Origin of the sequence: Actinoplanes rectilineatus (assembly GCF_000962825.1) — a bacterium.
In the GTDB taxonomy this organism is placed as follows: domain Bacteria; phylum Actinomycetota; class Actinomycetes; order Mycobacteriales; family Micromonosporaceae; genus Actinoplanes; species Actinoplanes rectilineatus.
In genome coordinates this window covers 1-50233 of sequence record NZ_JZKF01000066.1, presented here as the reverse complement: position 1 = coordinate 50233, position 50233 = coordinate 1, and the positions used below count along the sequence as shown (strand labels likewise).

The following is a 50233-nucleotide window of genomic DNA, read 5'->3' as shown; positions in this document are numbered from 1 at the left end:
CGGGAGTGCGGGAGTGCGGGAGTGCGGGAGTGCGGGAGTGCGGGAGTGCGGGAGTGCGGGAGTGCGGGAGTGCGGGAGTGCGGCACTCGGGTGTGCAGCGTTCGGAGGGGCCGCCCACCATGAACGGATGGAGTGCGCCGACGCCAGCCTCCGACCGCGGCGATCCGCGAGTCGCCGTCGACCGGGCGCAACCATGTGGGTCCGTCCGCCGGGCATCGCGGCGAGCAACTCGCTGACCACGGTATACGTCCCCCAGTGCCGCAGGATAGCCTGAGCGTGAGGCTCCACGACCGGGGGAGGAGCACGAGATGGGCGCGGTGTCGTGGGTGACGGCGGTGGCGCAGCTGTTCTTGGCGGTGGGGCTCGTCATGCTCGCCGTGAGTGGTCGGCAGCGGGCCAGGCAACGGCTCGACCGGCGTCTGATGGTCGTCGACCGCAAACTTGACACGATCATGCGGCATCTGGGGATCGTCGAGCCGGAAGCGGAGTATCCCGAGGTGGTGGGGCTGCTCGTCACGGGCGACAGGATTCAGGCGATCAAGGTCTATCGGGAGCGGACCGGGGTGTCGCTGGCGGATGCGAAACGGGACGTGGAGCGGCTCGAGCGGGAGTACTTTACGCGTACCCCAGAGAGGCCTTGACCCTCTGCAGGAAGGCCGTGTTGCCGGGGGTGGTCCGCAGTTGCGTCAGCAGGCGGGCGAGGCAGGCGGCCGGGTCCTGGCCGGTGAGCGCGTGCCGCATCTGACCGATGACGGTCATCTCGCCGGGGTTCAGCAGGAGTTCGTCGTGCCGGGTGCCGGTGCTGCTCACGTCGATGGCCGGGAAGATTCGTGACTCGGCGAGGCGACGGTCCAGTTTGAGTTCGGCGTTGCCGGTGCTCTTGAGTTCTTCGAAGATGAGCGTGTCCATGCCGGAGCCGTTCTCGACGAGCGCGGTCGCGACGATGGTCAGCGAACCGCCGCCTTCGAGGGCGCGGGCGGCGCCGAGCAGACGTTTCGGCGGATAGAGCGCGGACGCGTCGAGCCCGCCGGAGAGGGTGCGGCCGCGACCGGGGGCGATCAGGTTGTGGGCGCGGGCCAGGCGGGTCAGCGAGTCGAGCAGCAGGACCACGTCTTCGCCCTGTTCGGCGAGGCGTTTGGCTCGTTCGACGGCGAGGTCGGCGACGGCGGCGTGTTCCTGGGGTGGGCGGTCGAAGGTGGCCGCGACCACCTCGCCCTTGACCGAGCGCCGCATGTCGGTGACCTCCTCCGGGCGTTCGTCGACGAGTACCACCATCAGGTGGCATTCCGGATGGTTCTGGGCGATCGCGTCGGCGACCTGCTGCAGCACGGTGGTCTTGCCGGCTTTCGGCGGGGCGACGATCAGGGCGCGTTGTCCTTTGCCGATCGGCATCAGCAGGTCGATCATGCGGGTGGTGAGCAGGTGCGGTTCGGTCTCCAGGCGCAGGCGGTCTCGCGGGTGGATGGAGGTCTGCTGGTAGAAGTCGGTGCGCGGGCCGGGCGGGCGCCCGTTGACGGTGTCCACCCGCAGGCGGCCGTTCGCCTGGGCGACGCCGGTGATCAGGTCGCCGGGGCGCAGACGGTGGCGCCGGATCTCGGCGGCGCTGACCGGGATGTCGCCGGGGGACGGCAGGTAGCCGTCGACGCGCAGGACGTTGTGGTCCAGCAGGGCTTCGAGGGGTCGATCTTCTTTTTGGGTACGGGGTACCGAGGTGTTCACTGGTCCTCCAGCAAGAGTGGGGTTGCTCCGGGGTGCGCGAAGAGTGCGCTGCCCAGGGAGCGAAGGTGATGAGGTGGTGCGCGGCCCGGGGGTGGCAGGAACTGCCGGCATCCGGGGGCCGGAATGCCGTAACCGTAGCACCGTTGGCTTCCGCTGGCCATCAGGCGCGATGATGGCGGGGTCGGCACGGACTTTCGCTGGGAGGCGGCATGGCGCTGTTGCGCAGGGTGATCGGGGCGGTTCTGCGGCGGGTACGCCAGCGTCAGGGCCGGACCCTGCGGCAGGTCGCGGGTGCGGCCGGTGTGTCGCTGCCCTACCTGTCCGAGGTGGAACGCGGCACCAAGGAGGCATCGTCGGAGGTGCTGGCGGCGATCTGCCGGGCCCTCGGGATGCCGATGCCGGACCTGCTCGACGAGGTCCGTAAGGAGATGCTGCGGGACGTTCCGGCCCCGCGGGCGCATCTGCGGCTGGGTTTGGCCACGCAGCGCAGCGCGCAGGGCGGGTCGTCGCCGCGCAGCGCGCAGGGTGGGTCGTCGCCGCGGTGTGCGGTGGGCGGCGGTGCCCCGCGCAGCATGGCCCGGCTGCGGTGCACCATGATCAGCCGAGGGGTGGTACGCGCCTAGGCGACCACGGTGACCGGGGTGCCGGGCGTGATCTGCTTCAGCAGGGTGCGCTGGGCCTTCGCCGGCATCCGGACACATCCGTTGGAGATGCCGCGGCCGAACGCGCCGCGCCGCGACCAGGCGTGAATGCCGGTGTGTGCCTTGCGCAGCACGGACGACAGGTTCTCCGGGCGTTCCGGCACCGAGGCCAGCACCAGCGCGTCGAGACCGGCGTAGACGGTGCCCTCGGTGCCGGTGCGGCCCAGCACGAACGTCCGCCCGCTCGGTGTCGGCGTGGCGGACGAGCCGACCGACACCTGCCAGGACTGCCGCTGCACGCCGTCACGGGTCCAGGTGAGCCGCCGCGACGACAGGTCGACGATCAGGTGGTCGCGTAGGGGTTCGGGCCGCCATCCGCGGTCCGGGAGCCAGCCGATCCGCCGGTTCGCGGTCGGCGCCAGCACGGCGACCCAGCCGTCCTGGCGGGCCACGATCGGTGCGACGACCGGCAGGCCACTGATCCGCGGCGGCAGGTAGGCGCGGGCACGGCCGCCGGGGGCGTCGTACAGCACCATCCGGCGGGTGAGCCGGACCGCCTCGGCGGGGGTGGTCAGCGTGTGCGGGTCCGGGTCGGCGGGCAGGCCCCGTGGACCCTTCAGATAGGTGATCGTCGGCAGGCCGTCCGGCGGGTCGGCGACGGCCCGACGCGCGCCTGGCGCCGCGGCCACGGCCGGCGCGGTCGCCGACGGGGTTACCGCAGCCGGCGGTACGGCCCTGGCGGCCCGGCCGGAGTGGTCCGTCGCGTCGCCGCGGGTGAGGCCGGCGAGGGCCCCGAGAGCGACGACGGCGGCGGTGAGACCGGCGGCGGGCAGGACCGCGCGGCCGCGGGCGGATGACGGTGCGGCGTGGTACGCGCTCGGCATCCGCCCAGGTTACGGCGATTCCCCGTCAGCGGGGCGGCATGTTCGGCATCGTCGGCGGTGGTGGAGGGTGCTTCACGTCGCGACCCGAGGCCGACTGGTCGCGGACGTTGTTCTCTACGGCCGCCGCGGCGGACAGGGCCGGCGCGAACGGCACACCGGAGAAGGGCCTTCTCCGGCAGGGGCACCGGTGGCGTATCAATGGCTGGTCAGGGCCGGGGTCAGGGCCGGTGCCGGGGCCGGATCGGTCTCGGGTGGCACGGCGGGGCACCGGTGGTGTATCAACGGCTGGTCAGGGCCGGTGCGGGATCGGTCTCGGGTGGCACGGCGGCACCGGTGCTCTTCGCGCGCTGGGTGGCCGCCACGCACGCCAGCACGGCGACGGCGACCGCGGCGGCGTGCCAGGTGACGTGCTCGCCGAGCAGCAGCGCCGACCAGAGCAGGGTCAGCAGCGGCTGGGCCAGCTGGACCTGGCCGACCCGGGCGATGCCGCCGCGGGCCAGTCCGGCGTACCAGGCGACGAACCCCAGGAACATCGAGACGACGGTCAGGTACCCGAAACCGAGCCAGGCCTGCGGGGTGGCGTCCACCGGCGGCCGGTGGAGCATCGCGGCGACCGTGGCGGCCGTCGTCAGCGGCAGGGCGAGGATCAGGGCCCAGCAGATCGTGACGGCGCCGCCCATGGTCCGGGCGAGGACGCCGCCTTCCGCGTACCCCAGACCGCAGAGAAGGACCGCCGCGAAGAGCGACAGGTCCGCCCACGATGATCCGGTGCCGGCCGGGGTGGTGCGGAGGGCGGTGAAGCCGAGCACGGTGAGCACGCCGACGCCCGCGGCGGCCCAGAAGAGGACCGGTGGACGTTCCCTGCCGCGAAGCACGGCGAACACCGCGGTGATGCCGGGCAGTAACGCGACGACGATTGCGCCGTGGGCGGCGGGCTGCACGGTGAGGGCCAGCGAGGTGAACAGCGGGAACCCCGCGACGACGCCCAGGGCGACCACCGTCAGGCGCCGCCACTGTTCTTTCGTGGGGCGCGATGCTCGGCGAATCCCCAGGTAGACGAGGGCCAGAAGGCCGGCTCCGACGGCCCGGCCGAAGGCGGTGAACCAGGGGTCGAGGTCGGCGACGGCGGCCCGGGTGGCCGGCAGGGACAGGCTGAACGCCAGCACGCCGAGCGCTCCCAGGGCGGTGCCCGTTACCGCATTTCCGGCGATGACGTTACTCTGTGCTCTCATGAATGACGATAACGCAAGCGCTCGCGTTATCCACGATCTGCGGCGCGCGGCGGCGGCCGGGCCGGGATCCCGGCTGCCCTCGGTCCGTGAGTTGATCAGCCGGCATCGGGTGTCGCCGGCGACCGTGGCCCGGGCGACCCGGCAGCTCACCGCCGAGGGTGTGATCGAGGCGGTCCCCGGTCGTGGACTGTTCGCGGCGACCGCGCCGCGCGGCTCCGGCGTGCCGGATCTCGACTGGCAGACGGTGGCGCTCGGCGCCCGGCCGGACGGCGAGGAAGCCCTGCAGGCGCTGCTCGCGGTGCCGCCGCCCGGGGCGATCCCGCTGTCCGGCGGCTACCTCGATGCGGTTCTGCAACCGGCCGCGGCGCTCGCCGGCGCCCTCGCCCGGGCCGCCCGGCATCCGGCGAGCTGGGACCGCGGCGACGTCGCCGGACATCCCGACCTGCGCTCCTGGTTCGCCCGGGAGAGCGGTGGCCTGCTGCGCGCCGAGGACATGGTGATCTGCCCCGGCGGTCAGGCCGCGCTCACCACCGCGATCCGGGCGCTGACCGCGCCCGGCGAGCCCGTCCTGGTCGAATCGCCGACCTACCTGGGGGTGCTGGCCGCGGCCCGGGCGGCAGGCCGCCGGGTGGTGCCGGTTCCGGCCGACCATGATGGGGTACGCCCCGAGCTGCTCGCCGCGGCCTTCGCACGCACCGGCGCCCGGCTGTTCTACTGCCAGCCGCTGTACGCGAACCCGTCCGGTGCCGTTCTCGCCGCGGGTCGCCGCGCCGCCGTGCTGGACGCCGCCCGCGTCGCCGGGGCGTTCGTGATCGAGGACGACTACGCGCGGGATCTCACCATCGACGGGGAACCCGCGCCGCCGCTGGTGACCGCCGACGTCGACGGCCACGTGGTGTACCTGCGCTCGCTGACCAAGGCGGTGGCGCCCGGACTGCGGGTGGCCGCGCTCGGCGCTCGCGGGGCGGCCGGGCAGCGACTGCGGTCGGCCCGGGTGCTCGACGACTTCTTCGTGGCCGGGCCGTTGCAGCGGGCGGCCCTGGAGTTCGTGACGTCCCCGGTGTGGCCGCGCCACCGGCGGGCGCTGCGGTCGGCGCTGCGCGAGCGGCGGGACGCGCTGCTCACGGCGCTGGGCCGGCACCTGCCGACGCTGGTGCCCGCGGTGGTGCCGCGGGGCGGGTTCCACCTCTGGGTGCGGCTGCCGTCCGGTGTCGACGAAGCCGCCCTGGTCACCGCGGCTGCCGCGGCCGGCGTGGTGGTGTTCCCGGGGCGGCCGTGGTTCGCGGCGGAACCACCGGGGGAGTTCCTGCGGCTCACTTACGCCGCGGCGCCGCCCGAACTGCTCGACGACGGGGTTCGGCGGCTGGTCCGGGCGTGGTCTTGGTAACTCCTATGCCATCGGCAGGGATTGCCGGGACTAGGGTGTGAGACATGCTGCGCAAGCTGGGATTCCTCACCATCGGGCTGTTCGACGAGGCGGATCCCCGCCGTGGCCACGAGTCCACCCTGGAGATCATCTCGCTGGGGGAGCGGCTCGGCTTCGACAGCGCCTGGCTGCGGCACCGGCACCTGCAGTTCGGCATCTCGTCACCGGTGGCGGTGATGGCCGCGGCGTCCCAGCGGACCAGCCGGATCGAACTGGGCACGGCGGTGACCCCGCTCGGCTGGGAGAACCCGCTGCGCCTCGCCGAGGACCTGGCGACCGTGGACATCCTGTCCGGCGGGCGCATCAACCCGGGGGTGAGCGTGGGCCCGCCGATGAACTACGCGACGGTCCGCGACGCGCTCTACCCGGACACCGCCGACGCCGAGGACTTCAGCTACCAGCGGGTGACCCGGCTGCTGGCCGCCGTCCGTGGCGAGCAGGTCTCCGACTTCTCCGGCACCCTCGGATTCGAGCAGTTCTCCGGCCGTGTCCAGCCGCACTCGCCCGGCCTCGCGTCGCGCATGTGGTACGGCGGCGGCAGCCTGCGATCGGCCCGGTGGGCCGGTGAGAACGGCATGAACTTCCTGACCAGCAGCGTGGTGAAGGCCGAGGAGTCGACGGATTTCGCCGAGATCCAGCTGTCGCACATCCGGGCGTACCGTGAGGCCAACCCGGCCGGCCGGATCTCCCAGGGCCTGGTGGTGATCCCCACCGACAGCGCCACACCGGAGCAGCGGGCCCGCTATGCGGCGTACGCGGAGAAACGCCTGCCCCGCACCCGGGAGCCGCAGGGGCCGGCGCGGATGATGTTCGCCCCGGACGTCGTCGGCACCTCCGCCGAGATCGCCGAGCAGCTGGCCGCACACGTGGCGTTCCGGGAGGTGGAGGAGGTGGCGTTCGCGCTGCCGTTCACCTTCGAGCACGACGACTACGTCCAGATCCTCACCGACATGGCCACGAAGCTGGGCCCGGCGCTCGGCTGGAAACCCGCCTGACGGGTTGCCGCGCCGGGCGGCGCCGCATCACAGTGGACCGGTGACGCTCCCCGCCCCGGTCTTCGTCTCGCACGCCTCCGCCGATGACACGTTCGTCGCGGAACTGCGTATCCTGCTGGAGGACTGCCGGATCCCGGTCTGGGTGGACTCGCGGGAACTGCGCGGCGGCAGTCGCCTGGCACCGGAGATCGAGGCCGCCATCCGGGACGCCGCCCACGTCGTGGCGGTCCTGAGCCCCGCCACGATCAACTCGCCATGGGTACGCCGTGAGATCACCTCCGCCCTGGCCGTGGGCCGGCCGGTCATCCCGTTGCTGCTCCCCGGTATCACCCCCGCGGCCCTGACGATGTGGTTCCCGGAGGAGCCCGTCGCGATCGAGGTGGACCGTGGGCCGGGCGGGCTGAGCGCCGCCGCACCGCGGATCCTCGCCGCACTGGGCAGGCGGCTCCCCGACGACGCACCACCGTTCCGCGAAGCCGGGACGAAACCGGTCGAGGAACTGGTCCTGAAACTGACCGACCCCACGTTCGAGGAGGCCGGCGGACGGCGGCGGGTCCGGGCGACGGCCACGCTGATCTACGAACCGGCCGCCCGCGGGGCACGCCACGTGGAGAGCCGCCGGTTCGTCCTCACCGCGCCCTGGGACTCGATCGCCGCGGACGACCTGGCGTGGTACCTGCAGAGCTACTACCGCTGGCCGGCCGGGGTGTTCCGGCGGCGGGCCGAGGAGATCCAGGAGCGGCTGCCGGTCTGGGGCCGCGCCCTGCACACCGCCGCACTGGGTGATCCGGCGGCCCGGGCGGCGCTGACCGCCTGGCAGACCGCGGCGGACGGCGCCGACCGCCGGTTCTCGGTGATGGTCGACGGCGACCTGCCCACGGGATCCGCGTCGACGCAGGCGCAGGCGTCCGCCCGGGAGGCCGCCACCGTGCTGCTCACCCTGCCTTGGGAGCTGCTGCACGACGAGCGTGGCTGGCTGTTCCAGGGCCGGGACGCGGTCCGGGTCCGCCGCCGGTTGCCCAACCGTGAGGTCGCCCCGGCCCGCCCGGCCGCACTGCCGGTCCGGATCCTGCTGGTCAGCCCCCGCCCGGAACACGACGGCCGCGGCGGCCGGGTCAGCTACCTCGATCACCGCTCCAGTGCCAGGCCGCTCGTCGAAGCGGTGGAGGAACTCGGTGATCTGGCACGGTTGACGGTGCTGCCGCAACCCAGCTACGCCGCTCTGGAACAGGCCCTGGGCGACGGCGATCAGGGTCGGCCGTTCGACGTGGTCCACTTCGACGGCCACGGCGTCTACGACCGGCGGATCGGGCTGGGCGGCCTGTGCTTCGAGGCGGCCACCGACCCGTCCCTGCTCGAGGTGGTGGACGCCGACCGGCTGGCCGGGCTGGTCCGGCGGCACCGGATCCCCCTGGTCTTCCTGGAAGCCTGCCAGAGCGCCACCGCGGAGAACGACCCGACCGCGTCGGTGGCGGCCCGGCTGCTGAACGAGGGTGTCACCTCGGTCGTCGCGATGAGCCACAGCGTGCTGGTCGAGACCGCCCGGCGTTTCGTGCACGCGTTCTACGCCGCGCTGGCCCGGGGTGCCCGGGTGGGCACGGCGATGCTGGCCGGGCAGCAGGCGCTCCACGCGGACCCGGTCCGCGGCCGGGTCCTCGGCGCCGGGGAACTGCGGCTGCAGGACTGGTTCGTGCCGGTGCTCTACCAGGAGGAACACGACCCGCAACTGATCACCAGGATCGCGCCGGGCGACGTCCGGGAGCAGCAACGCCGACGGCGCCGGTTCAGCCTGGGCGCGCTGCCCGAACCGCCGGGCCACCGGTTCCACGGCCGCAGCCGGGACCTGCTCGCCCTGGAACGCCTGCTGACCCGGTCGTCGTGGGCGGTGGTCCGCGGCACCGGCGGCCAGGGCAAGACCACCCTCGCCGCCGAACTGGCCCGCTGGCTGGTCCGGACCGGCCGGTTCGGGCAGGCCGCCTTCGTGAGCCTGGAACACCACTGCGACGACCGGGCCGTCCTGGACACGATCGGCAGCCAACTGGCCGGCCCGCGCTACTCGGTCGCGGAGTTTGACGACCTGACCGAGGCTCTGCAGCCCGTCGAACGCGCCCTCCGCAACCGGCCGACGATCCTGGTGGTCGACAACTGCGAGTCCGCGTTGCTGGGCGAACCCGGCCCGATCTTCGCGCTGTGCGAGACCCTGGTGGCGGCCGGCGACGGCACCCGCCTGCTGTTCACCACCCGGGAGTCGTTGCCGGCGCCGTTCGACCGTCCGGAGCGGGCCCTCGGCGCCCTGGACTCCGCGTCCGCGATCGAGCTGGTCGGCCAGGTCCTGAAGCAGCAGGGGCTGGTCCCGCCGGAACAGGACGCCGGCGAGACCCCGCAACAGATCGCCGACCTGGTGGAGGCGGTCGGCCGGCACGCGCGGGCCCTGGTCCTGCTGGCCCCGGAGGTGGCCCGCGCCGGGGTGACCGCGGCGACGGCCGACCTGCACGAGGTGATGGTCAGCCTGGAACGACGGCATCCCGGCGACCGGGAGAACTCGCTCTACGCGAGCGTCGAGCTGTCGCTGCGCAGGCTCCCACCCGGCTCCCGTACCCACGCCGCCGTCCTGGCCGTCTGCCCCGGCGGGACCGATTTCGTGGTTCTGAAGGCACTGACGGGCCTCGAGCCCCGGGAATGCGCCCGTCTCGCGTTTGATCTGGTCAAGGTCGGGCTGGCCGAGTCTGCGGAGGAGGGGTACCTCCGGTTGGACCCGGGGTTGGCGCCCTACTTGATGGACGGGCTGGACACCGAGCGTGCCGAGCTGCTCCGCGGACAGTGGGCCGAGGCGATGGAGACCGTGACGGCGTTGCTTTACGTCGACCGTTACCAGAACGCGGCGAAAGCGGCACGGCTCGCCGCGCTGGAGGTCCCCCACCTGCTGTCCATGCTCGACCAGCTGCAGAAGGTCCGGCCGCCCGAGGACGTCGTTCTTCTCGCCTCGCAGGTGGAGACCCTGATGAAGGATCTGGGACGCGCCCACGCCGCTGCCCGTGCTGCCGGAATCCGCAGGCAGGCGGCGAGTCGCCTGGGCGAGTGGTCACATGCCCGGTTCGTGGACGAGTCGTCCCGGGCGAATGTGATGTCTGTCCAGGGCGATGATGCCGGAGCGCTGCTTGGATTTCAGCAGGTCCTCTCCCGATGTATCGCGGCGGGTGATGACGCATACGAGGACGCCGCCTTCGACACGGCACAGGCCCAGGCGATGCTGGGAACGGCACAACATGCCGCCGGTTCGCCCGATGCTGGACTGATCACGCTGCTGAAAGCGGAATCGTGCTTTCGGCATCTGGCCGCTGCCGGGGATGAGGAGGCAGCGAGGAACGTGACGACGACCTTGGCGGAGATCGGTGCATGCCTGTGCGATCTGGGCCGCTTTCAAGAAGCAACGAAGGCATGCGAGAGTGCCATCGCGTTGGCGGTGGCCTCCGGTGACGTCCGGGTACGGACGGTGGCCAGCTATCGACTCGGAACCGTGCACCTCTTGCAGGGGAACCTCGACAAGGCGCTGCGCGCCTATCACGATGCCCGTGATGTCGGTCGTGAACTGGGTGATGAGTCCATCGCGCTCCCGGCGATGCACCAGATCGGCATGGTGCACCGGAAGGCCGGACGATTCGAGGAGAGCGAGGACGCCTATCGCGACGCCCTGGCGATGGCGGTGCGACAGAAGGATCTCTCCAATCAGGTTTCGGCGCTGACCGAACTGGGAGGCCTCTACAACTACATGGGCCGGCCTGACGATGCCGTGGCTTTCTACCGGCGTGGGATCGATATCAGCGGGCAGCAGGGCGATCTCCTGTCCGAGGGGATCGCCCGCAACAACCTGGCGGAGACACTCATCGTGCTGGGCCGTCTCGACGAAGCCCGGCCTGAGCTCCAGCGGGCGGCAGTCTGTGTGGAGCCGTTCGGTGCCCATGCTCAGCCGTGGACGGTGTGGGCATTGTGGGAGAGTCTCGAGAGGTCCGCCGGAAACCGTGACGCCGCCGCTGCCGCGCGCAGGCGGGCGATCGGCGACTATCTGGACTATCGCCGTGCCGGTGGCGAGAACCGTACGGAGAACACCGCTTTCTTCGATCTTGTTCTGAGAGCCTTCGACCAGGGTACCCAGGCTCCGGCCATCCGGAGCCTGGAGGAGCGGGGACGACGCGACCAGCGGACGTGGGTGGTCGCGCTGTCGCGAAGTCTTGCTGCCTTCCTGGGCGGCAGCCGCGACGCGGGTCTGGCTGACGACACCGACCTCGACTACATGGATGCCGCCGAGATGGCGATTCTGCTGTACGGCGCCGGCGCCGCGCCGGCCGAGCACCGGCGCCGGCACGGGATCGGTTGACGGCACCGCGCGTGCGGTGCCGCCTTTCCGGCCGGTCCGCTCTCAGCGCCAGATCTGGTTGCGGTAGTCGCCCCAGACGTTGGCGGCGGCGACGTTCACCGTCGGCGTCGCGACGTCGTTGACGTAGTTCTGCTGTAGCCGTTTCCCGCTGTTGATGTTCTTCAAGAAATAGCCGGTGACGTAGTATTCCGCCTGGTAGATCTCCCACTGCTGATTGGTGGCGCCGGTGCATTCTGCCACCTTGACGGTCGTCGTCTCGGCGCCGTCCACATAACTCTGTTCCAGGCACTTGCCACTCTTGTTCTTGATGGTCACGACGACGTATCCGGTGCCGACCCGGGTGGACGCCCACAGCTGGCTGTCGCCACCGGTGCACGTGGCAACCTGTACGTCCGTCGTCTCGGCGCCGCTCACCCAGACCTGTTCCAGGCATTTCGTGCTGCGCCAGTTCAGGGTCGAGTGCCAGTAGTCCTCCGCGGCGGAGGCCGGGGCCGGCGCCACGAAAAGGGCCGCCATCGTGGCGAGAGCGATCGCGAAACGTCTCATGATGTTCCCCCGAAGAAACCCGACGAGATGGAATGGTGATGGCCGCGCCGACGGTACCAATCATCGGCGGGGGAACGGCCTTACAGTTGGACGCTCTAATGCCCGAGACGCGCGGCCAGACCATCGACGAACGTCGTCAGTGCGAACTCGAAACTGTCCCGGTCGACCGCCTCGGCATGCTCCCGCAGGCGGTGCGCGTCGGCCAGGTGCGGATAGCGGTCGAGATAGACCTGCACGTCGTCGACGAACCCCTGCGAGAACGAGCCCATCGCCGCCCCCACCACCAGGTATTTCGTCGAGGCGCCGATCATCGTCGCCTCGCGCGGGGGCCAGCCGGCCGCGACCAGGCCGCCGTGGATGGCGTCCGCCCGCTGCAGGGAGACCTCACGCTGGCCGGGGCCCTGCGCCAGGAACGGCACGAAGTTCGGGTGGGCGGCGAGCGCCGCCCGGTAGGAGCGGGCCCAGCCGAGCAGGCCCTCGCGCCAGCCGATCGCGAAGGCGGTCACGTCGACCGTCGCCATGATCTCGGTGGCCATGTCGTCGAGCAGGTGTTCCTTCGTCGGGTAGTGGAAGTACAGCGCGGGGGCGCTCACCGACAGCGCGGCGGCCAGTTTTCGCATGCTCAGGCCGTCGAGGCCCTCCGCGTCGATGATCGCCAGGGCGGCGGCGCGCAGGCCGGACCGGCTGAGCAGTGGGGTGCTGGGTCTGGCCACGAAAACTCCCCGTTGAGAAGACTAACGCCGTTAGGTTAACCTGCCGACGAGAAAACCTGACAGCGTTCAATTAAAGCCCGGGGAGCCGCCGTGGATCTCAGCCTGACGCCGGAGCAGGAGCAGTTCCGCACGCTCGCCCGGGACTGGGTCGACCGCGAGGTGGTGCCGCACGCCGCCGAGTGGGACCGTGCCGAACACGTCGACCTGAAGATCGTCAGGCAGCTCGGTGAGCTGGGCTTCCTCGGCCTCGGGATCGACGAGGAGCTCGGCGGCTCGGGCGGGGACTTCCTCAGCTACTGCCTGATGATGGAGGAGCTGGGCCGCGGCGACACCTCGGTCCGCGGCATCGTCTCGGTGAGCCTCGGCCTGGTCGCCAAGAGCATCCAGGCGCACGGCACCGAGGAGCAGCAGGTCCGCTGGCTCCCCGGGCTCACCTCGGGCGCGACGCTCGGCTGTTTCGCGCTCACCGAACCGGGCACCGGCTCCGACGCGGGCAACCTGACCATGCGGGCGGTTCGCGACGGGGACGACTGGATCCTCAACGGCGAGAAGATCTTCATCACCAACGGGACCTGGGCCGGACTGGTGCTGTGCTTCGCGCGTACCGGAAAGGAAGCGGGACCGAAAGGCATCACCGCTTTCCTGGTTCCGGCCGACGCGCCCGGCCTCGGCCGGCACGAGATCAAGGGAAAGCTCGGCCTGCGCGGCCAGGCCACCGCCGCATTGACCTTCGAGGATGTACGCGTGAGCGACACCGACCGGCTCGGCGGCGAGGGTGCCGGTTTCACCATTGCGATGAGCGCGCTGGACAAGGGGCGGATCGCGGTGGCGGCCGGTTCGGTCGGGCTGGCCCGCGGCTGCCTCGAGGCGGCGATCGGATATGCGACGCAACGCACCCAGTTCGGCAAACCGATCGCAGCACACCAGCTGGTCCAGGAGATGCTCACCGACATCGCCGTGGAGACCGACGCGGCGCGTCTGCTGGTCTGGCGGGCCGCCGATCTGGTCGACCGGAGACGGCCGTTCCGCACCGAGGCGTCGATGGCCAAACTGTTCGCCACCGAGGCCGCCGTCAAGGCCGCCAATCAGGCCGTCCAGGTGTTCGGCGGATACGGATACGTCGACGAGTTCCCGGTCGGCAAGGCACTGCGCGACGCCCGGGTCACCACGCTGTACGAGGGAACCAGCCAGATCCAGAAACTGCTCATCGGCCGCGCGCTGACCGGGATCAGCGCCTTCTGAGAATAGGGGATCCAGCATGAGCCGGGTTGCTGTCGTCACCGGCGCCGCGCGAGGCATCGGCGCGGCCACCGCCCTCCAGTTCGCCCGCGAGGGCGCCACCGTCGCCGTCCTCGACCTGGACGAGGCGGCCTGTGCAGAAACGGTCGACCGGATCACCGCCGGCGGCGGCACCGCGGTCGCGTTCGGCTGCGACGTCGCCGACGAGGCCCAGGTCGACGCCGTCGTCGACAAGGTGGCGGCCGACCTCGGCAGACTCGACGTCCTGGTCAACAACGCCGGGGTGCTGCGGGACAACCTGCTGCACAAGATGTCCGCCGCGGACTGGGACATCGTCCTGAGCGTGCACCTGCGCGGCGCCTTCCTGTGCAGCCGCGCCGCGCAGCGCCACATGGTCCCGCAGCGATCCGGGAGGATCGTGAACACGTCGAGCGTGTCCGCGCTGGGCAATCGCGGTCAGGCCAACTACGCCGCGGCGAAGGCGGGCATCCAGGGCTTGACCCGGACCCTGGCGATGGAGTTGGGTCCTTTCAACATCAACGTGAACGCGGTGGCGCCCGGCTTCATCGTCACCGAGATGACCGACGCGACCGCCGCCCGGGTGGGGATCTCGGCCACCGAGATGCGTGCGAAAGCCGCCGAGATCACCCCGTTGCGGCGGGTCGGCCGGCCCGAGGACGTGGCGCGCGTGGTCGCGTTCCTGGCCTCCGACGCCGCGTCGTTCGTCACCGGCCAGACCCTTTACGTCGACGGCGGACGCCGTCTCTAGATTTGTAAGGAACGTCGATATGCGCCGCACGATTTTCAACGAGGACCACGAGGCCTTCCGGCAGACCCTGCGGGAGTTCATCGAGGCCGAGGTGGTCCCCCGCTACGACGAGTGGTTCGCGGCCGGTGAAGTGCCGCGCGATTTCTACAAGAAGCTCGCCGAACTGGGACTCTTCGGCATCGAGGTCCCCGAGGAGTACGGCGGCGCCGGCATCGCCTCGTTCAAGTTCGCCGCCATCCAGTACGAGGAGGCGTCCCGGGCGGGCGTCAGTTTCGGCGGTTCCGGCGTGCACGTCGCGCTCTGCCTGCCGTACCTGCTGAAACTCGGCACCGAGGAGCAGAAGCAGCGCTGGCTGCCGGGCTTCGTGGCCGGTGACACGATGTTCGCGATCGCGATGACCGAGCCCGGCACCGGCAGTGACCTGGCCGGGATGAGCACGACGGCCAAGCTGTCCGAGGACGGTACGCATTACGTGCTGAACGGCGCCAAGACGTTCATCACCGGCGGGGTGCTCGCCGACCGGGTGATCGTCTGTGCGCGGACGTCGCCGGCCAAGCCCGACGACCGCCGCTTCGGCATCTCCCTGCTGGTCGTCGACACCACGTCGCCCGGCTACTCGGTCGGCCGCAAGCTCGACAAACTCGGCCTGAAGACCTCCGACACCGCGGAACTCGCCTTCTCCGACGTGAAGGTGCCGGTCGAGGACCTGCTCGGCGAGGAGAACAAGGGCTTCTCCTACCTCGGGCAGAACCTGCCGCAGGAGCGCCTGGGCATCGCCTACGGCGCCTACGCGCAGGCCGCGGCCGCGGTGCGGTTCGCGACCGAGTACACCCGGGAGCGCAAGGTGTTCGGCCAGCCGGTCGCCTCGTTCCAGAACACCAAGTTCGAGCTGGCCGCCTGCCAGGCCGAGGTGGACGCCGCGCAGGCCGTCGCCGACCGCGCCCTGGAGGCCCTGGACGCCGGCGAGCTGACGGCGGCGGAGGCCGCCTCGGCGAAGCTGTTCTGCACCGAGGTCGCGCACCGGGTCATCGACCGCTGCCTGCAGCTGCACGGTGGCTACGGGTTCATCAACGAGTACCCGATCGCGCGCCTCTACGCCGACAACCGCGTCAACCGGATCTACGGCGGCACGTCCGAGGTCATGAAGATGATCATCGCCAAGGACATGGGGCTTTAAAGACCCATCAGGGGGTACGCGCTACCCGTTCCATTCATGTCTGTCCCGGGCGCGAGCCACTGTCGGCTCGCGCCCGCTGCCGCGGGCGCGACTCCGATCCCGTCCCGGCCGGATTCCGGCGTCCACAGCGGACGCCGGCCGGCTGTGGCGGCCGGTCAGCGACGGCCCGCGGGCCGGTCCTCGGCGGTGGCTGGTGAGGCCTGTGAGGTTGCTGAGCTATCCGGCATCCGTCGGCACCGGCCGCTCCCCGGCGGGCGCCCGGACCGCCAGCACGTTGAGGATCAGCGCGAAGACGGTCAGGCCCACCAGCAGCGCCGTGATCGCCTGGTCACCCCAGTCACCGGTCACCACCGGCGGCACACTCCAGGCGTCCAGCGACAGGCAGCCCAGCCCGACGGCGGTCGCCGCGGCCAGCGGCGGGATCAGCCAGAGCAGCACCGCCGGGAAGCCCCGATCGTCGTTCTGCAGCAGGCCGGCCAGCGTCACGACGGTCCACCCGATCCCGGTGAGCACACCGGCCGTGACCACCGTGTGCCGGGAGACCCGCCGGCCGAACGCCGCACCCAGGCCGGCCCCGGCCGCCGCGTACAGCGGGAAGGCCACCGCCAGGGCGAGCAGCAGCGTGCCGACCGGCGGCCCGTCGCCGGCCACCCCGGCCGACCGCCACACCTGCTCGGCGACCTCCCCGACCCGCTCACCGCGCAACCACAGCACCAGCCCCGCGACCAGCGCCATCACCGTGCCGAGCAGCACGGACAGACCGAGAGCGACCCGGTGCCGGTGCCGGCGGGCGGCGGCCAGCCCCGCGGCGAACGCCACGAAATGGCCGCACAGCACGCCGGAGGTGCCGCGCATCAGGTCGGTCGCGAAGCCCCACTCCCACTGCTGGCCGTCCCCCTGCGGGTCGTAGTTGATCCAGAACTCGTAGAACGCGTCGTTGACCGGCATCAGCACGACGACGAGCAGCGCGGCGACGGGAACTGACCACACCGCTGGATGTCGTAATGTCCGCATGCTCGCGAGCCTTCCCGGCCCTGGTCACGGTAGTGTCACCCCCCGGCCCGACATGCCTGTGAAACATGGCGTCCCGGGGGTGCTGCGGCGGCCGGTACAAGGGGCGGTGCGCCACTAGGCTGCGGGTCATGGCTCTCCTCCACAAGGCGACGATCACCCCCACGAAGCTCGAGCTCCTCTCCTCCTGGCTGCCCACCCGCCCCTGGTTCGACGGCCCGGCGGGCGGCGAGATCACCCGGGTCGCGGCGGCCCGCTTCGACGACCCGGCGGGCGAGGTCGGCATCGAGACGCTGCTGGTCCGCGCCGGCGACGGCCCCACCCTGCACGTGCCGCTGACCTACCGGGGCGCGCCGCTGGCCGGGGCCGACGCGTTCCTGGTGGGCACCACCGAGCACAGCGTGCTCGGCAAGCGCTGGGTGTACGACGCCACCGGCGACCCCGTCTACGTCGTCGAACTGGCCCGGGTGATCCGTGACGCCGGCAACCAGGCGACCGAGGAGTTCGAGAACGGCGACTCCCGCGACCCCGACCTGCGGCTGGTCGGCAGCGGCGCGGAGGTGCCGGCGCCGGCGGTGCTGACCGCCCACCGCGACGGCGAAGCCACCGTCATCGAGACCGACACCCTGCTCCTGACGATCAACCGTATCCCGACGGTCGCCGTCGACGACGCCAACGAGGGCATCCTGACCGCGTGCTGGTCCGGCCAGGAGACCCCGGTGGTCCTGGTCCACCTGGCCGCCCGCGACTGACAGACCCACCCGCGGGCCGTGCCCCCGCCGGCCGGGGACACGGAACCGCGCACTCTCGTACCGGCGATCGCCGGACACCGTGTCGGTGCGCGGTGTCAGCCGGCGTAGGCCACGGCGACGTCGAGGATCCAGGTGACGCCGAACCGGTCGGTGAGCATGCCGAAGCCCGGCGCCCACTGTGAGGGGCCGAACTCCTCGACGATCGCGGCGCCGTCGGCGAGCTTGTCCCACAGCGCGCTGACCTCCTCGGCGGTCTCGCCGCGGACGGAGACGAAGGACCGCTCGCCGGTCAGGGTCATGCCGTGCTCGCGGGTGGTGGCCGCGGCCGGCGCGGCGGCGGGGCTCTGGCCGGGTACGTCGTACGCCATGATGCGGAACCCGTTGTCGGCCGTGACCTGACCGAAGACGACCTTGTCGGCGTCGGGCGCCTCCTTCGGCATGCCGAAGTCGCCGTACGCGACGACGGTGAGGTGCCCGCCGAACGCCGACCGGTAGAACTCCAGCGCCGCCCGCGCGTCGCCGCGGAAGTTCAGGTGCGGGGTGGTGGTGATGGCCATGGGTGACTCCTTGAGATCCGCGGAAGCTGGGGTTGACGCCGTCGTGACCGGCGCAGAACCAAGATTTCCAGCAGTAGGTGACAGGGAGTGGCACCTGTTCCGAGCGAGGCTTCCGGTCATGACGAGCTGACGGCGGACAGCCACCTCCTGGACCTCGGCCGCGGATGCTTCGACCGGTTCTCGCGTGCGGTCAGAGGGCGTCGGCGGCCTTGCGGGCGGCGATCAGCACCGGATCCCAGACCGGGGCGAACGGGGGCGCATAGCCCAGGTCGAGCGCCGTCATGTCGGTGACGGTCATCCGGTTCCACAAGGCCACCGCGAACGCGTCGATGCGTTTCGCCGCCTCGGTCTTGCCGACGATCTGGGCGCCCAGCAGGATGCCGGTGTCCTGTTCGGCGAGGATCTTGACGGTCATCGGGACCGCGCCGGGGAAGTAGCCGGCCCGGTTCGTCGACTCGACGGTGGCGGTGACGAAACGGTAGCCGGCGGCGGTCGCCTCCGTCGTGGACAGGCCGGTGCGCGCCACCTCCACGTCGCAGATCTTGGTGACGGCGGTGCCGAGGACGCCGGGGAACGTGGCGTAGCCGCCGCCGATGTTGATGCCGGCGACGCGGCCCTGCTTGTTGGCGTGGGTGCCGAGCGGGATGTGCACGTGCCTCCCGGTGATCCGGTGCAGCACCTCGGTGCAGTCGCCGGCCGCCCAGACGCCGTCGGTGACCCGCTGGCGCACGTCGGGGACGAGACCGTCGTGGGTGCCGAGCGGGAGGCCCGCGGCGGCGGCGAGCGCGGTGTTCGGGCGTACGCCCAGACCGAGCACCACGACGTCGGCCGGCAGCGGGCCGTCGTCGGTGACCACCGCACGCACCCGGCCCCCGGCGGTGTCCAGGCCCTGGACTGTGATCCCGGTGCGCAGGTCGATGCCGATCTTGCGGATGGCGTCGGCGATCAGCGCGCCCATGTCCTCGTCGACGGTGCCCATCGGCTGGGCGGAGCGTTCCACCAGGGTGACGGCGAGGCCCCGCCGGTGCAGGGCCTCGGCCATCTCGACGCCGATGTAGCCGCCGCCGATCACCACCGCGGTCGCCGGCTTCGGGTCGGCATCCAGCCAGCCGCGCAGGGTGGTGCCGTCGCCGAGGGTCTGCACGCCGAAGACGCCGTCCGCCTCGGTCTCGGCCCAGCCGGGCCGGACCGGGGTCGCGCCGGCCGCGTACACGAGTTCGTCGAACCCCTCCCGGAATTCGCGGCCGGCGGCCAGGTCGCGGACGGTGACCGTGCGGGCGTCCAGGTCGATGCCGATCACGTCGTGGCCGGTGCGCACGTCGATGTCCTGCTCGCGGAAGGCCGCCGGGGTGCGGGCGACCAGGGCGTCCGGCCCGTCGACGAGGTCGCCGATCCAGTAGGGGATGCCGCACGCCGAGTAGGACGTCCAGTCGCCCCGCTCGAACGCGAGGATCTCGAGGTCGTCGCGTTTGCGGCGTTTGCGGGCCTGGGCGGCCGCGGACATTCCGGCCGCGTCGCCGCCGATCACGATCAGTCGCACGCGCCCATTCTGCCCCGTCCCGCCGGGAGAAGCGTGGAGAAGTGTTACCGCGTGATTTCCGGGAAGCTGCGACAGATGGTTGCCGCCCGCATCAGCGGCAATCTATGGTGACCCCACCGCAACCCTTTCTGGACTCATCGTGACAACCGTTCGTCGAAGCGCTTCGACGAACGGTGGACAAACGCGCCCCGAGAAAGGAAGACCCCGTGCGAATACCCGCCGTGCTTCTGCTGATCGCGCCCCTGCTCATCGGGGCGGCACCCGCCGAGCCGCCGTTCCGGGACCCGGCCCTGCCGCTGGAGACGCGGATCGAGGACCTGGTCGGCCGGCTCACCCTGGACGAGAAGATCGCGATGCTGCACCAGTACCAGCCGGCGATCCCGCGCCTCGGCATCGGCCTGTTCAAGACCGGCACCGAGGCGCTGCACGGGGTGGCCTGGTCCAACGACCACCGGACGAACACCAAGGTCGACGCCACCGCGACGGTGTTCCCGCAGGCGGTGGGCCTGGCGAGCACCTGGGACCCGGCCCTGGTCCAGCGGGTCGGCGCGGCCGTCGGCGACGAGCTGCGCGGGTTGCACGCGCAGGATCCGGTGGTCTGGGGGCTGAACGCCTGGGCGCCGGTGGTGAACCCGCTGCGCGATCCGCGGTGGGGGCGCAACGAGGAGGGGTACTCGGAGGATCCGCTGCTCACCGGGGCGATGGCCACCGCGTACGGGCACGGGTTGCAGGGCGACGACCCCGATCATCTGTTGGTCGCGCCGACGCTCAAGCACTACGCGGCGTACAACAACGAGGCCAAACGGGACGTGACCTCGTCCAACGTGCCGCAGCGCGTCCTGAACGAGTACGACCGTGCACCCTTCCGGATCGCGCTGGAGAACGACGCGGCGACCGGGGTGATGGCCTCCTACAACCTGATCAACGGGCGGCCGGCCACCGTCGACCCGGATCTCGGTGAGCTGCTGCCGACCTGGAGCGACCGGCGGCTGTTCAACGTCAGCGACGCGTGGGCGCCGACCAACCTGACCGGCTCGCAGGCGTACTTCGCGACGCAGGCCGAGGCGGACGCGGCGGTGCTCCAGGCCGGTCTGGACAGTTTCACCGTGAACGACACCGACGCCCAGCCGACGATCACCGCCGTCCGGCAGGCCCTGGACCGGGGACTGCTCACCGAGGCGGAGATCGACGAGTCGGTCGGCAACGCGCTGAGCATCCGGTTCCGGCTCGGCGAGTTCGACCCGGACGGCGGTCCGCACGCGGGCATCACCCCGGCGGTGATCGACAGTCCGGAGCACCGGGCGCTGGCCCGGGAGGCCGCAGGGGAGGCCGCCGTGCTGCTCAAGAACGACGGCCTGCTGCCTCTCAAGCCCGGCGGTACGGTCGCGGTGGTCGGTCCGCTCGCCGAGAAGGTGCACACCGACTGGTACGGGGGACGACTGCCGTACCGTGTCTCGACCCGGGATGCGATCGCCGAGCGGGCGGCCACGGTCACCACGGCCGGCGGGGCGGACCGGATCGCGCTGCGCGACGTCGCGACCGGCCGGTACGTGACCGTGGGGGAGACGGCGCTCGGCGTGACCGCGGACACCCCGGTCGCCGCCGCGCAGTTCGACAGCGAGGACTGGGGCGACGGCGTGTCCACGCTGCGCAGCGTCTCCACCGGCAAGCTGGTCTCCTACGACTGGGGGCCGTTCCGGGCGAACGCCGACGAGCCGGGCGGCTGGTTCGTCCAGCAGCAGTTCCGGATCGAGGACCAGGGCGACGGCACGGTCGTGCTGAACTACGCCGGCTACGAGACGCAGGAGTCCTGGTTCGGCACGAACCACTACGTGACCGTGGGCGCCGACGGGGTTCTGTCGCTGGGGGCCCCGACCGCGGCCGGCGCGGCCCGGTTCAGCCGGGAACTGCTGGTCGACGGGGTGGCCGCGGCCGCCGCCACCGCCCGGAAGGCGTCCACCGCCGTGGTCGTCGTCGGCACGAACCCGTTCGTCGCCGGACGCGAGGTGCACGACCGGGCCACGCTCGACCTCGGCGCCCGGCAGGAGGCGCTGATCCGGGCGGTGCGGGCGGCCAACCCGCGGACCGTGGTGGTGCTGCAGAGCAGCTACCCGCAGGCCATCACCTGGGCGCAGCGGCACGTGCCGGGCATCCTGTGGACCACGCACGCGGGGGCCGAGACCGGTCACGGTGTCGCCGATGTGCTCTACGGGGCGGTCAACCCGTCCGGACGGCTGACCCAGACCTGGTACTCCTCGGTGTCGCAGCTCCCGGCGGATCTCCTTCAGTACGACATCATCAAGAGTGGGCAGACCTATCTCTACGACACCGACAAGCCTCTCTATCCGTTCGGGCACGGGCTGTCGTACACCACGTTCCGTTACGGGACGCCGCAGGTCGGCGACGGCCGGGTGCGGGTGACCGTCACCAACACCGGGACGCGGGCCGGCGACGAGGTGGTCCAGCTCTACACACATCAGCGCACGTCACGCGACGTCACACCGGTCAAGCAGCTGCGCGGGTTCCGCAAGGTGCACCTCGCGCCGGGCCGCAGCACCACGGTCACCTTCGGTCTGGCGGCGGCCGACCTGGCCCGCTGGGACGTGACCCGGCAACGCTGGGTGGTCGAGTCGTCAGTGCACGACGTACTGGCCGGCCCGTCGTCCGCAGACATCCGTGTCCGCGCCGCGATGACGGTGCGTGGAGAACGGATACCCGCTCGGGACCTCGCACCTCTGACGCGAGGGGAGACCTTCGACGCGTACCACGATATTGATCTGGTCGATGAGACCAAGCGTCGCGGCACCGCGGTGACCAGCACGAAGGCCGGCGGGTGGATCGCCTTCAAGGATGCCGCGCTGCGCGGCGGGACCACCTTCCGGGCTCGCGCCGCCGGTGCGGGAACCGTGGAGGTCCGGATCGGCTCGGCGCGGGGCAGGCTTCTCGGCACGCTGACGCTTGCGGACACCACGTCCGTTCATGAGTACGCCTCCGTGAGCGCCCCGATCGCCCCGGTGACCGGACGTCACGACGTCTACCTGGTGCCCTCGCCCGGCCTGCGCCTGGCCGAGTTCAGCATCACGTGACCGAACCGGCAGCGCCGCGGCGATCACGCGTGTTTGTAGGATCCGACGAAAGGAGTGGCCTTGAGCAGTAGGAGGGCCGCCGGGAACGACCGGTCGACGTGGGGAGGCACCGTGCCGACGATCAACGACGTCGCCCGGGCGGCCGGGGTGTCCGCCAGCACGGTGTCCTACGTGCTGAGCGGGCGGCGCCCGATCTCGGCCGAGACCCGCGCCCGGGTGCAGGCCGCCATCGCCGAGCTCGGTTTCCACCCACATGCCGGGGCACGTGCCCTGGCCAGCAGCAAGACCAATGTGATCGCGCTGGTCGCGCCGTTGCGGGTGGACGTCAACGTGCCGGTCATCATGCAGTTCGCGACGGCGGTGGTGACCGCGGCCCGCGCGCACAACCACGACGTGCTGCTGCTGACCAAGGACGAGGGCACCGCCGGGCTGGAACGCGTCGCGCACAGCACCATGGTCGACGCGTTGATAGTGATGGACCTGGAACGCGACGACGTGCGCATCCCGGCGCTGCGCCGGCTCAAGCAGCCGTCGGTGATGATCGGGCTGCCCGCGGATCACGCCGGGCTCGCCTGCGTGGATCTCGACTTCGGGGCGGCGGCCAAACTGGCGCTGACCCATCTGGCCGGTCTGGGGCACGAGCGGATCGGGCTGGTCGGCCCGTCGCCGGCCGTCTACCGGCGGCAGACGACCTATGCGGACCGGTTCCTCACCGGTTTCCTGGAGGCGTCGGCGGAGCTGAACCTGCGCACGCTGTCGCACCCGTGCGAGCCGGGGGCGGCCGGGGCCCGGGAGTGCCTGGCGGATCTGGACACCGATCTGCCCGGGGTGACCGCCCTGGTGGTGCACAACGAGGAGGCGCTGCGGCCGCTGCTGGACCTGTTGCAGGCCAGCGGGCGGCGGGTGCCGGAGGACATCTCGGTGGTGGCGGTGTGCCCGCGGGATGTGGCGACCGCCATGCCGGTGAAGCTCACCTCGATCGACATTCCGGCGCACGACGTCGGCACGCTGGCGGTGGAGACCGTCATGCGGCTGCTCGACGGGCGCCGGGTCGAGTACACCCGTCTTCTGGCACCTGAGCTGGTGGAGCGGGACAGCTGTCGCGAAATCTCGCCGACACACCGTTGACATGAACGGCGCTCGTTCCTTAGCGTCTGGCGCAGAGTAGTCGTCGAAGCGCTTCGACGGATTCCCCTCCATCGTCGAAGCGCTTCGACAGTCAACCCCTCACTGCTTCCTCGACCAGTCCCTCTGGGAGGACGTTCATGTTTCGATCACGACGCGGCCTCGCCGCCGGTGCCCTTCTCCTGTCGGCTTCCCTGGCCCTGACCGCCTGCGGCGGCGGCAGCGGCGAGGACGAGGGCGCCGACGCCAAGTCCCTGACCCTCTGGCACTACGAGGGCCCGAACAGCGCCATGGGCATCGCCTGGAACAAGGCGATCGAGCTCTTCAAGGCCAGCCACCCCGGCGTCGAGGTGAAGTTCGAGGAGAAGGGCTTCGAGCAGATCCAGCAGAACGCCCAGATGATCCTCAACTCCGACAGCGCGCCGGACATCCTCGAGTACAACAAGGGCAACGCGACCGCCGGCCTGCTCTCCAAGCAGGGCCTGCTCACCGACCTCACCGAGGAGGTGACCTCGCGGGGCTGGGACAAGAAGTTGAGCACCAGCCTGCAGACCACCGCGAAGTACGACGAAGACGGCGTCATGGGCAGCGGCAACTTCTACGGCGTGCCCAACTACGGCGAGTACGTGATGGTCTATTACAACAAGGCCCTCTTCGACAAGTACAAGCTCGCCGTGCCGACCACACTCGACGAGTTCACCACGGTGATGGACACCTTCGTCCAGAACAAGGTGACCCCGCTCGCCGTCGGCGGCGCCGAGTACCCCGCCCAGCAGATCTTCTACGAGCTGGCGCTCTCCAAGGCCGACCGGGCGTTCGTCGACGACTACCAGCTCTACAAGAACAAGGTCGACTTCAAGGGCCCGCAGCTGACCTACGGCGCGCAGACCTTCGCCGACTGGGTGGCCAAGGGCTACATCCCCAAGGACTCGTCCGGCATCAAGGCCGAGGACATGGGCGTCTCCTTCACGCAGGGCAAGTTCCCGATCCTGATCTCCGGCAGCTGGTGGTACGGCCGCTTCGCCGACGAGATCAAGGACTTCGAGTGGGGGACCTTCCTCTTCCCGGGCAACACCCTGCACCCGGGCTCCAGCGGCAACCTCTGGGTCGTGCCGGAGAAGAGCAAGGCCAAGGCTCTCGCGTACGACTTCATCGACATCACCATGCAGCCCGAGGTGCAGGCGCTGCTCGGCAACAGCGGCGGTGTCCCGGTCGCGGCGGACGTCTCGCAGATCACCGACCCGAAGAACAAGGAGCTGATCGAGAACTTCAACAAGATCTCGACCAGTGACGGTCTCGCGTTCTACCCGGACTGGCCCGCGCCGGGCTACTACGACGTGCTGGTCGCCGGCATGCAGGGGCTGATCAGCGGCTCGAAGACGCCGGACGCGGTGCTCGACGAGATCGCCGGACCGTACAACGAGAACCTGGCCGACCTGGGCAAGTGAGACTCGCCGCGGGTGGCGTCCCCGGACGCCGCCCGCGACGGGCGGGAAAGGATCGGCCGTGAAACGCCATGGGTACGCGCCCTACCTGATACCGGGAGTCATCGCCTCGGTCGCCGTCATCGTCGTCCCGCTGGTGATGACGGTGTACGTCAGCTTCACCAAGTGGACCGGCGTCGGCAGCCCCCGCTGGGTCGGCTTCGACAACTACACCCGGCTCTTCGCCGACTCGCTGTTCTGGGCGTCCTTCGGGCACATCGCCCTGCTGATCATCGCGATGGCGGTGATCCCCACCCTGCTCGGCCTGGTCCTGGCAGCGGTGCTCTTCGACTACATCGCCAAACACTTCGGCGACCGGTGGGCCGGGCTCTTCCGGTCCGGCTACTACGTGCCGCAGGTGCTGCCGGTCGCCGTCACCGGCATCGTCTGGGGCTGGATCCTGCACCCCGGCTACGGCGCGCTCAACCGGATCCTGGAGGCGGTCGGTCTCACCGGCCTGGCCAAGGACTGGCTCGGCGACCCGGACTACGCGCTGTACAGCGTGATGGGCGTGATGATCTGGTTCCAGCTCGGCTACCCGATCGTGATGTTCATGTCCGGCCTGCAGCGCATCGACCCGTCGCTCTACGAGGCGGCGGATCTCGACGGCGCCGGCTGGTGGCAGAAGTTCCGCCGGATCACGGTCTACATGATCCGTCCGGAGTTCTACGTGGTCCTGGTGACCACCACGATCGCCTCGCTGAAGATCTTCGGGCAGGTGTTCGTGCTGACCGGCGGTGGACCGAGCAACGCGACGCTGGTGCCGTCGTACTTCGCGTACAAGAACTTCTTCGAGAAAGCCCAGGTGGGGTACGGGTCCGCGATCTCGACGGTGTTGACGGTGCTGATCGTCATCCTCGCGTTCGTGTTCCTGCGCCTGCAGAACCGGGCGGAGGACCGGGCATGACCGTCACCATCTCGCCCCCGGCGGCGCCGCCGTCACCGGTGACACCGAAAGCCGCCCGGCACCGCAACCCGGTCCGGTTCGTGGTGCTCGCCGTCCTGGCGGTCCTGCTGCTGCTGATCCTCGCGCCGCTGCTCGTGGTGGCGATCAACGCGGTCAAGAGCCCCGCCGAGTACGCGAGCAACGGCCCGCTGTCGATACCGACAAGTCTCTACTGGGACGGGATCGTCGACTTCTGGAACCGGGTGAACTTCGGCCAGAAGCTCTGGAACAGCTTCGTCACCAGCCTGGTCGTCGCCGTGCTCGGCGTGCTGCTGTCGATTCTCAACGCGTACGCGCTGGGCATCGGCCGGGTCAAGGGCCGGGTCTGGTTCCTGGTGTTCTTCCTGGTCGCCAACCTGCTCCCGCAGGAGGTGCTGGTCTACCCGCTCTACTACATCTCCAAGGAGATCGGCCTCTACGACAGCCTGATCGCGGTCGTCATCATCTTCACCGTCATCCAGAGCGCGTTCGGCACGTACCTGCTCACCTCGGTCTATGCCGAATTCCCCCGGGAACTGCTGGATGCGGCCGAGGTCGACGGCGCCGGCCGGTGGCGCACGCTCTGGCGGGTGGTGGTCCCGATCAGCATGCCGACCCTCGGGGTGCTGTTCACGTTCTTCTTCATCTGGACATGGAACGAGTTCTTCCTGCCGCTGGTCTTCCTCGTCTCGAACGACAACCAGACGGTTCCGGTGGCCCTGGGCGTCCTCCAGGGTGACCGGATGATGGACGCCACCACGACCAGCGCGTCGGCCCTGATCGGCATTCTGCCCGCCCTGCTCTTCTTCCTGATCTTCCAGCGGACCCTCACGCGCGGCATCGCTGCCGGTGCCATCAAGTAAAGGATCATCATGAAGTTCACCGACGGCTATTGGCGTAAGCGTGCTGGTCTCACGGTTCTTCATCCCGCGCATTTCCAGGATTCCGCGGCGGCCCCCGATTCCCTGACGGTGTGGGCGGCGACGCGCCCGGTCACGCACCGGGGGGACACCCTGAACTCCGGGCTGATCACGATAAAGGTGTCGTCGCCGGCCGCCGACGTGATCCGGGTCGACGTCTCCCATTTCAGCGGGACACGTCCGCTGTACCCGAACTTCTCGGTCGCGTCGTCCCCGGTGCCCGTGATCGTGGATGACCACTCGCTGACGTCCGGGTCGCTGACCGCGCGGTTCAACCCGGGGGAGAAGTGGGGGCTCGACTTCCTCGACGCCGACGGGCGCCGCCTCACCGGCAGCGGCTGGAAGGGCATGGGGATCGTCGACTCGGCCGACGGGTCCTACGTGCACGAGCAGCTCGACCTCGGCGTCGGGCACGTCGTCACCGGCCTCGGCGAGCGCTTCGGCCCGCTGATCAAGAACGGCCAGACGGTCGACATCTGGCAGGAGGACGGCGGGACCAGCAGCGAGCAGGCGTACAAGAACGTCCCGTTCTACCTGACCAACGGCGGGTACGGCGTGCTCGTCGACCACCCCGGCAAGGTCTCCTTCGAGGTGGCCTCCGAGATGGTCACCCGCACCCAGTTCAGCGTCGCCGGGCAGGAGCTCTCCTACCTGGTCATCCACGGCCCGACCCAGGCTGACATCATCCGCAAGTACACCGCGCTGACCGGGCGCCCGGCACTCCCGCCCGCCTGGTCGTTCGGCCTGTGGCTGACCACCTCGTTCACCACCTCCTACGACGAGGAGACGGTCAACAAGTTCATCGGCGGGATGGCCGACCGGGACCTGCCGCTGAGCGTGTTCCACTTCGACACGTTCTGGATGCGCGAGTTCAACTGGTGTGACTTCGAGTGGGACTCCCGGGTGTTCCCCGACCCGCCGGGCATGCTCAAACGGCTCGCCGACCGGGGACTGCACACCTGCCTGTGGATCAACCCGTACATCGCGCAGCGCTCGCCGTTGTTCGCCGAGGCCGCGGCCGCCGGATATCTGGTGAAGCGCGCCAACGGCGACGTCTTCCAATGGGACCTGTGGCAGGCCGGCATGGGCCTGGTCGACTTCACCAACCCCGAAGCCTGCGAATGGTACGCGAGCAAACTGCGTCCCCTGGTGGAGATGGGCGTCGACGCGTTCAAGTCGGACTTCGGCGAACGCGTACCCACCGACGTGGTGTGGCACGACGGATCCGACCCGGAACGGATGCACAACTACTACACGCAGCTCTACAACAAGGTGGTCTTCGACGTTCTGCGGGAACTGCGCGGCGAGGGTGAGGCGGTGCTGTTCGCCCGCTCGGCGACCGTCGGCGGCCAGCAGTTCCCGGTGCACTGGGGCGGCGACAACTCCAGCACCTTCGAGTCGATGGCGGAGAGCCTGCGCGGCGGGCTGTCACTGATGTCGTCCGGTTTCGGATTCTGGAGCCACGACATCGGCGGATTCGAAGGCATGCCCGATCCGGCGGTGTTCAAGCGGTGGATCGCGTTCGGCCTGCTGTCGTCGCACAGCCGGCTGCACGGGTCGTCGTCGTACCGGGTGCCGTGGCTCTTCGACGAGGAGGCCGTGGACGTTCTGCGGACCTTCACGCACCTCAAGTACCGGCTGATGCCGTACCTGTTCGGCGCCGCCCACGTGGCGCACGAGACCGGCGTGCCGGTGATGCGCCCGACGACGTTCGTGTTCCCGGACGACCCGGCGGTGACCCACCTCGACCGGCAGTACATGCTCGGCGACGACCTGCTGGTGGCGCCGGTCTTCACGGCCGGCGGCGAGGTCACGTACTACGTGCCGGCCGGGCGCTGGACCCGTTACCGGACCGGGGAGATCGTCGAAGGCCCCGGCTGGGTGACGGAGACGCACGGCTTCGACAGCGTGCCGCTGCTGGTCCGGCCGGGAGCGGTGATCCCGGTGGGTGCCCGCCGGGACCGCCCCGACTACGACTTCCGCGACGGCGTCACCCTGCGCCTCTTCGCCGACCTCGCCGACAGTACGACCGTGCGGGTGCCGGGCCTGGAGGCCGGAACGGAGAGCGTCTTCACCGTGGTGCGCGACGGCGCGGAGATCCGGGTGACGCGGGCCGGGGACGCGCTGCCGTGGCGGGTCGAGGCCGGTGACACGGTCGTCGAGGTCGCCGCCGACCAGGACACCGCCACCCTGACCCTGCGATAGCGGTTCCCCTCCCGAAGCCAGGCGGCCGTCGTTTCGTTCTCGGAACGGCGGCCGTTCTGCTTTCTGGGCGGGGCGCAGGATGAGGGAGATCTTCGATTTCGGTAATGTCCACTCTGAATGGATAGTTCGGTCGGAGCGCCGTGGTTCATCGGTTCTTCGGGGATCGGCCGGCTGCCAGGATGGCCGCATGACGAAGAGGGTGGCCGCCGAGCCGAACGATCTCGCACTGTTCTTCATCGAGCTGGCCAACGAGGGCGACGTCGACGGGCTGGTCGCGTTGTTCGAGCCGGACGCGGTGCTGGCGTTCCCGCCGGGCACCCTGTCGACCGGCCACGACGAGATCCGCAAGGCCATGGAGCAGTTCGTCGCACTGGGCCTCGTGCTGGTGCCGGGCGTCCAGCAGCCGGCCCTGATCAACGGCGACCTGGCGCTGACCGCGTCCCGCGTGCCGACCGGCCAGCTGACGGTCGAGATCGCCCGCCGCCAGCCGGACGGATCCTGGCTCTGGGCCGTCGACCAGCCGTCCCTTCCGCTGTAACCGGCTCCCGGCGGCAGCCGCACCCACCACCATGGGCGGGTGCGGCTGCCGTCGGCGTGTGGAGGGTCAGGCGGTCGAGGTCGAGGGCTGCGGGTCCTCCGTCGGGGTGGGCTCTGCCGTCGGGCTGGGGTCGTCCGTCGGGGTGGGGTCGGGGGTGACTGACGGGTCGGCCGGAGCCGACGGGGTGGGGAGGCCGGTCGGGACCGAGCCGCTCGGGCGCGGGCCGCCGGGGAAGGACCCGCTCGGCCGGGGGCCGCCGGGGAACGAACCGCTCGGGCGCGGGCCGCCCGGTCCGCCCCCGCCGGGGAAGCCTTGTCCGTCGCCCGCGACCGTGCCGGCGGTCAGCTCCACGATCGGGGTCGCACCCGTCAGGTCGCCGCCGGTGGAGAAGCCGTCGGCGAGTGCGATCGGACCGGGGGCGCCACCGGTGTAGATCATGTAGTGGCTGCCGGTCGTGATCTGCGCAGACGTGAACAGGACGCCCTTGAAGACCTTGGTGGCCACATAGGTGAGCAGCGGGACGCCGTCCTCGCCGACCAGGTGGACCACCGTGCCGGCCGGCTGGTCGGCGGCGAAGCCGTAGATCGCCCAGCCCTGACCGCTGGTGGGCGCCTGGGTGGCGATCACGTTGATGCCGGCGGCGACGGCCGTGCCGCCGGTGAACAGGAGGGGACCGTTCGCGTCGAGGGCACCCTCGCCGCCGCCGATCCGGGCCGAGCCGGTGGACACGACCACACCGCCGGAGATGCTCAGCGTTCCGTTGGAGTCCAGGCCGTCCGTCCCGCCGTCGACGATCACCGTGCCGCCGCTGATCGCGATCAGCGCGTTGGGCGCGGGCTCGAAGTCGCCGACACCCTCCTCCACGGCGTTGACCGCGTCGTCGGTCGCCGAGGCGGCGCGGACGACGCCACCGCTGATCAGGACCTTGAGGCCCTCGATCCCCTCGTACGACCGGGTCACGGTGACCTCGCCGGCGCTGATCCCCACGGTGCCCTCGGCGTGCAGTCCGTCGTCGCCGCTGCCCACGGTGAGACGGCCGCCGTCGACGGTGATCGCGTCGTCGGCATGCACGCCGTCATCGGTGGCGTCGACGGTGACCGTACCCTCGCTGAGCAGTGTCGATCTTTTGCTGTGGAGGCCCTTGCCGGTGGCGGTGACCGCGACGGATCCCCCGTCGATGAGCACGTCGGAGGCGGCGGAGAGGCCGTCGTCGCCGGCGGTGGCGGTCACCGAGCCGCCGGTGACCGCGACGTACCCGGTGGTCGCCTCCTCGCCGTCCGACTTCAGGGCGTCGCCGCCGGCCGTGGTCACGGTGATCGTGCCGCCGTCGACCACCACGTAGTCCCGGCCGCGGATCCCGTCGTCGACGGCGTTCACGGTGATCGTGCCACCCGTGACGACCAGGCCGTCGGTGCTGGTGACGCCGTCGTCCGCGTTGGCGGTGACGGTGAGCGAGCCGGTTCCGCCGATGGTCAGGGCGGCGGCGCTGAACAGGGCGGCGTTCGGTTCGTCCCGTTCGGTGGCGCCGTCGGACAGCGTGTTGGCGGTGCCCGGCGCGAGCACCACCTCGGCCCGCCCGGCCGCCGCGACGACCAGCGGCGCGGTGGTCGAGCTGCTGATCGACACTCCGGCGAGGATCAGCCGGACCGCGCCGTCGCCCGGGCTGTCCACCACCAGTTGACCGTCGGTCAGGGTTCCGCTGATGCGGTAGGTGCCGGGTGACCCGATCGTCACCACCGCGCCGTCCACGGTGACGCCCGGCCCGGCGGCCCGGGCGGTGCGCCCGGTCAGGCGGATGCGGCGCTCGGCGGGGTGCGGGCGGTTCCGGTCGTCCGGTCGTGCGCTCTCGTGGTCGGGCCGGAGGTGGGTGCGGGCCTCGGACGCCGCGGTGCCCGGGGTATGGGCCACGGCCTGGAGCGACGGGGCCGGGGTGGTGGCCGGCGCGGCCGCCATCGCCACCGCCGAGGCGGTCACCAGGGTGACGGCGAACGCCCCGGCCGCCGCGGGCACAGCGCCCCGCGGAATGCTGGATCTCATCGACAGGTCCTCTCCGAATCCGGACGCGGTCGTCCGGAAGGTGTGGGGATATCCTGGGAGCTTAAATTGAAGTACATCGATAGGAAGCTCGACGTTTCCTCAGAGTTCACTGTGGATCGCCGTCCGGAAAGTGATCAGAAACGATCACAGCGGGACTCTGCGGGTTCGGGAGCGGGGGCCGCGGGGCCTCCGGTACGGGAAGAGAGCGCTTCGATTCGTACACATCACAGGGATTTTGACCGTGTTCTTTGAATGTCTTTGATCGTTTCTGATTGATTGAGGCATTGACGTGTCTTATTGCGAGCGGTTTACTCCCGTAACAGGTTCGTCACCGGTGAGGAGTCGCGACGCGGATGAGCAGCGCACTGCGCGGAGGACGTGGGAAGGCGGGATGCGTCGCGATGTCGGCGGCGCTGCTGTGGGGGCTGGTGGGCGTGCCGCCCGCGGCCGCGGCCGACGCCGACGACGTCGTCGAGGTGATCGTGGACGGGACCGACGTCCACAAGGACAACGTCAACGGCCTCACCTACAAGGGGCTCGGCCTGATCAGCGCCAACAGCACCAGCAACCTGCTGATGGACTACAAGGCGGAGCACCCGCAGCGGTACTGGCAGCTCATCGACGTGCTGTTCGGCGGGACACATCCGCTGATCACCCACGTCAAGATGGAGATGGGCTCGGACACCAACAACTCCACCGGCGCGGACGCCGCGACGATGCGGACCGCCGACGAACTCGCCGACGCCTCACGGTCGCCGGGATTCCAGCTCGCCGCCGACGCCAAGACGGTCAACCCGGACCTCAAGGTCTCGATCCTGCGCTGGACCATGCCCTACTGGGTGCAGGCCGCGTGGAGCGCCGGAACCGGCCGGGACGAGATGTACCGGTGGTACAAGGAGACCATCCTCGACGCGTACCAGAAGTACGGCTACATGGTCGACTACGTCAACCCGGACACCAACGAGACCGGCAACCCGGACGTCTCGTTCATCAAGTACTACGTCGACGCGGTGGCGACCGATGACGACTTCGCCGATCCGCGGTACGGCATTCCGGCCGAGAAGCAGGCCGCGGCCGCCACGGCGTACCACGGCATCAAGATCGTCGCGTCCGACGAGAACCAGACCAAGAACATCGGGCCGGCGCTGCTGAACGACCCGGAACTGTTCTCGATGGTCGACGCGGTCGGCTACCACTACAACACCGACGACCGCTACGACGGGGCCGCCGACAGCAACACCTACGAGCCGTACACCAAACTCGCCACCCGGAGTGACAAGGAGGTCTGGTACAGCGAGGGGGTCGGCTCCTTCGGCTTCACCGACTACCGGGTCAACAACAACGAGGGGCCGGACGGCGCGAGCACCGGCATCGGCGGCCTGCAGAGCGCCCTCGACCTGGCCAACCGCAGCGTCAAGGGCTACTACCGGTCCAAACGGACCCACTACATCTTCCAGCCCGCGATCGGCTCCTTCTACGAGGGCGCGCAGTACAGCCACAAGGAACTGCTCAGCGCCCGCGACCCGTGGTCGGGCGCCATCCACTACGACGCGGCGATCTACGTCATGCGCCACTTCACCAGCTTCGCCACGGTCGGCTGGGAGAACGACGACAACACCGCGGGCATCTGGCGCACCGTGCCGGAAGCCAGCTGGAGCGGGGTCACCGGCACCGAGAACATCGACGGATCCAACGGCGCGGCCAGCTACATGACCCTGGCCGACCCGGACCGGCGGGACTTCTCCACGATCGCGGTCAACGACAGCGACCGCACCAAGACGTACCGCATCAAGGCCCAGGAGATGGACCTCGGCGCGGACCCCACGATGGAGGTCTGGGAGACCCGGGCCGCCGGATACCTGCGGCCGGTGGCCGAGCTGCAGCCCGGCGACGACGGCTTCTACACCTTCGCGGTGCAGCCGCGGTCGATCGTCACCTTCACCACCCTGGACCGCAGCGCCGACCCGGAGACCAGCCGGCGGCTGCCCGAGACGGGGGAGCGCACCGTCCTGGACGACGGCGACGTTCTCTACGCCGACGACTTCGGATACGCCGACGAGGGCCCGGTCGAGGTGGGCGTCGGCAACGGCGCCGAGCGGCAGGCCCAGCCGTACCTGGCGTCGCGGGGTCACGAGCCGCGGTACCTCGTCGACCAGACCGGCGCCTGGCAGGTCGGCGCGGACGGCACGCTCTATCAATACCTCGACCAGTCGATGAAGGACACCGCGGCGTGGAACCGCACCACCCCGAACACCCTGGTCGGTGACTTCCGCTGGCAGAACTACCGGGCGAGCGCCGACGTGTCGTTCCCCGACCCGGCGGGCGGCTCAGCCGGTCTCGGCGTCCGCCAGCAGAGCGGGATGACCGCGGACAGCGCCGCCTACCGCATCCGCATCGACCGCTCCGGGACCTGGACCTTCTTCAAGCGCGGCACGACCATCGCCACCGGCACCCGGCCCGCCGCCGGTGCGTACCGGCTGGCGGTCGAGGCGAAGGGCGCGACGGTCACCGCGTTCGTCGACGGCACCGCGGTCCACAGCTGGACCGACCCGGCACCGGAACTGGCCGGGCGGGTCAACCTGTCCAGCGACTTCTACCGCACCGGCTTCGACAACCTCAAGATCGAAAAGATCGACGGCTTCTCGGCGTACGCGTCGACACTCGTCGACGACATGGACAGCGCTCTCGCCTACACCGGCACGTGGAGTCACCGGGCCTCGGCCGGTGACGCGATGGACTGGCACCGGACCACCAGCACCAGCGCTGTGGCCGGCTCCACCGTGACGACCGAATTCCAGGGCACCGGACTGGACCTGATCGGCGGCAACACCGGCGGCGCCACCCTGGACGTCACCGTCGACGGGACGCCACTGGCCCTCGGCGCGACCACCCGGGCCAGTGGTAAACGGCAGGCCACGTACACGCTGCGCGGCCTCGCCGCCGGCCCGCACCGGGCCACGTTCACGCTGCGTACCGGCACCCTGGTGCTCGACGCGGTCACCGCGATCTCCGGTGAGGTGACCGGCGCCGTCGACACCGCGCCGATCCGCAACGCCCTGGCCGCCGTCGGAACCCCCGCCGAAGCCGACTGGTCGGCGCGGACCTGGGCGGTCTTCGCCGCGACCCGGGCACAGGCGGTGGCGGCGCTCTCCGGGCAGCCCGGCCTGGACACGATCGGCGTCAACGAGATCGCGGCACGGCTCATCGCGGCGTACGACGGTCTGCGGCCCTCAAACGTCACCGACACGGTGCGCGACCTGGGACTCGCCGGTGCGGTGCAGAACACCGGCGACCTGCCGGCGAGCGTCACCATCGACGGGCGGGAACGGGCGGTCACCTGGACACCTGCCAGCCGCACCACCGCCCGGCCGCTGTGGACGACGGTCACCGTGGAGGGCTGGACGAACGAGGCGTACGCGGACGGCCGCAAGCAGGCGATCACCGCCCGTTATGAGGTGGTGCCGGCGTCGCTGGTCTACTACATCGACGCCGGGGTGCCCGCCGGGCAGACCTCGCCGCAGTTCGCCGCCGTGCGCGGCATCGTCAACCAGGTGCCGGACCAGATCTCCACCTCCGCCACCACCTGGGGCTACGTCGACGACGGCATCACCGTCAAATCCGGCACCGACGTCACCGACAAGTTCTCCACCGGCACCTGGGCGGGCAGCAACAAGACCATCCGCTACCGGCTGCCGCTGGACGCCGGTACCTATGTGCTGACCGCCGGCTTCGCCGAATGGTGGAGCCAGACCCGGGCCATGTCGCAGACCGTCACCGTCGACGGCACCACGGTGACCGGCACCCCGGTCGCGCTCAGCTCGTCCACCACCCGGGCCACCGGCACCGTCACGTTCACCGTGCCCACCCCGACAGTCGTGACCTACACGGTGGCGAAGACCGGCTCCGCCGACCCGGTGATCAGCTGGCTCGCGGTGGCCCGCACCGGCGACCCCGTCAGCGCCTGGGCGGCAGACGCCGTCTACGTCGCCGGCGACCGGGTCCGGCACTCCTCCCGGGTCTTCGCGGCCCAGTGGTGGACCCGCGGCGAGACACCCGGCGCCTCGGTGACCGGGCCCTGGGCCGAGGTGGGCGCGCCGGTCGTCTGCGGGACCGCAGGCTACACCGCCTGGACGCCGTCGTGGATCTACACCGGTGACGAGGTGGTGGTGCACTCGGGCCGGCGGTGGCAGGCCCGGTGGTGGACGCGCGCCCAGCAGCCGGGCGACCCGTACGGCCCGTGGCAGAACCTCGGCGCCTGCTAGACACCTAATCGCAGTCAGGCTCTGCCTCTGTGGTGATTTCGGGCGCTCAGCGCGCCCGTATTCACCACACCCACAACAGCGTGGTGATTTGGGGCGTCCAGCGCGCCCGTATTCACCACACCGCCACGGGTGTGTTGATTTGGGGCGTCGAGCGCGCCCGTATTCACCACACCACCAGGGGTGTGGTGATTTGGGGCGTCGAGCGCGCCTGTAATCACCACACCGCCACGGGTGTGGTGACTTCGGGCGTCCAGCGCGCCCGAAGTCACCACGCGGACGGGCTTCGCACCCTAGCCACGAAACGGGTCTAGACGCTGCGGAGTGGTGGAGGAGCTGCCCTCCATCACTCCGGTTCGCGGCCGGTCAGCTCGGCGATCCGGTCCAGCAGCCAGGCCGGGGCGGTCGGCTCGGCGGCGATTTCGGCTATCGGAAGGCGTTCCAGAAGGCCGTGCTGGAGGGCGTCATCCTCCGAGTCCCGGCCCAGAAATCGCATCATCACCCCGAGGAAGGCGTGGAGCAGCCGGAAATCGAAGGACAACCGGGCACCGAGCAGCGTATCCAGGACGCTGAGGGCGAGGTCGGCCGTCGCCTCCGGGTCCGTCTGCAGCCGGTCGAGAATGTGGACGCTGTAACTCCGCTGGTCCGCGCCGGTCCACTGGAGGTCGCGGGTGACGACGTCGGTGGCGGCGAGGTAGATCTCCGGCGACGGGTTGGTCCACAACCGCATCAGAAGGTGGGCTGCCGATACGGACCCCACGAAGCTGGTCACGGCGAATCCCAGGTTCGTGTACAGCGGTTCGACGGTGTGCTGGGTCACGTCGGTGGCGGAACTGACGGCGAAGGTGGCCGTTTGGCGCAGGGAGGCGGGACTCAGATTGTTCCGCCGTGACACGAGATCGGCGCGGTCGGCCCGGTCGGGACTGATGTCGAGCGTCCAGAAGACGTCGACCGGTTTGATCCGCGTCGATCGATGAGGCAGGGCGGCGAGCCGTAGGTCGCGCCGTCCGCCGGACCAGATCCGGTCCAACTTGATCGTCTCGGTCAGGCTGATCCAGCCGCTCGGGTGGGAGAGCTGGGAGTGCCACAGGAGAGTGTCGCTGTGCCAGGCGTCGTAGATGTCGCGGTCGGGCCCGTAGAGATCGGAGGCTGCCAGCTCTCCGGTGAGGAAGACGCACAACAGGAGAAGGTTGGCGCTGTAGGCGGCGTATCGGGCGGGCTCGCTCGCGGGGCTGGGCCGGTAGGCGGCGAACCGGTGGGCGGGTGGTGTGTAGGGGACCGCTCGAAACAGGCGGATCAGGATATTGCGTAAATTATCGCGGCCATCTGCCGGAGCCAAGGCGGCGAGGAAGGTCATGATCGGGGTGCGGGCGCTCAACGGCTGGAACGACAGCAGGGCGCGGAGCAGGTCGTCGTCGGCCTCGGCCGCGCCGAAAGACATCGTCGAGGCGGACTCGCGGGCGGCCATGTCGGCCAGGACCTGGCAGGTCAGGCGGGCGACCAGGTATTCGCCGAAGGTGGCGTGCAGGAACTCGTAGGTCTCCAGCCGGGTGTCGTCGTGTGCGGCCCGGGCCCGGTGGATGAAGAAGAACCGGCCGAGTTGGCGTTCGGCGTCCCGCAGCGCCGGGCGCAGGCCGCTGGCCGGGGCGGCACCCGGGTGGCCGAGGAGTGCGGTGAGGTCGTCGTCCAGGCCGGCCTCGGTGACCCATTGCGCGCCCCGGTTGAACATGGCGAAGGCCACCACGGACAGGCGCCGCAGCTCGTTCTCGACGGCGTCCCGGAACTCGCGGCCGGGCAGGCCCGGACGGTGCTTGGCGACCTCGCGCTCGGCGAAGTCGTGAAGCAGCCGTTCGTACAGTTGGTGGGTGTGAAGGCCCTGCTGGAGAGTGCCGCCGCCGCCCGCGTAGAGCGCGAGCATCAGCAGGAGCAGCGGTTGTTCGGCGAGGTCCGGGTGGGCCAGAACGGTCGCCGCGGGGACCGGCGGCGTGCCGGGGTTGGCCGCGTTCCAGATGTCCAGCCAGGCCCGCACCTGGCCGTCGTCGAAGGGTTCCAGGCGTAGTGCGACGGTCTCCTCCGGGGTACGCGCCCGGTCGGCGACCGCCGTGCGGCTGGTGACGATCACCGCCGTCGGCCGGCCCTGCTCGGCCTCGCGGCGCTGGAAGGCGGCCACCTTGACCAGGTAGTCGGTCTGGCTGACACCGGTCGCCTGCAGGAGTTCGTCGAAGCCGTCCAGCAGGATCACCGGCAGGGTGTCGGGTGCCGAGCGGATCAGGGCCGGCCAGTCGACGCGTTCGCCGGTGGCCTTGCGGACCGCGTGTTCGAGACGGTCCTGGAAGTCCTCGGCGGCGGTGACGTCGCGCAGCACCACCCGGACCGGCAGGAAGTCGGCGGCCGGCAGCCGGGCGGCCAGCACCCGGGTCAGCACCGACTTGCCCGAACCGGGCTGGCCCAGGACGAGCAGCGGCGCCCGGACGGCCTGCGGGGACGTCAGGTGCCCGATCAGGAACTCCCGCAGGTCGTCGCGGACCGGGAGCGCGGACCACCAGGACTCCTCGCTGATCCGGGCGGCGGGCGAGACCCCGGCCGCCCGGAAGCGGGGCGGGAGGTAGGCCTCGCACAGGGCGGGCACCACGATCCCCTCCGGGGCGTCCCCGGACTCGACGACCGGCCGTTTCAGCTCGGCCTGGTAGGCCCGGGCCAGGCTTTCGCGGCGTTCGTCCGGCGCCCGGCCGGTGGAGATCGCCCGGAGTGCCTCCTCCAGTTCGGCCAGGGCCGCCCGGGTGGCCCGGTGTTCCCGCTGCCCGGCCCAACACGCGACCTCGGGGAAGTCGGCCGCCAACCGCCGGAACGACTCGTCGTAGCGCCGGCAGGCGTGCTCGGGGACGCGGTCGAAGGCTTCGGAGAGTCGCCGCCTCCCGGTGTCGTCGAGGCTGTCCACGACGGAGAGCCCGTCGACGAACTTCTGCAGGACTCCGCGGAGGATCGCGTAGTGGACGAGCAGACGGCCCCGGAACGCCTCGGGCGCCTCCTGCGGTTGTGGCTGGGGCTGGCCGCTGGTCTGCAGGATCAACACCATCGACCTGCCGGGTTCCAGGGGGCGGCGGCCGGCGAGACCGGCCTGCTCCTCGGCGGTCAGCGCCAGTTCGTCGAGGGTCAGTGGCAGCCGCACGTCGTTCAGGGCCTCGAAGAACGACGTGATCACCAGGACCGTGTGGGCGGCCTCCAGGCGTTCGGTGCGGGAGTGGCGGGACAGGCCGCTGCGGCGTTCGGAGAGGGAACGGACCAGGTCGTGGCTCAGCCGGACCAGTTCGCCCTTGGCGTCGAACCAGCCCAGCACCTCGGAGACCACCGGCGCGGTGCCGAGCATCAGGGCACCGGCGACCCTCTCGATGGCGGTGACGGTCCTGCTGTCCTGGCCGCCCAGGAGACGGACGGCATCCGCGTAACTCAGTGACCGGGGCATAACCTCCATCATGGAGGTCGATGCAAGCGGGTCAGGCGGGGTGGGAGACGGCCTGGAAGACGCGGGCGTGCAGGCCCGGTACGTCGCCGCGCACCCCCTCCAGCAGCCAGTGGCACATCTGCATCGAGACGTCGACGACGGTCTTCACCCGTTCGTAGCGGCGCTCGGTGAACGCCGTCCACAGGTCGTCGTCCACGGTGTGACGGGTGGTCAGCAGTTCGGCCAGGACGGCGGCGTCCTCCAGGGACTGGGCGGCGCCCTGGGCGACCGTCGGCGGGCAGACGTGGGTGGCGTCGCCGATCAGGACGACGCGGCCGCGGTTCCACGGTGGGGGCAGCAGGTGGACCTGGAAGCGGGTGAAGTTCACCGGGGACGACGCGACGATGTCGTCCCACGGGCCGTGGTAGGGCTCGGCCAGGGACCGCACCAGCTCCAGCGCCTCGGCCGGGGGCAGGTCGCCGCGGTTCTGCGGGCGTTCGACCAGGAAACCGTAGAGGGAGTCGTCGCCGGTGGGGCAGAAGCCGGCGATGAAGAGCGGACCGCCGAAGATCAGTTCGGTGCGGGTGACCGAGGGCGGGCGGGGCGCGACGAAACGCCAGATGTCCATGCCGACGTCGGTGGTGGGCAGGTCGATGCCGACCGCGGACCGGGTCGTCGAGTGCAGGCCGTCGGCGCCGACCACCAGGTCGTAGACGCCGGAGGTGCCGTCGGCGAAGTGGGCGGTGACCGCGGTGGCGTCCTGGTCGACGCCGGTCAGGGCGGTGCCGTACCGGATGCGGGCACCGGCTGCCGCCGCCCGCTCGACCAGGATGCGGGCCAGCACCGGGCGGTACGTGCCGAAGGTGGCCGGCAGGTCGGGCCCGCCGGTGCGGTTGTCGGTGACCTCGCCGAGCAGGGCCGCCTGCGGGCCGGGTGCGCGGATGCCGAGGCCGTCGAAGGCGTACCCCCGAGGTTGGAGATCCTCCCAGACGCCCAGGGTGCGCAGGACGCGCAGCGCGTTGCCCTGCAGGGTTATCCCGGAGCCCACGGCGCCGACCGTGGGGCGGGAGTCGATCAGATCGACGGTGACGCCGGCCGAGGCCAGCAGGATCGCGGTGGCACAGCCGGCCGCACCGGCACCGACCACCAGAACCGATTCGACGGCGGGCACGCGGCCGATCATATCGACAAGTGTCCCTGATCGGGAGGCCCGGAACGGCATACGGGACCCGGCGGTGGGTAACGTCCCGGGCGGGTGGGCCGAAAGACCCGGGACCGATGTCTTTGGCCCCCTGCGGCCGTGCTTCCGCAAGCCTAGATTCGACCTTGAAAGAACGCGAAGAGCACGTCAGGACGCGAACACGCTTCTCCCGAGAGGAATGACCGTGACCGCCGTTTCGGAAAACCGGGCCGCCACGCTCGACCAGGACGCACTCGTGCGGAAGCTCGCCGCTCCCGACGAGTCCGAGGTCGCCGGCCTCGACGCCTGGTGGCGGGCGAACAACTATCTCACCGTCGGCCAGATCTATCTGCAGGGCAACCCCCTGCTGCGGGAGCCGCTGACCTCCGAGCACATCAAGCCGCGTCTGCTCGGCCACTGGGGCACCAGCCCGGGCCTGAGCTTCGTGTACGCCCACGTCTCCCGCCTGATCAAGACCACCGGCCAGCAGGCGATCTACCTGGCCGGTCCCGGTCACGGCGGTCCCGCGCTGGTGGCCGCCGGATACCTCGAGGGCACCTACTCGGAGGTCTACCCGAAGGTCAGCCTGGACGAGGACGGCCTGCTCACGCTCTTCCGCCAGTTCTCCAGCCCGGGCGGCATCCCCAGCCACGTCTCGGTGACCACCCCGGGCAGCATCCACGAGGGCGGCGAACTCGGGTACGTCCTGGTGCACGCGTTCGGCGCGGTGATGGACAACCCGGACCTGCTGGCCATCGCGGTGGTCGGCGACGGCGAGGCGGAGACCGGCCCCCTCGAGGGTTCCTGGAAGGGCGTCTCCTTCATCAACCCGGAGCACGACGGCGCGGTGCTGCCGATCCTGCACCTCAACGGCGCGAAGATCGCCGGACCGACGGTGCTGGCCCGCAAGGACCCGGCCGAGGTGCGCAAGCTGCTCGAGGGCCACGGCTACGACGTCATCGAGATCGAGGGCTCCGACCTGCCCGGCATGCACCACCGGTTCGCGCAGGTGCTCGCCGAGGCCTGGGGCAAGATCCGGGCGATCCAGACGGCCGCCCGCAACGGCACCTGGGACGGGCAGCGCCCGCACTGGCCACTGATCATCATGCGTACGCCGAAGGGCTGGACCGGCCCGGAGAAGATCGACGGGATCACGGTGACCGGCACGTGGCGCTCGCACCAGGTGCCGCTCTCCGGTGTCAAGGGCAACGACGAGCACCTGCGCGATCTGGAGACCTGGCTGCGGTCGTACCGTCCGGAGGAGCTCTTCGACGCGACCGGCTCACCGACCGACGTGGTGCGCTCGATCAACCCGGACGGCGACCTGCGGATGAGCGCCACCCCGCACGCCAACGGCGGACTGCTCACCCGGGATCTCGACATGCCCGACTTCCGGGATTACGCGATCGACGTGCAGCGGCCGGCCCAGGGGCGTGCCGAGTCGACGCGCAAGCTCGGCGAGATGATGCGCGACATCTACCAGCGTAACGACGACCGGTTCCGGCTGTTCTGCCCGGACGAGACCAACAGCAACCGGCTCGGCGCGGTCTTCGACGTCTCCGACCGCGGCTTCATGGAGTCGGTCACCGGCGACGACGTCAAGATCAGCCGCCACGGCCGGGTGATGGAGGTGCTGTCCGAGCACAACTGCCACGGCTGGCTGGAGGGGTACAACCTCACCGGGCGGCACGGCATGTTCGCCACCTACGAGGCGTTCGCGATGGTCAGCGCGTCGCAGACGATCCAGCACGGCAAGTGGCTGCAGGAGGCGAGCCACCTGCCGTGGCGGGCCAAGGTGCCGAGCCTGAACATCCTGCTCACCTCGACGGCCTGGCGCAACGACCACAACGGCTTCTCGCACCAGGGCCCCGGCCTGATCCAGAACGTGCTGACCCAGCGCGGCGACGTGGCCCGGGTGTACCTGCCGCCGGACGCGAACACCCTGCTCTCGGTCGCCGACCACTGCTTCCGGTCGCGGTCGTACATCAACCTGATCGTCATCGACAAGCAGCCGCAGCTGCAGTGGCTGACGATGGACCAGGCGATCGAGCACTGCACCAAGGGCGCCGGGATCTGGGAATGGGCCGGCACCGACGACGGCTCCAGCGACCCGGACATCGTGCTGGCCTGCGCCGGTGACGTGGTGACCATGGAGACGGTGGCGGCGGCGCAGATCCTCAAGGAGAAGCTGCCGCAGCTCAAGGTCCGGGTGGTCAACGTGGTCGACCTGATGACCCTGCCCCGGCCGAAGGACCACCCGCACGGCATGAGCGAGACCATGTTCCGGGAGCTGTTCACCGACCACGTGGACGTCGTCTTCTCCTTCCACGGCTACCCGGGCGCCATCCACCAGCTGGTGCACGGCCGGCCGGACGCCGACCGGTTCCGGGTGCGCGGGTTCATCGAGCAGGGCACCACGACGACCCCGTTCGACATGACGGTCCGCAACCGGGCGTCGCGTTACCACCTGGTGATGGACGCGATCAACAACGCGGGTCGGCTGCCGAGCGGCGCGTCGGACGTCAAGGCGTGGTGCGAGAAGCAGCTCGAGCGTCACGAGCGGTACGTCGTCGAGCACCTCGAGGACATGCCGGAGGTCCGCGACTGGTCCCTGGGGGACTGGGCGGAGAACTGATCATCATCGACGGCGAGCCCGGCCCTTCTCAAGGGGCCGGGCTCGTGCCATTTCCCACTACGTGTCACGGTCTGTCGACTCTGTGTTCGCATCTGCGTGATCTCCGTGCTGAACGAACGCTTACGAACAGGTGAGCCGAAGATTCCGTGGTCGAGACATTCTTCACCCTTTCAATCGACGGTTCTAGAAGAGAGGGTGGGGTAGGCACCACATACCCGTCGCTCGACGATGAGGAAGGGGACCCCCATGACCGACACCCTGAACCCCTGGCCGACGACCCGGCAGGGCACCAAGGACCACCCCGTCCCGACCCTGCAATACCTGCTGCTCGCGCACGGCCACACGGTCACCGTCGACGGAGTCTTCGGACCGCAGACCGGCGAGGCCGTCCGCGCCTACCAGCGGACCCGGGGACTCACCGACGACGGCGTCGTCGGCCCGGACACCTGGCACGCCCTGCTCGTCGAGGTCGCCCCGGGATCGCGCGGCAACGCGGTCCGCGGCGTCCAGCACCGGGCCGGCGTCACGGTCGAACCCGACGGGGAGTACGGCCCGCGTACCCAGGACGCGGTCCGTGAGGTGCAGGCGGCGGTCCTGGCGAGCGGCACCCCGATCGCCGTCGACGGCGTGATCGGGCCCAAGACGTGGCAGGCCCTGATCGGCGGCGTCAGCGCCCCGCTCAGCCGCGCCGCATAGCGGGGTCGAAGCCGAACGGCAGCTCCAGGCGGTGCTCGGCCATCAACTCACGGTCGGCCAGCAGCGCCTGCGTGCCGCCGTCGGCGACGATCCGGCCGGCGTCCAGGATCACCGAGCGGGGGCAGAGCTCCAGGGCGTACGGCAGGTCGTGGGTCACCATCAGCACGGTCACCGGCAACGACTCGATGATCTCGGCCAGTTCGCGGCGGCTGGCCGGGTCGAGGTTGGACGACGGCTCGTCGAGGACCAGGATCTCCGGGCGCATCGCCAGCACGGTCGCGACCGCCACCCGGCGCCGCTGCCCGAACGAGAGGTGGTGCGGCACCTGGTCACGGTGCCCGGTCATGCCGACGGCGGCCAGCGCCTCGTCCACCCGGGCGGTGAGCTCGGCACCGCGTACCCCCAGATTGGCCGGGCCGAAAGCGACGTCCTCCGCGACCGAAGGCATGAAGAGCTGGTCGTCGGGGTCCTGGAAGACGACGCCGACCCGGCGCCGGATCTCGGTGATCGCCGCCCGGTCGCCCGGGGCGACCGGCATCCCGGAGATCTCCACCCGCCCGCCGCCGCCGTGCAGGATGCCGTTGAGATGCAGCACCAGCGTGGTCTTGCCGGCCCCGTTCGGCCCGAGCAGGGCCACCCGCTCGCCCGGCGCGACGCTCAGATCGACGCCGCGCAGCGCCTCGCGCCCGTCGGGATAGGCGAAACGCAGTCCGGTGATGCTCAGGGCCGGGGTCATGCCGATGATGCTAGAGGCGGAGCCGGTCACACCCGCAACGGGTGTGAACGAGGAGGAGTCACATGCCCCTGGCGAGGACCACGGCCAGGATCGCGGCGGTGGCGACCGGGAGCGTGGCCGACAACGCCCATTCCCGGGCGGGCGCCCGGGAGTCGGAGACGGCCGGGAGACGACCGGTGTAGCCGCGCGACAGCATCGCCAGGTAGACCCGCTCACCACGCTCGTAGGAGCGCAGGAACAGCGACCCGACGCCGACCGCGAACGCCTTGGCCTGCCAGAGGAACCGCGGATCGTACGCCCGGGAGAGCCGGGCGATCCGCATCCGCCGCGCGTCGTCGGCGAGCACGTCGATGTAGCGCAGCATGAACGTCATGATCTGGGTGAACACCACCGGGCAGCGCAGCCGGTCCAGCCCGAGGATCAGGTCCCGCATCGTGGTGGTCGCGGCGAGCAGCAGCGACGCCAGCACCCCCAGCGTGCCCTTGGCGAAGATGTTCCATGCGCCGTGCAGGCCGTCGACCGACAGCGAGAAGCCCAGCCAGTCGACCCGCTCGCCGCGCCCGGCGAACGGCAGCGCCACCGCCAGAACCACGAACGGCAGCTCGATGGTGGCCCGTTTCGCCAGCCAGCCGGCCGGCACCCGGGCGATCACCGCGACGACGGCGAGCAACAGGAGGTAGCCGCCGAACGCGGCGAACGCGGTGCGTGGCGTGCTCACCACCAGCACGGTGAAGAGCAGCATCGCCACGATCTTCACCTCGGGGGAGAGCCGGTGGATCGGGCTCTCCCGGTCGAGGTGCAGGCTCATGCCGTCAGCTTAGTAGCACGTCCGCCACGTCCCTGCGGGCGGACGGGTGACCCGGATAGCCGTAGCCCACCCGGAACGCGATCTGCGGGAACCCGCTGCGGCCCAGCGACCGCCGCAACTGGTCGCGGGCGGCCGGCACCTCGATCGGCTGGGAGATCAGCGAACCGGTCAGCCCGGCGTCGGTCGCGGCCAGCAGGACCCGCTGCAGCGCCTGACCGGCCATCACCTGGTCCAGCCGGCGGTCCCCGGCGGTGCCCAGGATGCCGACCAGCGGCTCCGGCTCGTAGTCGCGTCCCGGCGACCGGTGCCGCTGCGCGAACGACCGTTGCGGGATCAGGTCCTGGTGCTCGGCGACCGGCGCGCCGGCGGCCACCGGGATGCCGTCCTCGGCCGTGTCGGCGCCGGTCCAGGTGATCAGCTCGGACTGGTAGCGCACGTCGCGGCGCAGCACCCGGTCGGCGCTGTGCGCGATCTCCGAGAAGCCGGTCAGTGCGGTCATCCCGACCAGCAGATCGAGCCAGCCGCCCTCGGCCTGCACCGCCTCGATCAGGCGGACCCGGACGTCGGCGGGCACCGGGTCCGGCCAGAACGGCTCCCGGTTGCTGTGCCGGCGTTCGATCGCGGCGTGCAGGTCACGTTCGATGTAGGTGGGCGGGCGCTGCCGTCCCGGGGTCAGCCGGGCGATCACCTCGGGTTCGTGGCCGTCGGGCAGCAGGCGCACCTCGGCCGGGGTGCCGGCCCAGGCCAGCGCCAGCCGGGCGTTGAACGTGGCCGCGCCGCAGGCCAGGCGCATCGCCCAGCCGCCGTTGTCGGCGACGGCCAGGTGCCGGCCCGGATCCGCGAGGACCTCGATGGCGCCGTCGCGGAGCCGGAACATCCACGGCTGGCTGTTGTACATGGACGGGGCATGGATCCCGGCCGCGGCGGCGCGCCGCAGGTCGGACTCGTCGTAGCGCGTCACGGCTGATTCTCCTTCACGGTGTACCTCCACCGTGCCGTGCCGGTGCCCGGTCCGTTAAGGGCCGAAAGTCCTCCTCAACCGGACAGCGGAACCCGCCAGGTGACCATGGCCCCCGTGCCGTCCGGCCGGGTGGCGATCTCGAAGGCCCCACCGAGGTCGTGGGCGCGCTCACCCATGTTGACCATGCCGCCGCGGGCCAGCGCCGGGTCGATGCCCACGCCGTCGTCCTCGACCTGCAGGATCAGTTCGCCGCCGGCGGCACGCACCGAGACGCGGACGGCGGTCGCGTTCGCGTGCCGGGACACGTTCGCCAGGGCCTCGCGCAGCACCGCCATCAGCTCCGGCACGATGTCGTCCGGCACCGCGCTCTCCACCGGCCCGGACGTCTCCAGCACCGGCCGGAAGCCCAGCGTGTCGAAGGCGGCGTCGACCGTGTCGCGCAGCTCGGTGCGCAGCGTGGCGCCGACCGGGGCGCGCAGCTCGAAGATCGACCGGCGGATGTCGCGGATGGTGGCGTCCAGGTCGTCGACCGCCGCGTTGACCCGCCGCAGCACCTCCGGCTTGGCCCCGGACGCCTGCGCGGCCGCGCCCTGCAGCTGCATGCCGGTGGCGAACAGCCGCTGGATGACCACGTCGTGCAGGTCGCGGGCGATGCGCTCGCGGTCCTCCAGGACGGCCAGCAGCTCCCGCTGCTCCTGGGCGCGGGCCCGTTCCAGGGCCAGCGCGGCCTGCCCGGCGAACGTGGAGAGCAGCACCGCGTCGTCGGACGTGAGGACCGCCCGGTGCACGGCCTGACTGACGATCAGCACGCCCTGCGGCATGTCCGCGCCGGCCAGCGGGGCGGCCAGCGCGGCGCTCCCCGGCACCGGACCGGGCCACTCGGCGACCTCACGCAGGTTGTCCAGCATCAGGTAGCGCTCGGTGCCGAAGGTCTGCGCGCCGAGGCCGTCGACCGGCAGCACCCGGCCGGTCATGCCCTTGCAGTCGGCGTCGGCGCTCTCCACCACCTCGATGGTGTAGCGGTCGTTCTCCTCGTCGTAGAGCAGCACCATGACCAGCTCGGCGTCGGCGACCTCGCGGGCCCGGCGGGCGATCAGCCGCAGCGCCTCGGTCCGGCGGACGGTCCCGAGCAGCACCCCGGTGATCTCGCCGGCCGCCTCCAGCCAGCGCTGCCGGCGCTGGGCCACCTCGTAGAGCCGGGCGTTGTCGATGGCGACGCCCGCCGCGGCAGCCAGCGCCACCACGATCTCCTCGTCATCCTCGGTGAACTCGGCGGCCCCGATCTTCTCGGCCAGGTAGAGGTTGCCGAAGATCTGGTCGCGGGTGCGGACCGGGACGCCGAGGAAGCTGTGCATCGGCGGGTGGTGCGCCGGGAAGCCGTACGAGTCCGGATGCTGGGTGATGTCCGGCAGCCGGACCGGCCGCGGCTCGGTGATCAGCAGGCCCAGCACACCCCGGCCGTGCGGAAGGTCACCGATCTTGGCGTGGGTCGCCGGATCGATGCCGTGCGTCACGAAATCGGACAGGCTCGGACCGTCCGGCGACAGCACGCCCAACGCCCCGTACCTCGCGTCGGCGAGCGCGCACGCCGCCTCCACGATCCGCTGCAGCGTGCTGTTGAGATCCAGGTCGGTGCCGATGCCGACCACGGCGTCCAGCAGCGCCCGCAGCCGTTCCCGGCTGGACACGATGGCGCCCACCCGGTTCTGCATCTCCTGCAACAGCTCGTCCAGGCGGATGCGGGACAGGGGGCTCAGGCCGAGGGTGGGCGGAGATCCGTCTGACACGTGTCCGAGGCTAGCCGGTCGGGAGATCCGGGTCGCCGGGACCTTGTGCCCTAGGTGTGGGGCCGGGCGGGCGGTATGAATAAGACATGATCCGAGTCTTTCTCCTCGACGACCACGAGGTCGTCCGCCGCGGCCTCGTCGATCTGCTCCAGGCGGGCGGCGACATCGAGGTCGTGGGCGAGTCGGGTTCCGCCCGGGAGGCGGCCCGGCGTATCCCCGCACTGCGCCCCGACGTCGCGGTCCTCGACGCCCGCCTGCCCGACGGCAACGGCATCGACGTCTGCCGCGACGTGCGCGCCGTCGACTCGTCGATCAACGGCCTCATCCTGACGTCCTACGAGGACGACGAGGCCCTGTTCGCCGCGATCATGGCGGGCGCGTCCGGTTACGTCCTCAAGCAGATCCGCGGCACCGACCTGGTCGACGCGGTCCGCCGGGTCGCCGCCGGCCAGTCCCTGCTCGACCCGGCGGTCACCCAGCGTGTCCTCGAACGCATCCGTAACGGCGTCGAGCAGCCCCGCGAGCTGGCGTCGCTGACCGATCAGGAACGCCGCATCCTGGAACTGGTCGCCGAGGGCCTGACCAACCGGGAGATCGCCGGCCGGATGTTCCTGGCCGAGAAGACGGTCAAGAACTACGTCTCCAGCCTGCTGGCCAAGCTCGGCCTGGAGCGTCGCACGCAGGCCGCGGTGCTGGCCACCAAGTTGCTCGGCGACCACCCCTCACATCACTAGATCTCTCTTTCGGCACGGCCTGGGCGATTCGGTCCAGGCCGTTCTTCATTTTTTCGTACGCGTGACGGGGAGTCCCGTACCCCCCAACGCGATCTTCCCGTGCCTGGTCACCGCCCTGCCGCGCCTTGCGCCCCGAGCCGTTCCCCGGTTACATTGCAGTCGTATTGCAAAGGGTTCGGGGGAAGTCACGATGATGAGCAGAATGGCCGCGGTCGAAGCCATGATGTGGCGCAGCCTGTTCCAATGGCTCCGGCGCGCCCCACTCGACCTGGCCCCCGGCGAACAGGCCTTCACCCACCACCGCATCGTCAACCCGATCCTCGGCGCCTTCATCGGCATGTCGATCGTCGAGATTCCGATCCTCGACGTGATCGTCAGCCACGTGATCCCATGGCCACCGGCCCGCTGGATCACCCTGGCGCTGAGCCTCTGGGGCCTGCTGTGGATGCTGGGCCTACTGGCCGCGATGCGCCGCACCCCCCACGTGGTGGGCCCGGCCGGCATCCGGGCGCGCACCGCCCTGGGCGTCGACATCACCGTGCCGTGGGAGCAGATCACCACGGTGACACGCAGTGTGCGCCCGCTGCCGTCGTCGAAGAGCATCCAGGTCGAGGACGGCGCCCTGCACCTCGTCGCCGGCAGCGAGACGAACGTCGACATCCACCTGCGGTCGCCGGTCGCGTTGCCGCTCCCGGCCGGCGCCGGCCCGCCGGTCACCCAGCTGCGCCTGCATGCGGACGACGAGAAGGCGTTCGTGGCGGCCGCCCATATGCGGCTGACTTCGATGGCCCTCTGAGTTCACGGCGGGCTAGACACGTTTCGCGGTCAAGGTCTGCGTGGTGATTTCGGGCGCGCTGGACGCCCGTAATCACCACACCCGTGGCGGTGTGGTGATTACGGGCGTGCTGGGCGCCTGAAATCACCACGCTCGGGTGGGTGTGGTGATTACGGGCGTGGTGGGCGGCTGAAGTCGCCATGTGGACCTGACGACGAAACGTGTCTAGTGTCCTGCGTCTGAAGTTCGCCGATTATTCGGGTGTAGCGTCGAGTGATGTCGCGTGCTGGCCGTCCGATGGTGCCGCTGGTGTTGACCGAGCGG

The 50233-nt window shown here is 70.7% G+C and carries 35 protein-coding genes and 1 pseudogene; 21 read left to right on the top strand and 15 right to left on the bottom strand.

Going from position 1 to position 50233, the window contains the following annotated elements:
• The first annotated feature begins 308 nt into the window (after nucleotides 1-308).
• Nucleotides 309-641: a hypothetical protein gene (locus WH85_RS34300; RefSeq protein ID WP_045746242.1), complete on the top strand. Its 333-nt coding sequence runs from the start codon at nucleotides 309-311 to the stop codon at nucleotides 639-641.
• On the opposite strand, the gene rho is transcribed toward WH85_RS34300, so the two are convergent.
• On the bottom strand, nucleotides 616-1719 hold the full coding sequence (gene rho / locus WH85_RS34295; protein ID WP_045746241.1) for a transcription termination factor Rho: 1104 nt from the start codon (nucleotides 1717-1719) through the stop codon (nucleotides 616-618). The two genes, WH85_RS34300 and rho, sit on opposite strands and share 26 nt — an antisense overlap.
• Before the next feature lie 209 nt (nucleotides 1720-1928).
• On the opposite strand from rho, the pseudogene WH85_RS53335 reads away from it, so the two are divergent.
• Nucleotides 1929-2142: pseudogene (locus WH85_RS53335) on the top strand (helix-turn-helix domain-containing protein); the annotation flags it as partial.
• A 196-nt stretch (nucleotides 2143-2338) separates the two neighbouring features.
• Here the strand turns inward: WH85_RS53335 and WH85_RS34285 are convergent.
• Both WH85_RS34285 and WH85_RS34280 read right to left on the bottom strand, forming a co-directional pair.
• A complete protein-coding gene (locus tag WH85_RS34285) occupies nucleotides 2339-3244 on the bottom strand; it encodes a L,D-transpeptidase (RefSeq protein WP_083449463.1) in 906 nt (301 codons plus the stop codon).
• A 278-nt stretch (nucleotides 3245-3522) separates the two neighbouring features.
• A complete protein-coding gene (locus WH85_RS34280) occupies nucleotides 3523-4476 on the bottom strand; it encodes a DMT family transporter (RefSeq protein WP_045746240.1) in 954 nt (317 codons plus the stop codon).
• Here WH85_RS34280 and WH85_RS34275 point away from each other — a divergent pair.
• The 3 genes from WH85_RS34275 to WH85_RS34265 are packed head-to-tail and all read left to right on the top strand — an operon-like array spanning nucleotide 4475 to nucleotide 11272.
• Complete coding sequence (locus tag WH85_RS34275; RefSeq protein WP_045746239.1) at nucleotides 4475-5863, top strand: aminotransferase-like domain-containing protein; 1389 nt, start codon at nucleotides 4475-4477, stop codon at nucleotides 5861-5863. The genes WH85_RS34280 and WH85_RS34275 overlap by 2 nt on opposite strands.
• Nucleotides 5864-5907: 44 nt before the next feature.
• Complete coding sequence (locus WH85_RS34270; RefSeq protein WP_045746238.1) at nucleotides 5908-6897, top strand: LLM class flavin-dependent oxidoreductase; 990 nt, start codon at nucleotides 5908-5910, stop codon at nucleotides 6895-6897.
• 40 nt (nucleotides 6898-6937) lie between these two features.
• Entirely contained in the window at nucleotides 6938-11272 is a 4335-nt protein-coding gene (locus WH85_RS34265; RefSeq protein ID WP_052721004.1) for a tetratricopeptide repeat protein, read from the top strand.
• A 42-nt stretch (nucleotides 11273-11314) separates the two neighbouring features.
• Here WH85_RS34265 and WH85_RS34260 read toward each other — a convergent pair whose 3' ends face one another.
• Complete coding sequence (locus tag WH85_RS34260) at nucleotides 11315-11818, bottom strand: RICIN domain-containing protein (protein WP_045746237.1); 504 nt, start codon at nucleotides 11816-11818, stop codon at nucleotides 11315-11317.
• A 95-nt stretch (nucleotides 11819-11913) separates the two neighbouring features.
• Nucleotides 11914-12531, bottom strand: coding sequence for a TetR/AcrR family transcriptional regulator (locus WH85_RS34255; protein WP_045746236.1), 618 nt, complete (start codon nucleotides 12529-12531; stop codon nucleotides 11914-11916).
• 90 nt (nucleotides 12532-12621) lie between these two features.
• Between WH85_RS34255 and WH85_RS34250 the strand changes: the two genes are divergently transcribed.
• Genes WH85_RS34250 through WH85_RS34240 form a run of 3 tightly spaced genes read left to right on the top strand, consistent with a single transcriptional unit; the run spans nucleotide 12622 to nucleotide 15716 of the window.
• Entirely contained in the window at nucleotides 12622-13773 is a 1152-nt protein-coding gene (locus WH85_RS34250) for an acyl-CoA dehydrogenase family protein (RefSeq protein ID WP_045746235.1), read from the top strand.
• Between the two features lie 16 nt (nucleotides 13774-13789).
• Nucleotides 13790-14539, top strand: coding sequence for a 3-oxoacyl-ACP reductase FabG (gene fabG / locus WH85_RS34245; protein WP_045746234.1), 750 nt, complete (start codon nucleotides 13790-13792; stop codon nucleotides 14537-14539).
• Between the two features lie 19 nt (nucleotides 14540-14558).
• On the top strand, nucleotides 14559-15716 hold the full coding sequence (locus tag WH85_RS34240) for an acyl-CoA dehydrogenase family protein (RefSeq protein WP_045746233.1): 1158 nt from the start codon (nucleotides 14559-14561) through the stop codon (nucleotides 15714-15716).
• Between the two features lie 216 nt (nucleotides 15717-15932).
• Here WH85_RS34240 and WH85_RS34235 read toward each other — a convergent pair whose 3' ends face one another.
• Entirely contained in the window at nucleotides 15933-16706 is a 774-nt protein-coding gene (locus tag WH85_RS34235) for a hypothetical protein (RefSeq protein WP_052721003.1), read from the bottom strand.
• A 152-nt stretch (nucleotides 16707-16858) separates the two neighbouring features.
• On the opposite strand from WH85_RS34235, the gene WH85_RS34225 reads away from it, so the two are divergent.
• On the top strand, nucleotides 16859-17479 hold the full coding sequence (locus WH85_RS34225) for a CG0192-related protein (RefSeq protein WP_045746231.1): 621 nt from the start codon (nucleotides 16859-16861) through the stop codon (nucleotides 17477-17479).
• Nucleotides 17480-17574: 95 nt separating this feature from the next.
• Here the strand turns inward: WH85_RS34225 and WH85_RS34220 are convergent, their stop codons facing one another.
• Nucleotides 17575-18036 (bottom strand): VOC family protein, encoded by a 462-nt coding sequence (locus WH85_RS34220; protein WP_045746230.1) that lies wholly within the window; start codon nucleotides 18034-18036, stop codon nucleotides 17575-17577.
• Nucleotides 18037-18226: 190 nt separating this feature from the next.
• Nucleotides 18227-19576, bottom strand: coding sequence for an FAD-dependent oxidoreductase (locus WH85_RS34215; RefSeq protein WP_083449461.1), 1350 nt, complete (start codon nucleotides 19574-19576; stop codon nucleotides 18227-18229).
• A 206-nt stretch (nucleotides 19577-19782) separates the two neighbouring features.
• Here WH85_RS34215 and WH85_RS34210 point away from each other — a divergent pair, with 206 nt between their 5' ends.
• From WH85_RS34210 to WH85_RS34180, 7 genes are all read left to right on the top strand, one after another.
• Complete coding sequence (locus WH85_RS34210; protein ID WP_425394682.1) at nucleotides 19783-22662, top strand: glycoside hydrolase family 3 protein; 2880 nt, start codon at nucleotides 19783-19785, stop codon at nucleotides 22660-22662.
• Nucleotides 22663-22773: 111 nt separating this feature from the next.
• Nucleotides 22774-23790, top strand: coding sequence for a LacI family DNA-binding transcriptional regulator (locus tag WH85_RS34205; protein WP_045746229.1), 1017 nt, complete (start codon nucleotides 22774-22776; stop codon nucleotides 23788-23790).
• Nucleotides 23791-23927: 137 nt separating this feature from the next.
• Nucleotides 23928-25235 carry an extracellular solute-binding protein gene (locus WH85_RS34200; RefSeq protein WP_045746228.1) on the top strand — a complete coding sequence of 436 codons (1308 nt, stop codon included), beginning with the start codon at nucleotides 23928-23930 and terminating at the stop codon, nucleotides 25233-25235.
• A gap of 58 nt (nucleotides 25236-25293) precedes the next feature.
• Nucleotides 25294-26178 (top strand): carbohydrate ABC transporter permease, encoded by an 885-nt coding sequence (locus tag WH85_RS34195; RefSeq protein ID WP_045746227.1) that lies wholly within the window; start codon nucleotides 25294-25296, stop codon nucleotides 26176-26178.
• Entirely contained in the window at nucleotides 26175-27059 is an 885-nt protein-coding gene (locus WH85_RS34190; RefSeq protein WP_083449460.1) for a carbohydrate ABC transporter permease, read from the top strand. Before WH85_RS34195 ends, WH85_RS34190 begins: the two co-directional genes overlap by 4 nt.
• 9 nt (nucleotides 27060-27068) lie before the next feature.
• Nucleotides 27069-29321 carry an alpha-xylosidase gene (gene yicI / locus WH85_RS34185; protein ID WP_045746226.1) on the top strand — a complete coding sequence of 751 codons (2253 nt, stop codon included), beginning with the start codon at nucleotides 27069-27071 and terminating at the stop codon, nucleotides 29319-29321.
• Between the two features lie 187 nt (nucleotides 29322-29508).
• The gene (locus WH85_RS34180) at nucleotides 29509-29859 is read left to right on the top strand and encodes a YybH family protein (protein ID WP_211275534.1); all 351 of its coding nucleotides are present in this window, start codon (nucleotides 29509-29511) and stop codon (nucleotides 29857-29859) included.
• A gap of 66 nt (nucleotides 29860-29925) precedes the next feature.
• Here WH85_RS34180 and WH85_RS34175 read toward each other — a convergent pair whose 3' ends face one another.
• Entirely contained in the window at nucleotides 29926-31896 is a 1971-nt protein-coding gene (locus WH85_RS34175) for a carbohydrate-binding domain-containing protein (protein WP_157411387.1), read from the bottom strand.
• A gap of 353 nt (nucleotides 31897-32249) precedes the next feature.
• On the opposite strand from WH85_RS34175, the gene WH85_RS34170 reads away from it, so the two are divergent.
• Nucleotides 32250-36158 carry a carbohydrate-binding protein gene (locus WH85_RS34170; protein ID WP_083449459.1) on the top strand — a complete coding sequence of 1303 codons (3909 nt, stop codon included), beginning with the start codon at nucleotides 32250-32252 and terminating at the stop codon, nucleotides 36156-36158.
• 343 nt (nucleotides 36159-36501) lie between these two features.
• Here the strand turns inward: WH85_RS34170 and WH85_RS34165 are convergent, their stop codons facing one another.
• Together WH85_RS34165 and WH85_RS34160 are read right to left on the bottom strand one after the other, a co-directional pair.
• Nucleotides 36502-39618 (bottom strand): NACHT domain-containing protein, encoded by a 3117-nt coding sequence (locus WH85_RS34165; RefSeq protein ID WP_052721000.1) that lies wholly within the window; start codon nucleotides 39616-39618, stop codon nucleotides 36502-36504.
• 31 nt (nucleotides 39619-39649) lie between these two features.
• The gene (locus tag WH85_RS34160) at nucleotides 39650-40768 is read right to left on the bottom strand and encodes an FAD-dependent monooxygenase (RefSeq protein WP_045746245.1); all 1119 of its coding nucleotides are present in this window, start codon (nucleotides 40766-40768) and stop codon (nucleotides 39650-39652) included.
• Between the two features lie 208 nt (nucleotides 40769-40976).
• Here WH85_RS34160 and WH85_RS34155 point away from each other — a divergent pair, with 208 nt between their 5' ends.
• Together WH85_RS34155 and WH85_RS34150 are read left to right on the top strand one after the other, a co-directional pair.
• The gene (locus WH85_RS34155) at nucleotides 40977-43412 is read left to right on the top strand and encodes a phosphoketolase family protein (protein ID WP_045746225.1); all 2436 of its coding nucleotides are present in this window, start codon (nucleotides 40977-40979) and stop codon (nucleotides 43410-43412) included.
• A gap of 246 nt (nucleotides 43413-43658) precedes the next feature.
• Nucleotides 43659-44108 carry a peptidoglycan-binding domain-containing protein gene (locus tag WH85_RS34150; protein WP_045746224.1) on the top strand — a complete coding sequence of 150 codons (450 nt, stop codon included), beginning with the start codon at nucleotides 43659-43661 and terminating at the stop codon, nucleotides 44106-44108.
• Here WH85_RS34150 and WH85_RS34145 read toward each other — a convergent pair.
• The 4 genes from WH85_RS34145 to WH85_RS34130 all read right to left on the bottom strand — a co-directional run bounded on the left by WH85_RS34145 (nucleotide 44092) and on the right by WH85_RS34130 (nucleotide 48325).
• Entirely contained in the window at nucleotides 44092-44844 is a 753-nt protein-coding gene (locus WH85_RS34145) for an energy-coupling factor ABC transporter ATP-binding protein (protein ID WP_045746223.1), read from the bottom strand. The genes WH85_RS34150 and WH85_RS34145 overlap by 17 nt on opposite strands.
• A gap of 58 nt (nucleotides 44845-44902) precedes the next feature.
• Nucleotides 44903-45652 carry a cobalt ECF transporter T component CbiQ gene (gene cbiQ / locus WH85_RS34140; RefSeq protein WP_045746222.1) on the bottom strand — a complete coding sequence of 250 codons (750 nt, stop codon included), beginning with the start codon at nucleotides 45650-45652 and terminating at the stop codon, nucleotides 44903-44905.
• A 4-nt stretch (nucleotides 45653-45656) separates the two neighbouring features.
• Nucleotides 45657-46613, bottom strand: a complete 957-nt coding sequence (locus tag WH85_RS34135; RefSeq protein WP_045746221.1) for an Acg family FMN-binding oxidoreductase — start codon at nucleotides 46611-46613, stop codon at nucleotides 45657-45659.
• A gap of 74 nt (nucleotides 46614-46687) precedes the next feature.
• On the bottom strand, nucleotides 46688-48325 hold the full coding sequence (locus tag WH85_RS34130; protein WP_083449466.1) for a GAF domain-containing sensor histidine kinase: 1638 nt from the start codon (nucleotides 48323-48325) through the stop codon (nucleotides 46688-46690).
• Between the two features lie 161 nt (nucleotides 48326-48486).
• On the opposite strand from WH85_RS34130, the gene WH85_RS34125 reads away from it, so the two are divergent.
• Both WH85_RS34125 and WH85_RS34120 read left to right on the top strand, forming a co-directional pair.
• Nucleotides 48487-49134, top strand: coding sequence for a response regulator (locus WH85_RS34125; RefSeq protein ID WP_045746243.1), 648 nt, complete (start codon nucleotides 48487-48489; stop codon nucleotides 49132-49134).
• A 202-nt stretch (nucleotides 49135-49336) separates the two neighbouring features.
• Nucleotides 49337-49930 (top strand): hypothetical protein, encoded by a 594-nt coding sequence (locus tag WH85_RS34120; RefSeq protein ID WP_052720999.1) that lies wholly within the window; start codon nucleotides 49337-49339, stop codon nucleotides 49928-49930.
• The last annotated feature ends 303 nt before the right edge of the window (nucleotides 49931-50233 follow it).

Coding starts and splice junctions, on each gene's coding strand:
- cbiQ (WP_045746222.1), bottom strand. CDS start 45,652: ATGAGCCTGCACCTCGACCGGGAGAGCCCGATCCACCGGCTCTCCCCC.
- WH85_RS34200 (WP_045746228.1), top strand. CDS start 23,928: ATGTTTCGATCACGACGCGGCCTCGCCGCCGGTGCCCTTCTCCTGTCG.
- WH85_RS34260 (WP_045746237.1), bottom strand. CDS start 11,818: ATGAGACGTTTCGCGATCGCTCTCGCCACGATGGCGGCCCTTTTCGTG.
- WH85_RS34225 (WP_045746231.1), top strand. CDS start 16,859: ATGGCTCTCCTCCACAAGGCGACGATCACCCCCACGAAGCTCGAGCTC.
- WH85_RS34125 (WP_045746243.1), top strand. CDS start 48,487: ATGATCCGAGTCTTTCTCCTCGACGACCACGAGGTCGTCCGCCGCGGC.
- WH85_RS34190 (WP_083449460.1), top strand. CDS start 26,175: ATGACCGTCACCATCTCGCCCCCGGCGGCGCCGCCGTCACCGGTGACA.
- WH85_RS34150 (WP_045746224.1), top strand. CDS start 43,659: ATGACCGACACCCTGAACCCCTGGCCGACGACCCGGCAGGGCACCAAG.
- WH85_RS34145 (WP_045746223.1), bottom strand. CDS start 44,844: ATGACCCCGGCCCTGAGCATCACCGGACTGCGTTTCGCCTATCCCGAC.
- yicI (WP_045746226.1), top strand. CDS start 27,069: ATGAAGTTCACCGACGGCTATTGGCGTAAGCGTGCTGGTCTCACGGTT.
- WH85_RS34170 (WP_083449459.1), top strand. CDS start 32,250: ATGAGCAGCGCACTGCGCGGAGGACGTGGGAAGGCGGGATGCGTCGCG.
- WH85_RS34155 (WP_045746225.1), top strand. CDS start 40,977: ATGACCGTGACCGCCGTTTCGGAAAACCGGGCCGCCACGCTCGACCAG.
- WH85_RS34180 (WP_211275534.1), top strand. CDS start 29,509: ATGACGAAGAGGGTGGCCGCCGAGCCGAACGATCTCGCACTGTTCTTC.
- WH85_RS34275 (WP_045746239.1), top strand. CDS start 4,475: ATGAATGACGATAACGCAAGCGCTCGCGTTATCCACGATCTGCGGCGC.
- WH85_RS34130 (WP_083449466.1), bottom strand. CDS start 48,325: ATGCAGAACCGGGTGGGCGCCATCGTGTCCAGCCGGGAACGGCTGCGG.
- WH85_RS34270 (WP_045746238.1), top strand. CDS start 5,908: ATGCTGCGCAAGCTGGGATTCCTCACCATCGGGCTGTTCGACGAGGCG.
- WH85_RS34240 (WP_045746233.1), top strand. CDS start 14,559: ATGCGCCGCACGATTTTCAACGAGGACCACGAGGCCTTCCGGCAGACC.
- WH85_RS34220 (WP_045746230.1), bottom strand. CDS start 18,036: ATGGCCATCACCACCACCCCGCACCTGAACTTCCGCGGCGACGCGCGG.
- WH85_RS34175 (WP_157411387.1), bottom strand. CDS start 31,896: ATGAGATCCAGCATTCCGCGGGGCGCTGTGCCCGCGGCGGCCGGGGCG.
- WH85_RS34280 (WP_045746240.1), bottom strand. CDS start 4,476: ATGAGAGCACAGAGTAACGTCATCGCCGGAAATGCGGTAACGGGCACC.
- WH85_RS34285 (WP_083449463.1), bottom strand. CDS start 3,244: ATGCCGAGCGCGTACCACGCCGCACCGTCATCCGCCCGCGGCCGCGCG.
- WH85_RS34300 (WP_045746242.1), top strand. CDS start 309: ATGGGCGCGGTGTCGTGGGTGACGGCGGTGGCGCAGCTGTTCTTGGCG.
- fabG (WP_045746234.1), top strand. CDS start 13,790: ATGAGCCGGGTTGCTGTCGTCACCGGCGCCGCGCGAGGCATCGGCGCG.
- WH85_RS34165 (WP_052721000.1), bottom strand. CDS start 39,618: ATGCCCCGGTCACTGAGTTACGCGGATGCCGTCCGTCTCCTGGGCGGC.
- WH85_RS34120 (WP_052720999.1), top strand. CDS start 49,337: ATGGCCGCGGTCGAAGCCATGATGTGGCGCAGCCTGTTCCAATGGCTC.